61 protein-coding genes, 2 tRNA genes, 1 rRNA gene, 1 other RNA gene, 1 pseudogene and 2 other annotated features (2 of these 68 running past the window's edge) are annotated in these 54,590 nt (G+C 51.3%); of the genes and pseudogenes, 14 read left to right on the top strand and 52 right to left on the bottom strand.

Annotation, left to right across the window (positions count from 1 at the left end; translation table 11 throughout):
* The 3 genes from AAFJ72_RS00525 to metG all read right to left on the bottom strand — a co-directional run.
* Window positions 1-405: the 5' end (the start) of a ubiquitin-like domain-containing protein gene (locus AAFJ72_RS00525; protein ID WP_432775715.1), read on the bottom strand. 693 nt of this gene lie to the left of the window's left edge; only the first 405 of its 1,098 coding nucleotides appear in the window; the start codon lies at window positions 403-405; its stop codon lies beyond the left edge, outside the window.
* A 367-nt stretch (window positions 406-772) separates the two neighbouring features.
* The gene (locus AAFJ72_RS00520; RefSeq protein WP_122905218.1) at window positions 773-1,543 is read right to left on the bottom strand and encodes a TatD family hydrolase; all 771 of its coding nucleotides are present in this window, start codon (window positions 1,541-1,543) and stop codon (window positions 773-775) included.
* A gap of 27 nt (window positions 1,544-1,570) precedes the next feature.
* Entirely contained in the window at window positions 1,571-3,595 is a 2,025-nt protein-coding gene (gene metG / locus AAFJ72_RS00515; RefSeq protein ID WP_432775714.1) for a methionine--tRNA ligase, read from the bottom strand.
* A 52-nt stretch (window positions 3,596-3,647) separates the two neighbouring features.
* Window positions 3,648-3,903 (bottom strand) — a binding site (T-box leader).
* Between the two features lie 425 nt (window positions 3,904-4,328).
* Here metG and AAFJ72_RS00510 point away from each other — a divergent pair.
* Entirely contained in the window at window positions 4,329-4,580 is a 252-nt protein-coding gene (locus AAFJ72_RS00510) for an AbrB/MazE/SpoVT family DNA-binding domain-containing protein (RefSeq protein ID WP_122905216.1), read from the top strand.
* 146 nt (window positions 4,581-4,726) lie between these two features.
* Here AAFJ72_RS00510 and rsmI read toward each other — a convergent pair whose 3' ends face one another.
* The 12 genes from rsmI to AAFJ72_RS00450 all read right to left on the bottom strand — a co-directional run bounded on the left by rsmI (window position 4,727) and on the right by AAFJ72_RS00450 (window position 13,551).
* Window positions 4,727-5,617, bottom strand: coding sequence for a 16S rRNA (cytidine(1402)-2'-O)-methyltransferase (gene rsmI, locus AAFJ72_RS00505; protein WP_122905215.1), 891 nt, complete (start codon window positions 5,615-5,617; stop codon window positions 4,727-4,729).
* Window positions 5,614-5,928: a GIY-YIG nuclease family protein gene (locus tag AAFJ72_RS00500; protein WP_122905214.1), complete on the bottom strand. Its 315-nt coding sequence runs from the start codon at window positions 5,926-5,928 to the stop codon at window positions 5,614-5,616. The genes rsmI and AAFJ72_RS00500 overlap by 4 nt, the downstream gene beginning before the upstream one ends.
* Window positions 5,864-6,631, bottom strand: a complete 768-nt coding sequence (locus tag AAFJ72_RS00495) for a tRNA1(Val) (adenine(37)-N6)-methyltransferase (RefSeq protein WP_122905213.1) — start codon at window positions 6,629-6,631, stop codon at window positions 5,864-5,866. The genes AAFJ72_RS00500 and AAFJ72_RS00495 overlap by 65 nt, the downstream gene beginning before the upstream one ends.
* Before the next feature lie 97 nt (window positions 6,632-6,728).
* Window positions 6,729-7,100 (bottom strand): DNA replication initiation control protein YabA, encoded by a 372-nt coding sequence (gene yabA / locus AAFJ72_RS00490; RefSeq protein ID WP_122905212.1) that lies wholly within the window; start codon window positions 7,098-7,100, stop codon window positions 6,729-6,731.
* Window positions 7,101-7,128: 28 nt separating this feature from the next.
* Window positions 7,129-7,944 carry a PSP1 domain-containing protein gene (locus tag AAFJ72_RS00485; protein WP_122905211.1) on the bottom strand — a complete coding sequence of 272 codons (816 nt, stop codon included), beginning with the start codon at window positions 7,942-7,944 and terminating at the stop codon, window positions 7,129-7,131.
* Window positions 7,945-7,947: 3 nt separating this feature from the next.
* Window positions 7,948-8,928: a DNA polymerase III subunit delta' gene (holB, locus tag AAFJ72_RS00480; protein WP_432775713.1), complete on the bottom strand. Its 981-nt coding sequence runs from the start codon at window positions 8,926-8,928 to the stop codon at window positions 7,948-7,950.
* Window positions 8,929-8,944: 16 nt separating this feature from the next.
* Complete coding sequence (locus AAFJ72_RS00475; protein WP_122905209.1) at window positions 8,945-9,391, bottom strand: YaaR family protein; 447 nt, start codon at window positions 9,389-9,391, stop codon at window positions 8,945-8,947.
* Window positions 9,392-9,542: 151 nt separating this feature from the next.
* Window positions 9,543-9,872: a cyclic-di-AMP receptor gene (locus AAFJ72_RS00470; protein WP_122905208.1), complete on the bottom strand. Its 330-nt coding sequence runs from the start codon at window positions 9,870-9,872 to the stop codon at window positions 9,543-9,545.
* 132 nt (window positions 9,873-10,004) lie between these two features.
* The gene (gene tmk, locus AAFJ72_RS00465) at window positions 10,005-10,646 is read right to left on the bottom strand and encodes a dTMP kinase (RefSeq protein WP_122905207.1); all 642 of its coding nucleotides are present in this window, start codon (window positions 10,644-10,646) and stop codon (window positions 10,005-10,007) included.
* A gap of 47 nt (window positions 10,647-10,693) precedes the next feature.
* Window positions 10,694-12,166: an aminotransferase class I/II-fold pyridoxal phosphate-dependent enzyme gene (locus tag AAFJ72_RS00460; RefSeq protein WP_432775712.1), complete on the bottom strand. Its 1,473-nt coding sequence runs from the start codon at window positions 12,164-12,166 to the stop codon at window positions 10,694-10,696.
* Between the two features lie 125 nt (window positions 12,167-12,291).
* Window positions 12,292-12,474, bottom strand: a complete 183-nt coding sequence (locus AAFJ72_RS00455; protein WP_122905267.1) for a sigma factor G inhibitor Gin — start codon at window positions 12,472-12,474, stop codon at window positions 12,292-12,294.
* Between the two features lie 48 nt (window positions 12,475-12,522).
* Entirely contained in the window at window positions 12,523-13,551 is a 1,029-nt protein-coding gene (locus AAFJ72_RS00450; RefSeq protein ID WP_432775711.1) for a hypothetical protein, read from the bottom strand.
* A gap of 328 nt (window positions 13,552-13,879) precedes the next feature.
* On the opposite strand from AAFJ72_RS00450, the gene AAFJ72_RS00445 reads away from it, so the two are divergent.
* The gene (locus AAFJ72_RS00445; RefSeq protein ID WP_122905205.1) at window positions 13,880-14,410 is read left to right on the top strand and encodes a hypothetical protein; all 531 of its coding nucleotides are present in this window, start codon (window positions 13,880-13,882) and stop codon (window positions 14,408-14,410) included.
* A 7-nt stretch (window positions 14,411-14,417) separates the two neighbouring features.
* Here AAFJ72_RS00445 and AAFJ72_RS00440 read toward each other — a convergent pair whose 3' ends face one another.
* The 11 genes from AAFJ72_RS00440 to AAFJ72_RS00390 all read right to left on the bottom strand — a co-directional run bounded on the left by AAFJ72_RS00440 (window position 14,418) and on the right by AAFJ72_RS00390 (window position 24,254).
* Entirely contained in the window at window positions 14,418-14,687 is a 270-nt protein-coding gene (locus AAFJ72_RS00440; RefSeq protein WP_432775710.1) for a pro-sigmaK processing inhibitor BofA family protein, read from the bottom strand.
* Window positions 14,688-14,699: 12 nt separating this feature from the next.
* On the bottom strand, window positions 14,700-14,930 hold the full coding sequence (locus tag AAFJ72_RS00435) for a DUF2508 family protein (protein ID WP_005830519.1): 231 nt from the start codon (window positions 14,928-14,930) through the stop codon (window positions 14,700-14,702).
* 20 nt (window positions 14,931-14,950) lie between these two features.
* Window positions 14,951-15,925 (bottom strand): lysostaphin resistance A-like protein, encoded by a 975-nt coding sequence (locus AAFJ72_RS00430; protein WP_432775709.1) that lies wholly within the window; start codon window positions 15,923-15,925, stop codon window positions 14,951-14,953.
* A gap of 125 nt (window positions 15,926-16,050) precedes the next feature.
* Window positions 16,051-16,647, bottom strand: coding sequence for a recombination mediator RecR (recR, locus tag AAFJ72_RS00425; RefSeq protein WP_122905202.1), 597 nt, complete (start codon window positions 16,645-16,647; stop codon window positions 16,051-16,053).
* Window positions 16,648-16,674: 27 nt separating this feature from the next.
* Entirely contained in the window at window positions 16,675-16,986 is a 312-nt protein-coding gene (locus AAFJ72_RS00420; RefSeq protein ID WP_122905265.1) for a YbaB/EbfC family nucleoid-associated protein, read from the bottom strand.
* A gap of 41 nt (window positions 16,987-17,027) precedes the next feature.
* Complete coding sequence (dnaX, locus tag AAFJ72_RS00415) at window positions 17,028-18,731, bottom strand: DNA polymerase III subunit gamma/tau (protein ID WP_432775708.1); 1,704 nt, start codon at window positions 18,729-18,731, stop codon at window positions 17,028-17,030.
* 129 nt (window positions 18,732-18,860) lie between these two features.
* Window positions 18,861-20,291, bottom strand: a complete 1,431-nt coding sequence (locus tag AAFJ72_RS00410) for a PAS domain-containing sensor histidine kinase (RefSeq protein ID WP_432775707.1) — start codon at window positions 20,289-20,291, stop codon at window positions 18,861-18,863.
* 229 nt (window positions 20,292-20,520) lie between these two features.
* Window positions 20,521-20,785, bottom strand: an RNA gene (gene ffs, locus AAFJ72_RS00405) — signal recognition particle sRNA large type.
* Window positions 20,786-20,840: 55 nt separating this feature from the next.
* Window positions 20,841-22,601 carry an HD domain-containing phosphohydrolase gene (locus tag AAFJ72_RS00400; RefSeq protein ID WP_432775706.1) on the bottom strand — a complete coding sequence of 587 codons (1,761 nt, stop codon included), beginning with the start codon at window positions 22,599-22,601 and terminating at the stop codon, window positions 20,841-20,843.
* Window positions 22,602-22,985: 384 nt separating this feature from the next.
* On the bottom strand, window positions 22,986-23,642 hold the full coding sequence (locus tag AAFJ72_RS00395; RefSeq protein ID WP_432775705.1) for a DedA family protein: 657 nt from the start codon (window positions 23,640-23,642) through the stop codon (window positions 22,986-22,988).
* Between the two features lie 24 nt (window positions 23,643-23,666).
* Window positions 23,667-24,254, bottom strand: a complete 588-nt coding sequence (locus AAFJ72_RS00390; RefSeq protein WP_432775704.1) for a class I SAM-dependent methyltransferase — start codon at window positions 24,252-24,254, stop codon at window positions 23,667-23,669.
* A 239-nt stretch (window positions 24,255-24,493) separates the two neighbouring features.
* Here AAFJ72_RS00390 and AAFJ72_RS00385 point away from each other — a divergent pair, with 239 nt between their 5' ends.
* Complete coding sequence (locus AAFJ72_RS00385; protein ID WP_432775703.1) at window positions 24,494-24,802, top strand: DUF4870 domain-containing protein; 309 nt, start codon at window positions 24,494-24,496, stop codon at window positions 24,800-24,802.
* 88 nt (window positions 24,803-24,890) lie between these two features.
* Here AAFJ72_RS00385 and AAFJ72_RS00380 read toward each other — a convergent pair whose 3' ends face one another.
* The 5 genes from AAFJ72_RS00380 to AAFJ72_RS00360 form a co-directional block, all read right to left on the bottom strand.
* The gene (locus tag AAFJ72_RS00380) at window positions 24,891-25,526 is read right to left on the bottom strand and encodes an NAD(P)-dependent oxidoreductase (protein ID WP_432775702.1); all 636 of its coding nucleotides are present in this window, start codon (window positions 25,524-25,526) and stop codon (window positions 24,891-24,893) included.
* Between the two features lie 245 nt (window positions 25,527-25,771).
* Entirely contained in the window at window positions 25,772-26,164 is a 393-nt protein-coding gene (locus tag AAFJ72_RS00375) for a rhodanese-like domain-containing protein (protein ID WP_432775701.1), read from the bottom strand.
* A gap of 21 nt (window positions 26,165-26,185) precedes the next feature.
* The gene (locus AAFJ72_RS00370) at window positions 26,186-26,452 is read right to left on the bottom strand and encodes a metal-sensitive transcriptional regulator (RefSeq protein WP_432775700.1); all 267 of its coding nucleotides are present in this window, start codon (window positions 26,450-26,452) and stop codon (window positions 26,186-26,188) included.
* 99 nt (window positions 26,453-26,551) lie between these two features.
* On the bottom strand, window positions 26,552-27,043 hold the full coding sequence (locus tag AAFJ72_RS00365) for a DsrE/DsrF/DrsH-like family protein (RefSeq protein ID WP_432775699.1): 492 nt from the start codon (window positions 27,041-27,043) through the stop codon (window positions 26,552-26,554).
* 89 nt (window positions 27,044-27,132) lie between these two features.
* Window positions 27,133-27,921, bottom strand: coding sequence for a sulfite exporter TauE/SafE family protein (locus AAFJ72_RS00360; protein WP_432775698.1), 789 nt, complete (start codon window positions 27,919-27,921; stop codon window positions 27,133-27,135).
* Between the two features lie 117 nt (window positions 27,922-28,038).
* On the opposite strand from AAFJ72_RS00360, the gene AAFJ72_RS00355 reads away from it, so the two are divergent.
* Entirely contained in the window at window positions 28,039-28,209 is a 171-nt protein-coding gene (locus tag AAFJ72_RS00355; RefSeq protein WP_005830552.1) for a hypothetical protein, read from the top strand.
* A 40-nt stretch (window positions 28,210-28,249) separates the two neighbouring features.
* Here the strand turns inward: AAFJ72_RS00355 and AAFJ72_RS00350 are convergent, their stop codons facing one another.
* The 4 genes from AAFJ72_RS00350 to AAFJ72_RS00335 form a co-directional block, all read right to left on the bottom strand.
* A complete protein-coding gene (locus AAFJ72_RS00350) occupies window positions 28,250-28,474 on the bottom strand; it encodes a sulfurtransferase TusA family protein (RefSeq protein WP_432775697.1) in 225 nt (74 codons plus the stop codon).
* 14 nt (window positions 28,475-28,488) lie between these two features.
* Window positions 28,489-29,649, bottom strand: coding sequence for an MBL fold metallo-hydrolase (locus AAFJ72_RS00345; protein ID WP_432775696.1), 1,161 nt, complete (start codon window positions 29,647-29,649; stop codon window positions 28,489-28,491).
* Between the two features lie 13 nt (window positions 29,650-29,662).
* Window positions 29,663-30,250, bottom strand: coding sequence for a sulfurtransferase TusA family protein (locus AAFJ72_RS00340; RefSeq protein ID WP_432775695.1), 588 nt, complete (start codon window positions 30,248-30,250; stop codon window positions 29,663-29,665).
* 443 nt (window positions 30,251-30,693) lie between these two features.
* Window positions 30,694-30,782 (bottom strand) — tRNA-Ser (locus tag AAFJ72_RS00335).
* Between the two features lie 162 nt (window positions 30,783-30,944).
* Here AAFJ72_RS00335 and AAFJ72_RS00330 point away from each other — a divergent pair.
* Window positions 30,945-31,664, top strand: coding sequence for a pseudouridine synthase (locus tag AAFJ72_RS00330; RefSeq protein WP_432775694.1), 720 nt, complete (start codon window positions 30,945-30,947; stop codon window positions 31,662-31,664).
* Window positions 31,665-31,728: 64 nt separating this feature from the next.
* Here the strand turns inward: AAFJ72_RS00330 and tadA are convergent, their stop codons facing one another.
* Window positions 31,729-32,208: a tRNA adenosine(34) deaminase TadA gene (tadA, locus tag AAFJ72_RS00325; RefSeq protein WP_432777126.1), complete on the bottom strand. Its 480-nt coding sequence runs from the start codon at window positions 32,206-32,208 to the stop codon at window positions 31,729-31,731.
* Between the two features lie 167 nt (window positions 32,209-32,375).
* Between tadA and AAFJ72_RS00320 the strand changes: the two genes are divergently transcribed.
* The 5 genes from AAFJ72_RS00320 (at window position 32,376) to nagE (ending at window position 36,630) form a co-directional block, all read left to right on the top strand.
* On the top strand, window positions 32,376-32,873 hold the full coding sequence (locus AAFJ72_RS00320) for a ribonuclease H-like YkuK family protein (protein ID WP_432775693.1): 498 nt from the start codon (window positions 32,376-32,378) through the stop codon (window positions 32,871-32,873).
* A gap of 334 nt (window positions 32,874-33,207) precedes the next feature.
* Entirely contained in the window at window positions 33,208-34,068 is an 861-nt protein-coding gene (gene glcT, locus AAFJ72_RS00315; protein ID WP_432775692.1) for a glucose PTS transporter transcription antiterminator GlcT, read from the top strand.
* Window positions 34,069-34,215: 147 nt separating this feature from the next.
* Window positions 34,216-34,713, top strand: a complete 498-nt coding sequence (locus AAFJ72_RS00310; RefSeq protein WP_432775691.1) for a PTS sugar transporter subunit IIA — start codon at window positions 34,216-34,218, stop codon at window positions 34,711-34,713.
* Window positions 34,714-34,741: 28 nt separating this feature from the next.
* Window positions 34,742-35,005 carry an HPr family phosphocarrier protein gene (locus tag AAFJ72_RS00305; RefSeq protein ID WP_432775690.1) on the top strand — a complete coding sequence of 88 codons (264 nt, stop codon included), beginning with the start codon at window positions 34,742-34,744 and terminating at the stop codon, window positions 35,003-35,005.
* A 185-nt stretch (window positions 35,006-35,190) separates the two neighbouring features.
* Window positions 35,191-36,630, top strand: a complete 1,440-nt coding sequence (nagE, locus tag AAFJ72_RS00300; RefSeq protein WP_432775689.1) for an N-acetylglucosamine-specific PTS transporter subunit IIBC — start codon at window positions 35,191-35,193, stop codon at window positions 36,628-36,630.
* 145 nt (window positions 36,631-36,775) lie between these two features.
* On the opposite strand, the gene AAFJ72_RS00295 is transcribed toward nagE, so the two are convergent.
* Both AAFJ72_RS00295 and AAFJ72_RS00290 read right to left on the bottom strand, forming a co-directional pair.
* Window positions 36,776-36,979 (bottom strand): hypothetical protein, encoded by a 204-nt coding sequence (locus AAFJ72_RS00295; RefSeq protein ID WP_432775688.1) that lies wholly within the window; start codon window positions 36,977-36,979, stop codon window positions 36,776-36,778.
* A 44-nt stretch (window positions 36,980-37,023) separates the two neighbouring features.
* Window positions 37,024-37,227, bottom strand: coding sequence for a helix-turn-helix domain-containing protein (locus AAFJ72_RS00290; RefSeq protein WP_122905179.1), 204 nt, complete (start codon window positions 37,225-37,227; stop codon window positions 37,024-37,026).
* 167 nt (window positions 37,228-37,394) lie between these two features.
* Here AAFJ72_RS00290 and AAFJ72_RS00285 point away from each other — a divergent pair, with 167 nt between their 5' ends.
* Window positions 37,395-37,757, top strand: coding sequence for a helix-turn-helix domain-containing protein (locus AAFJ72_RS00285; RefSeq protein ID WP_122905178.1), 363 nt, complete (start codon window positions 37,395-37,397; stop codon window positions 37,755-37,757).
* Between the two features lie 152 nt (window positions 37,758-37,909).
* Here the strand turns inward: AAFJ72_RS00285 and AAFJ72_RS00280 are convergent, their stop codons facing one another.
* The gene (locus AAFJ72_RS00280) at window positions 37,910-38,254 is read right to left on the bottom strand and encodes a winged helix-turn-helix transcriptional regulator (RefSeq protein WP_122905177.1); all 345 of its coding nucleotides are present in this window, start codon (window positions 38,252-38,254) and stop codon (window positions 37,910-37,912) included.
* Window positions 38,255-38,453: 199 nt separating this feature from the next.
* Between AAFJ72_RS00280 and AAFJ72_RS00275 the strand changes: the two genes are divergently transcribed.
* Window positions 38,454-38,864 (top strand): DoxX family protein, encoded by a 411-nt coding sequence (locus AAFJ72_RS00275; protein ID WP_432775687.1) that lies wholly within the window; start codon window positions 38,454-38,456, stop codon window positions 38,862-38,864.
* A 110-nt stretch (window positions 38,865-38,974) separates the two neighbouring features.
* Here the strand turns inward: AAFJ72_RS00275 and AAFJ72_RS00270 are convergent, their stop codons facing one another.
* From AAFJ72_RS00270 to AAFJ72_RS00250, 5 genes and pseudogenes are all read right to left on the bottom strand, one after another.
* Entirely contained in the window at window positions 38,975-39,196 is a 222-nt protein-coding gene (locus AAFJ72_RS00270) for a hypothetical protein (RefSeq protein WP_432775686.1), read from the bottom strand.
* Window positions 39,197-39,474: 278 nt separating this feature from the next.
* Complete coding sequence (locus tag AAFJ72_RS00265) at window positions 39,475-40,080, bottom strand: hypothetical protein (RefSeq protein ID WP_122905263.1); 606 nt, start codon at window positions 40,078-40,080, stop codon at window positions 39,475-39,477.
* An 18-nt stretch (window positions 40,081-40,098) separates the two neighbouring features.
* Window positions 40,099-40,674 carry a hypothetical protein gene (locus AAFJ72_RS00260; protein WP_122905174.1) on the bottom strand — a complete coding sequence of 192 codons (576 nt, stop codon included), beginning with the start codon at window positions 40,672-40,674 and terminating at the stop codon, window positions 40,099-40,101.
* 609 nt (window positions 40,675-41,283) lie between these two features.
* Window positions 41,284-41,398 (bottom strand): annotated as a pseudogene (locus AAFJ72_RS00255) (helix-turn-helix transcriptional regulator); the annotation flags it as partial.
* Between the two features lie 313 nt (window positions 41,399-41,711).
* A tRNA-Arg gene (locus tag AAFJ72_RS00250) sits at window positions 41,712-41,788 on the bottom strand.
* Window positions 41,789-41,860: 72 nt separating this feature from the next.
* On the opposite strand from AAFJ72_RS00250, the gene AAFJ72_RS00245 reads away from it, so the two are divergent.
* Window positions 41,861-42,088 (top strand): hypothetical protein, encoded by a 228-nt coding sequence (locus tag AAFJ72_RS00245; protein WP_122905173.1) that lies wholly within the window; start codon window positions 41,861-41,863, stop codon window positions 42,086-42,088.
* Window positions 42,089-42,328: 240 nt separating this feature from the next.
* Here the strand turns inward: AAFJ72_RS00245 and aceA are convergent, their stop codons facing one another.
* The 7 genes from aceA to guaB form a co-directional block, all read right to left on the bottom strand.
* Complete coding sequence (aceA, locus tag AAFJ72_RS00240) at window positions 42,329-43,618, bottom strand: isocitrate lyase (protein ID WP_122905172.1); 1,290 nt, start codon at window positions 43,616-43,618, stop codon at window positions 42,329-42,331.
* A gap of 33 nt (window positions 43,619-43,651) precedes the next feature.
* A complete protein-coding gene (gene aceB / locus AAFJ72_RS00235; RefSeq protein ID WP_432775685.1) occupies window positions 43,652-45,259 on the bottom strand; it encodes a malate synthase A in 1,608 nt (535 codons plus the stop codon).
* Window positions 45,260-45,736: 477 nt separating this feature from the next.
* Window positions 45,737-47,017 carry a serine--tRNA ligase gene (gene serS, locus AAFJ72_RS00230; RefSeq protein WP_432775684.1) on the bottom strand — a complete coding sequence of 427 codons (1,281 nt, stop codon included), beginning with the start codon at window positions 47,015-47,017 and terminating at the stop codon, window positions 45,737-45,739.
* Between the two features lie 52 nt (window positions 47,018-47,069).
* Window positions 47,070-47,290: a binding site (T-box leader), on the bottom strand.
* A gap of 136 nt (window positions 47,291-47,426) precedes the next feature.
* A complete protein-coding gene (pdxT, locus tag AAFJ72_RS00225; RefSeq protein WP_122905169.1) occupies window positions 47,427-48,002 on the bottom strand; it encodes a pyridoxal 5'-phosphate synthase glutaminase subunit PdxT in 576 nt (191 codons plus the stop codon).
* Window positions 48,003-48,012: 10 nt separating this feature from the next.
* On the bottom strand, window positions 48,013-48,897 hold the full coding sequence (pdxS, locus tag AAFJ72_RS00220) for a pyridoxal 5'-phosphate synthase lyase subunit PdxS (protein WP_122905168.1): 885 nt from the start codon (window positions 48,895-48,897) through the stop codon (window positions 48,013-48,015).
* Between the two features lie 109 nt (window positions 48,898-49,006).
* Window positions 49,007-50,314, bottom strand: coding sequence for a D-alanyl-D-alanine carboxypeptidase family protein (locus tag AAFJ72_RS00215; protein WP_432775683.1), 1,308 nt, complete (start codon window positions 50,312-50,314; stop codon window positions 49,007-49,009).
* A gap of 210 nt (window positions 50,315-50,524) precedes the next feature.
* Window positions 50,525-51,985, bottom strand: a complete 1,461-nt coding sequence (gene guaB, locus AAFJ72_RS00210) for an IMP dehydrogenase (protein ID WP_122905166.1) — start codon at window positions 51,983-51,985, stop codon at window positions 50,525-50,527.
* 167 nt (window positions 51,986-52,152) lie between these two features.
* On the opposite strand from guaB, the gene AAFJ72_RS00205 reads away from it, so the two are divergent.
* The gene (locus AAFJ72_RS00205; protein ID WP_432775682.1) at window positions 52,153-53,184 is read left to right on the top strand and encodes a YaaC family protein; all 1,032 of its coding nucleotides are present in this window, start codon (window positions 52,153-52,155) and stop codon (window positions 53,182-53,184) included.
* A gap of 116 nt (window positions 53,185-53,300) precedes the next feature.
* Here AAFJ72_RS00205 and AAFJ72_RS00200 read toward each other — a convergent pair.
* A 23S ribosomal RNA gene (locus AAFJ72_RS00200) occupies window positions 53,301-54,590 on the bottom strand (it continues 1,685 nt past the right edge of the window).

Raw genomic sequence — 54,590 nt, 5'->3', positions numbered from 1 at the left:
CTCTACCCGGTCCTTTTCACCCAGCGCAATGCCGCTGTCCTTCAACGCGCCAGCAACATCACGGCTAAGTGTCTGTATCGTTTTGGTCTGCCCGTCAACCTGGACCGGAATGGACCAGGCTGTATGTAAAGTAATCGTTGCTCCGTCTGATAGCTTCGTCTCAAGTGTTGGTTGAAGGGAATCCTTTTCCGTTACCGTAATGTTTCGCTCGGTCAAGAACTGCTCAACGGTACTCGCTTTGGTAGCTACCGTCTGGCTTTCTCCGTCCAACGAAAAAGTGACCTGTTTTGGCTGGGTAGCCTGGGCAGAGAAATAGCCAATCATGGGAACGAGCACAAGAGCGAGGATGCCGAAAAAAACAAGCCCCCGATTCTTATACCTTTCCCATATCGCGCGTAACTCCATTTCCCACACTCCTTTTTCCTAGAAAAGCACGAGGCTTCTCTTGTCTAGCCAGGTAAGGGTCGATGTAATTGCAGCAATATTCTGGAAGTGGCCAGTACTTAGCAAGGTCGGCTTTGATTGTATGTTACTTTTCTGGCTTTGTCAAATTTGCCCTTCCTCAGCCGAAGTGATGACGCTACCAGACTAGCAAAAACCGGATGGCGAATGGTAGCATATTCCTGTCGAGGCGCCATGTCGGATGGACAATAATCGTTCGACACATTGTTCAAGGTATGCGCCACAAAAAACGAGTAGAACCACAACATGGTGAGCAAAAAAACGGGAAATCACGTGACAAGTCGTGATCTCCCGTTTTTGCTTGCTTTTTTTACGGTTGGAGGCGGAACAGACGCCTTGCGTTTTCCGCAGTGATTTGGGCCATTTCTTCGTAGGACAGGCCGCGAATGTTCGCCATTTCCTCGCAGACGTAGCGCACGTAGCCACTTTCATTTCGCTTGCCGCGGAACGGGTGCGGGGTGAGGTACGGGCAGTCTGTTTCGATCAACAGCCTGTCGAGCGGTACTTTGGCCGCTACCTCTTTTGGCTGCTTCGCGTTTTTGAAAGTCAGCGGGCCGCCGAACGAGATGTAAAAATTCATGTCCAGCGCCTGCTTCGCTGTCTCCCAGCTACCCGAGAAGCAGTGCATAATACCCCCGACTTCCGCCGCTTTTTCTTCCTTGAGGATCGTCAAAACATCCTGGTGAGCGTCCCGGTTGTGGATGATGATTGGCAGGTCGAGTTTTCGCGCCAGACGTATCTGTTTGCGGAACACCTCTGCCTGCACATCTTTTGGCGACGTATCCCAGTAGTAGTCGAGTCCCATTTCTCCCAGTCCCACTACTTTCGGATCACGACTCAACTCCTCGATCCATTCCAGATGCTCGTCTGTCATGTCTTTCGCGTCCTGAGGGTGCCAGCCTACGACTGCGTAAATAAAATCATAGGTTTTCGCAAGCTCCATGCAGCTCGGGATGGTTTCTGCGTTAAACCCGATGTTGACAATCGTGCTGACGCCGTTTTCCCTGGCGCGGGCAATGACTTCTTCGCGATCCTCGTCGAACTCCTTCGCGTTCAGATGCGCGTGCGTTTCGAATAACAAAATAGGTCCTTCCTTTCCTGTCCCTCGTTACTTCACAATCGCTCCGTTTGGCATGCTCGGATCGACAGTCGCCAGCGTCAGCTGATCGCCTGCGGAAGCTGCCAAAATCATGCCCTGCGACAGCTCGCCGCGCAGCTTGACCGGCTTCAGATTGGCAACGAGGATGACTTTTTTGCCGACCATTTCTTCAGGAGTGTAGTATTTGGCGATGCCGGATACAACCTGGCGTTTTTCATAGCCGAGATCGAGCTGCAAAATCAACAGCTTGTCGGCGTTTGGATGCTTCACACATTCTACTACTTGTGCGACACGCAGCTCTACTTTGCCAAAATCGTCGATGCCGATCTCGTCTTTTACATCTGCTGGTTTTTCTGTTACTTCAGCTTGGTTGACAGTCGTTTCGTTCACAGGTGCTTCCCCTTTCAATGCATCTTGCTTTTTCTTGTTTTCCTCCGCTTGGCGGCGCGCTTCTGCTGTCGATTCGTCGATGAAGGCCAGCTCAGCCTGCACGTCCAGGCGCGGGAACAGCAGCTCTTTGCGGCTGACTTTGCTTCCGACAGGCAGTCCGCCCCATACGCCGGCAGACTCCCAGCTTGTTGCCTGTTCGTTGCCCAGAATGCCGAGCTGATCCCAGATTTTCGCCGGAGCTTTGGTCATGAACGGCTGAATCAAGACAGAGGTGATGCGGATGCTCTCCGCGAGATTGTACATGACCGTCGCCAGACGTCCCTTCGTTTCTTCCGATTTTGCCAGATTCCACGGCATTGTTTCGTCGATGTATTTGTTGGTGCGTCCAATCAGCTCCCAAATATGGGCAAGCGCGTTGGAAAAACGCATTTCTTCCATATGTTCCTCGACCAGCGCCTTTGTTTTCATCGCCAGGCCGATCAGGCTGTCATCCGGCTCGCCGGCATCTTGTGCGGCTGGCACGATGCCATCGAAATATTTTTCGATCATGGTGGTGGTGCGGCTCAGCAGGTTTCCGATGTCGTTTGCCAGATCGTAGTTCAGACGCTGGATGAACGATTCCGGTGTAAAAACGCCATCCTGGCCGAAGTTGATCTCGCGCAGCAGGAAGTAGCGCACGCCATCGGAGCCGTAGCGATCGATCAGCAGCTTCGGATCAATGACGTTGCCTTTGGATTTGGACATTTTTCCGTCCGGCATCAGCAGCCAGCCGTGACCGAAAACTTGTTTTGGCAGCGGCACATCGAGCGCCATCAGCAAAATCGGCCAGTAGATTGTATGGAAGCGCAAAATGTCTTTTCCGACCATATGCACATTCGCAGGCCAGTAGCGACGGTATTTGCTGTCGTCGTCAGACAAGTAGCCAAGCGCGGAAATGTAGTTGGTCAACGCGTCGATCCAGACGTAAATCACATGCTCAGGATCGCTCGGTACCTTGATCCCCCAGTCAAACGTGCTGCGGGATACGGACAAATCTTGCAGACCCGGCTTCAGGAAGTTGTTAATCATCTCGTTGCGGCGGCTCTCCGGCTGAATGAAGTCAGGGTTGGCCTCGATATGCGCGAGCAGTTTGTCCTGGTATTTGGACATGCGGAAGAAGTAGTTTTTCTCCTTCACCTTTTTCACTTCGCGGCCGCAATCCGGGCAAAAGTAGCCTTTGTCGGTCTTGCATTGTGTCTCGGTCCAGAAAGCCTCGTCCGGCACACAGTAGTATCCCTCGTACTCGCCCAGGTAAATGTCGCCCTGATCGAGCAGACGCTGGAACACTTTTTGCACGACTTCCTTATGACGCGGCTGCGTGGTGCGGATGAAATCGTCGTAGGAGATGTCCAGCTTTTGCCACAGGTCGCGAATCCAGTCGACAACCGGATCAATGAACTCCAGCGGCTGTTTGCCGTCTTCGGCTGCGCGCTCCTGCAGCTTTTGTCCATGCTCGTCCGTACCTGTCAGGTAGTAGACGTCATAGCCGCGCAAACGTTTGTAGCGCGCCAGAGCATCACAAGCAATGGTCGTGTAGGCATTGCCGATGTGCAGCTTGTTGCTTGGATAGTAAATCGGCGTGGTGATGTAATAAGTTGGTTTCATGCAACCTAGCCCTCCTGATAACTTTTGGAAAAATAGAAAAGCCCACCCCGAAAATTGGGGCGAGCTCGAACTCGCGGTACCACCCAAATGCTCCGTTCCCCTCGCGGACAACGGACTTGGTGAGTCCAAAACAGACTCTGCCCGTAACGTGGGCTGACGTCACAAACTACTGGGCACGGTTCGTCCCGTGGCTGTTCATCTGCAAGACTCCGGGGCCATGTTCAGCCTGCTCGCTTATACCGGTTTTCAGCTGCCCCGGCTCTCTGCGATAAGGAGGATCGGCTTACTCTTCCCATCATGGTCGTTTGCTATGAATTCCCTCATTTACCCTCTATTGTACACGACCGACTTGTTTTGTAAACATCCAGGAGAGCCGAACGGCTGACGATTTATTTGGAGCATGACAGGAATAGGAAAAAAAGCAAGGACAAGGTGTTTTTGTCGAATAGACGCGGCTTTATTCGACATAAACTGACCGATTCGACACAATATACTACCAGTTAATTTTAGCTATACGAATCTCCAAACTGTTCCCGGCTTTCTATGAAACGCTGGTATATCAGCTTTTCTATTTTCATAAAAATCTTTTCTTTTCAAAGAATTGTCAAAACCATGTTGACACCTTTGGGAATCGCTGGTATGATAAACCCAACAGAAAATGTCGAATATTGACGATTAACGATGATTGCTTACAATAGCATCGACATATTAAGACTTGGGAGGAGAATTTACTATGATGAAATCAACGGGGATTGTTCGCAAAGTAGATGAACTGGGTCGTGTCGTTATTCCGATCGAATTGCGCCGCACACTGGGTATCGCGGAAAAAGACGCACTGGAAATTTATGTAGATGGTGAGCGCATCATCCTGAAAAAATACGAGCCTGCTTGTATTTTCTGTGGAAACGCTGACAAAGTATCTCACTTTAAAGGTAAAATCGTTTGCCAGGATTGCCTGACTGAAATGCCTGTCGCAAAACGCTAAACACGTATTTCCATACATCCTTGCATTACATAAGCTACGCCTTCGCAAAGGGACAAGCCCTTGCGAAGGCTATTTGTCTTGTCGACAGGGATCGCGGATGAGCGGACAAGACAAAAAGAAAAAGCCGACCTGGTACGGTCAGCTTCCTACTCAATTTCCTGGTCGCGATGATACTCGTTGTAGACATCGCGCTTGGGCACACCCCGATCGTCTGCGGTCTGCCTGATCGCTTCCTTTTTGCTCAGGCCTTGCTCGCAGTAATGATCGACATGCTGGACAACACTCAGCTGCTGCCACCAGACGGTTTCCTCGTCTGCTTCACCAGCAGTTGTGCCTGTATAGCCTTCGACAATCAGGCAAAACTCGCCGCGCACTTCGCCGCTTCCCAGCCATTCCAGCAGCTCTTCAAATGTGCCGCGAACGAATTCCTCGTAGCGCTTGGTCAGTTCGCGCGCCAGCACAGCCCGCCGATTCCCCCACATTTCCCGCATCGCGGCAATCGTCTTCTCAATGCGGTGTGGCGCTTCATAAAAAATCAGCGTCTCCGGATAGCGCTTGAGCCGTTCCAGTTCTTCACGCCGTTCCTTGTTTTCCCGATGGATAAATCCGCAAAAGACAAAGCGGTCTGTCGGCAGCCCCGAGGCGATCAACGCCGTCAGTCCGGCGTTTGCCCCCGGCACCGGAACGACAGGGTACCCGGCGGCGACCGCGTCGCGCACGAGATCAGCTCCCGGATCGGATATTGCAGGAAGCCCGGCGTCGCTTACCAGCGCGATCCGTTTTCCTTCGGCCAGCCACTGCAACAGCCCCTGTCCGCTCGCCTCCTTATTATGTTCGTGATAGCTCACGGTGCGCTTTTCGATTTGAAAATGGTTCAACAGCTTCCTTGTTTGCCGCGTATCCTCGCAGGCAATCACATCAACCGCCCGAAGTGTTTCCAGGCAGCGGACGGTCATATCATCGAGATTGCCAATCGGCGTTGCGACCAGATACAGGACACCTGTTTCCTCCTGCGCAAAGCTGCGCTGTATATTCATCGCGGCGTCCCTCCAATCAATTCTTCTTTTTGCTTGCGATTCAGCCGTTTGATTCCTTCCTCGCGCTTCAAGCCCCATGAACGGTCGGGCCCTTCTTCCCAAAAGACAAGCGCAAGCGGCCCGCGCCCTCTGGTGTATTTCGCGCCCTTGCCTTCGTTGTGCATCGCCAGGCGGCGGCGCAGCTCCGTTGTATAGCCGGTGTACAAGGAGCCGTCCGCGCAGGCGAGAATGTAGACAAAATGACTCTTATGCGAGGGAATCTCGTCTGCCGAAGTAAATTTCCTGCAGTTCTTCACAGTATTCCTCACCATTTTCATAGACAATCAGCGGCGGCTGAATCCTCAGCTCCGGCTTGCCGCCCCTGGTCCCTTCGATCAGCACCATGTTCGGTTCGGCCTCCTTGCGCGGATAAACCAGACGCATCCGCTTCGGCTCGATACCGTACTGGCGCATCAGGGAAATAATATCGATCAGACGGGTAGAGCGGTGGACGAGAGCGAGCTTGCCGCCATTTTTCAACAACTGGCTGCCCACCCGAATGACGTCTTCGAGCGAGAGCAATATCTCGTGACGGGCGATTGCAAAGTGCTCGCTTATATTTTTCTCCCCGCTTGTCGCAGGCATATAGGGCGGATTGCACGTAATCAGATCGAATTTTCCGTACCCGAACATGGATACAGCGTCCTTGACATCTCCGTGGTGCATCTCGATCCGCTCCGTCAAACCGTTGAGTATCACGTTCCGGCTGGCCATGTCGAACAGTCGCTGTTGAATCTCGATGCCGTCAAAACGGGCTTCCGGCGTGCGCGTAGTCATGATAAGCGGGATCGCTCCGTTGCCCGTGCACATGTCGAGCACTCTGCCGCGCTTGGGAACGGATGCAAATCGCGCCAGCAGCACAGCGTCCATCGAAAAGCAGAACACCTCGTGGCTCTGAATAATTTTCATTTCGTGTGTCAATAAATCGTCAATGCGCTCCGCATCATAGAGCGGCACGTTGATGACTGGTTCCATCCTTTGTTCCCTACTCCTTTTTTCTCCTTGTCTTGGAAAAAGCGACCTGACACGTGGCACAGGTCGCTTTCTCCATGTGGTGATCGCTCGTCACCGTTTATTTTTGAGGGCCGCCGCTGAGGAACGAGAGACAGAACAGGCAATCCCCTTCTTTGCGCAAACTGCCGAAATGCACGTTGCAGATGTGGAACCCTTCTGCATACAGACGGGCAAGGTTGTCGTATCCTTCCCCGACCACGGCTTTTTTTGCTTTCTCCCTGGCGACAGGGGTTGTCCCCTTCTGCTTTGCCGGGGAGCCAGTCTTTTTCTTTTCCAGTCGGTTGCGAAGATGCTGGTTTTCAACGAGTAATTGGGCGTTTTCCTCCATCAAAACGACGATGACGTCTTTCAACTCACCGATCTCTTTGTACAGGTCCCCAATTCGTTCTTCAATGCTCGCCATCTTGACGAAGATTTCCCGTTTGTCCACTAGCTCACCTCTCCCCTACCCCCACACTTTATTCATAGGTGGGGAGCCCTATCGCAATCTCATCTAAGCCAAACTCTGTGATGCGCTTGTCGATCGAAAGCTCCACCTGAACGGACTGATCCAGTACGTTAACGGAAACGACTCGTCCATTTCCCATCGGGGTAGTGACCATTTTGCCGACATCCGGCAATTCATCACGCGTGCTTTCGTAGTTGTCATTCTCGTATTTTAAACAGCACATCAACCGGCCGCACAGACCGGAGATTTTTGCTGGATTCAACGAAAGGTTTTGGTCCTTGGCCATTTTAATGGAAACAGGCTCGAAATCGCCAAGGAAAGTCGAACAGCAAAGCAATCTGCCGCAGGGGCCAATGCCGCCCAGCATTTTCGCTTCGTCACGCACGCCAATCTGACGCAGCTCAATGCGGGTGCGGAAAACAGAAGCGAGGTCTTTTACCAGCTCGCGGAAGTCAACCCTGCCGTCCGCGGTAAAATAAAAAATGATCTTGTTGCGGTCAAATGTGTATTCCACATCGACCAGTTTCATATCGAGCTTGTGCTCCTTGATCTTCGTCTGGCACACGGCAAAGGCATTCTTGGCAGCTTGCCTGTTTTCATCAACCTGCTTTGCGTCCTTGTCGTCAGCCATACGAATGACCTTTTTGAGCGGTAACACTACATCGGACTCAGCAACTTCCTTTTTGCCGATGACGACCTTGCCATATTCGACCCCTCTTGCCGTTTCGACGATGACGTTACTATCTTTCTCTATCGGCAGTCGGTCAGGGTCGAAGTAATATATTTTGCCCGCTTTTTTAAAACGGACCCCAACAACCTCATACAAAGGTTATCCCTCCTGGAATTGAAGAACCAACCGCTCAAGAGCCAACTGCGCGTTGGCGTTTCGCTCTATCCGATTTTTCGTATCCATGACCAAATCTATCCCGTACAAGAGCTCAGCTTTTGTCCATACCAGTGCTTGTCCTTGCAGCACATCCTGTTGGTCGCTGTTAATGAGATGGGCATGCCTGCCTACTTGCACATACAGGATATCGCGCAGCCAAAGGATGAGCAAATCTAAAAAGAGGGGCAGTTCCTCTTTGATCTTGTCGCTCTTTTGCAACATATCATGGATGGTGAAGAGCGCAGACGAATTACGCTGTTTGCACTCATGGCTCAATTGTATCACTAGATTTCTTAGCTGTGCAAACGAATCTGACTGGCTGAGTGCCCTGGCCTCTTCCACATTTGTCGTAATGTGCGAGGCAACCTGCGCCATTCCAGCCATGACGCCATCTGCCTGCAGCTGTTCCGCAATCGCTCCGGCAGAAAGTGGCGAGAATTGAACGATTTGGCACCGGGACAAAATCGTCGGGAGGATCGAGTGGCTGTGTTCCGTCAAAAGCAAGGCAAGCACGCCAGCGGGCGGTTCCTCCAGAAACTTCAGCAGACTGTTGGAAGCCTGGGTCGTCATTTTGTCGACGTGTTCAACGATATACACCTTGTGCTTGGACTCTACCGCTCGCATGGCCATTTCTTTTTGCAGCGTACGGATCTGGTCGATTTTGATGGAGGCCCCATCCGGTGTAATAAACAGCACATCGGGGTGGTTTCCCCCCTCAATCCGCCTGCATGTAACACAGGCCCCGCAGGCGTCCGCTTCCCTTTCCGGACAAAAAAGGGACTTCGCCAGATGCAGGGCCATCTGCTTTTTGCCTGCTCCCTTCGGACCGGCGAACAAATAAGCGTGCGCCAATCTGTTGTTGAGCAGGCTATGGTACAGCAGCTCCGAAGCGCGTGGCTGCTGGGAAAACCGGGTCCATGTCATAATGGTTTCACACCCACTAAAAATACAAATTAATCAGCATGCCGCGGATTTCGCCTATCCGGGCCAACAAATCAATCGTCGCTGCCTGATCGCTAAGCAGCTCGTCTGTCAGACGCAGCAGCTCGGCATCGACCTGTTTGACGATTTTGTACAGCCTGCTGCGGCCTCGCCGATTTATTCCTCGCCGGTCATCCAGGGCGACACCGTACTTGACGGCTTCCTCCATGAACTGCTTGACGAGATTTTTATAGGCGTAGAAGTCGCGAATCGAGCGGGATCTGGCGAGAATCTGCCCCATCCTGTCAATGTCGCCAAGCAGCCGATTGAGCAGCTCCTGGGACATGCGCTCGTCTTCTCCTTGCATCATCGTGCCAAAATTGAGCTTTTCGAGCTGCGGATTTCTTCGCGAATCCGCAGTTTTTATCATGTCCAGCTTAGGTCGTAGCCCGTCGCCGATTTTCATCACGCCACCCCACATAACCGATCAGTAGAGGGTTTTTCCCCCGTTAGATCAAGTATAATCGAAAGCAGCGAAAAAAGAGAGCAGGAACCTGTAGATAGGAAGAAAGATTCCGCAAAATTGCAGATTGCCGTTTCGCCAAGTCGCGCCAAAGTCAGAACGAGTGGAACTCTTCGACGTCGAGTACAAACACAGCAGCTCCGCCCACCTGCACTTCCAGCGGGTACGGCATGAACGAATCCACCGCATTGCTGAGAGGGGAAACGGGCGTAACCATTTGTTTGCGGGATTTGCAGTTGTGCGCAATGATGTCGATTACTTCCGGCACGTTTTCGTCAGACGTACCGATCAAAAACGTTGTGTTGCCAGCTCGCAAAAAACTGCCGGTACTGGCGAGCTTCGTCGCACGAAACCCTTTTTTCACCAGTTGTTGAGACAAACGACCACTATCTTTGTCCTGGACGACCGCAACTACCATTTTCATCGGCTATCACCCTTTCCACAAGAATCAATCCCGCACGGTTTGCTTCATTGTATGAAAAACACGTAGGCCTGGTACGATATTTCGCTTAATCATATTATACCGTATGTCCCAGTACATGCGGTACTGCGAACCTTACAATCTGCCGAGCAATGCCCGCAGCGCCGACTCATACACCTGTTCCATCGGCTGTTCGGCATCAATGACGACGAAGCGCTCCGGCTCTCTTGCCATCACCAGTTGATACCCTTCCCTGACTCGATGGTGGAAGCGGATGTCCTCCAGATCGAGTCGGTTGACTTCCCTGCCGCGCGCTTTGTTGATCCGCGCAAGCCCCGTCTCGGGCTTCACGTCAAAAAACAGCGTCAGCTCCGGCATGCAATCGCCAACGGCAAAGCGGTTGATCTCGTACACCGCATCGATGCCAAGCCCCCGGGCATGGCCCTGATAAGCAAGGCTGCTGTCGATGAATCGGTCGCACAGCACAAGCTTGCCTGCTGCGAGGGCCGGCAGCACTTTTTCCGCCAAATGCTGGCGTCTCGCTGCGGCGTACAGCAGCGCTTCCGTCCGCTCGTCCATCGCGGTATGCGCCGGATTCAGGATAATTTCCCGGATTTTCTCGGCAATATCAATACCGCCCGGCTCGCGCGTCAACAGCACGTCCACTCCGCGCGAGCGCAGTTCCTCGTACAGCTTGGCGATGACAGTCGATTTGCCCGCTCCTTCGCCGCCTTCTATGGTAATAAATCGGCCTTTTTGTCCTGTTGTCACTTCCATACTCCTTCCGCACCTGCTGTCACAGGCCGTATGCTAGCCAGCCTTGATTAACGCAACACTTGTATTGTTTGCAGCCGATCATCCTGCACTCCGTGAAAACGGGTATGTCCCCTCCGCAGTTGTGCCAGCATCTCCAAGCCTTCCGCATCGATGCGCTCTCCCGGCACCAATACCGGAATGCCTGGAGGGTAAGGGATGACCATCTCCGCTACCACGCGTCCCAGCGCCTGTTCCAGCGGGATTGCCTCCCGTGGACGGTCGACAGCCTCGTGCATCGGCACAGCCTGCTGCCGCAAATAATGCGAGGAGACAACGCCGTGCAGCAAAATCCGCTCCTCTTCCAGCTCTACCTTGGGCGAGACCGATTCCAGCAAGCGGACGAGCGCATCCAGATCCCGTTGAGAGGTTCCCGCAGACGCAGCCAACAGCACGTGCGACTCGTCGGCCAGCTCCGGAAAAATCCCATGATTTTCCATAAGTTCCTGCAAAGCAAACCCGCTCATCTGTCCGGTTCGCAAATGCAAAAACAGCTTCAACGGATCAAACGTCGTGTACACCCGACTTGCGCATGGCTGCGGCCACTCCAGCCATTCCAGCTTGGCCGTCCGCTCCCGCAGTTTGTCCAAAAGCGGCAGCAAGCGCTCCCACTCTTCATGAGCCTCCAGCGCCAGATGGCGTCTTGCCAGATCGAGCGAAGCCATCAACACGTAAGACGGGCTGGACGACTGGAGCATGGCCAGCAGCCGATACAGCCGTTCCCGGTCGATTCGTCCGCCCTGCAAGTGCAGCATGGAGGACATCGTCATGGAAGAAGCCATTTTATGCGTAGATTGTACGGCCGCGTCCGCACCCGACTGCATCGCCGAGCGGGGAAATGCCGGATGGAAGCCAAAGTGTGCTCCGTGCGCTTCGTCTATCAAAAGCGGGATGTCATGACGATGCACCGTTGCCGCCATTTTTGCCAGGTCGATGCCCATCCCGTAATAGGTTGGATTCGTTAAAAAAACGGCCTTGGCATCGGGATGTGCTTGCAGCGCCCGCTCCACATCTTCACGTCTGACTCCTGCCGCTACGCCTGTTGCCAAATCGACGGCAGGCACCAAAAATACAGGTGTCGCCCGTGCCATGATGATTCCGTGAAACACGGATTTATGGCAGTTGCGTTGTACCAAAATTTTATCTCCCGGGCGGCATACCGTCATGATGAGGGCCATGTTGCCGACTGTACTGCCGCCAATCAAAAATCTCGTCTCTTCGGCCGCAAAAGCCTCCGCAGCCAACGCCTGTGCTTCTGCAATCACGCCCTGAGGCTGGTGCAGGTCGTCGGTTCCGCTGATTTCTGTCAGATCAAGCTCCAGAATGGAAGAAAACCGCTGCCGGGCATGGCTGTCAAAGCTGTGGCCCATCTTGTGTCCAGGCACATGAAACGGATGCGGGCGATTCCTCGCGTGCCGTTCCAGCTGTTCATACAGGGGCGCACGCTTTTGCCGCTCCCGAAATTCAGCATTTCTCGCAAGCACGCGCAACTCACGTCCTTTGTCATGAATTACCCATTATTTTAACATGATTTGACAAGGGAAAACGGAAATTCGCCAAGCTTTTTGGTAAATGAAAAAGACACCGGGAATGCCGATGCCTTTTTCCTTCACGCATCTTTTCGCAGCCAAATACGTCTCATCTGGTGGATGAAAAACGGATACTTTTCGTCCTGGACGTCAGTATGGACCATTTCCTGTTCGCATGTTCGACAAATAAACTGCTCACAAATGGCGATTCCGTCATTCTGCTCCTGTTCACAGACGATACATCGCTGAGCAACTTTTTCCATCGTAAGAACGCCTACCCTTTTCCTCAATCTACCAACCATTATACCCCATTATAATCCGCGCCATTCCCAAACGTTCGTCTTTTCCCCAACAGCTCGGTACCCTTGGCAAAGGAGCCTGGCTTCTTGTACAGGAAAACTGGAGGCGGCATCAATGACCAGCGATTGCCGCATCGCACGGATCAGCTCTTGCAAGGAAAGCTCGGCAACGATCCCCTGCCCGTCCCCGATCACGAGCAAATCGGCATCCTGCACAGCCGCCTCCCAGGAATCGCAACGTACCCATCCCGGACGAACCTCGTTCGGAAATAGCCCGTCCGTTCCTGTGTACACAGCGACTTTTCTGCCAGCAAGCCAGCCTTGGGGCATACTGCTCCACAAGCCTCCCGGGCCGATCAGCGCGACTCGCTCTATTTTCGCTTTTTGCAGGACATGCTGGCACTCCCGCACGATCCACTTACAGACAAGCGAATGATCCTGACGCCCCGAATCGAGCCAGCCCTGACCAATGCGCGTGTCCAGCCCCAATGCCCTTGATACCTGTAAAAGCGATACGCCGCTTTCGTCACACACCTCGCCCATCTCCCAATAAAATCGTTCCTTCCACGCCAGATAGCGAGGGAGCTGACGAATCGCTTCATCGACTTCGCGCCGTCCGCACACCATGGAAACTTTGCCGTGGTCAGCGAGCAGCCGACAAAGGCGGCGCATTTGCTGCCCAACCGGCTCGCCCCCAAGCAGTACCCGTTCGTTGCCTGACCACAGGCTCATCCGCACCACCTCGCACGGCTTTTTGCTGGCTTCGCACGTTGCTGCCAGCTCGTCTGCCCAGCCATACGGCGCTTCGTCTCCAAATACAAGCAACAATGCGGGGCCGTTTTCCTGGCACAAGCTGTTTTCTCCGAGTTCCTGCAGACGGCTGTAATCGCCCGGACTCGTCAGCAAAAGCCCGTCCACTCCTTCTGCCGATTCCCCTTTTTGTGCGACGAGCAGATCCATTCCACATTCTTTTAGCGACTCGCCCCACTTGTGTAGGATTTGCTCGGCAGCGACCCATAACGTCATACGCTGATGGCGCAAATGTCTTCCTCCTTCCCTCCGGCCTGGCAGCATGTTTCGCCGTACTTTTCGTGCCCAATCACGGAAGATTCCTTTTTATCGTTCCCAGAAACTTCCTGACAATAACACCAGCAGCTTCGTTTGCCTGCCAAAAGCGTACCGTTTTCTGTGCCGAAAACAGCAAAAAGCCGCCAGTCCTTACAATGGACCAACGGCCTGTCAGCAGCACATATTGGCTTTCTCAAGATTTGCGACTGTGCGATAATGGGAAAAAGAACGAAAACAGCGCGATTGCTGTCGTACATACATGCCAGCTTCGGCAACCAGACTGCAAAGGAAGTGACTTTTTTTGAAGGGACATGCCCAACAACATACGATTTACAGCTACAAGCTGCTTTACCGCTTTCGCTGGGGGCTGATCGGGTACTTGCTTCAGCTCTTGCTGATTGGCCTGTCCCTGATCGGCAGCTCCATGCTGCTGCAGGTGCCTGTCGTCTCTCTCGTCGTCACGCTGGCGATCCTGCCCGTTGTGCCGATCTGCCATCTGGTCATTTTTCGGCTGTACGCCCATCTGCGCTCGCAAAAGCCTTGGACAACCGCCGACATGCTCGTCTCTCCCTGGTGGGGAGCCGGGTATGTGCTGCCCGTGCCGCTGTCCGTTTATCGAGCCAGCGAGTGCACGGTGCTGTGCGGCAGCGTCCTCATTGCAGCCGGAGCGTACGTCTGGCTTTCGGCCGGCTATGGACTTACCTTGCTTGGCGGTGTCGTCATCGTGGCGCTGCCGCGCATCATTGCCCTGATCGCGTCATTTCGCCAGCCCAGCGAAAGCCGGGTGAAATACGAGAACCGCGGCGTTGCCTTTTTGAAAACAGACGGCTAAAAAATCGTCAGGCCATGATCCACAGCTTGATGACGATCAATGCGGCGAGTCCTGGCAGGCGGAGAAATCCGGCGACCAAAGCGGTGATCGGGTTGATCGGAATGTGGAAGCTGGCCAGCTCGCCAACCAGATTGGTGAAAAACAGCAAAATCGCGCCAATGACCACTTGCATGACGCCAACGCCCATCCATCTGATCGGAGTTGTGACAGATTTGCTTGCCGCTGTCAAAAGCAGAATCCCGACAATAATCAGAGCAATGACCCACCCCGTAGCCATGAACGCCACCTCCTACGCGTGTTTGCGGTGCCGCTCTCGTTTTGCCTGCGCCAGCAAATACATGTACCGCTTTTCCGTTACGTGCAGATAGTAAATGACATCCTCCAAACCGCCATCCGGCTCGCTGACCTCGACGAGATGGCGGGCGTGCTGCCAATCCTCACGGGCCTGATTCACAGCTACATCCAGACTTTCGGCATCCCAGTCAATGACAACCCGCTCTTTTTTGCCCCACCTGCTCAAATTTGCAGACCCTCCTTTATTTAGTTAAAGTAATACAAAACCCCCGTCATGTTGTTCACCGCGTGCAGCAGCACAGCTCCCCAGATTGACTGGTAGCGGTGCCGGACAAAGCCAAGCAAAAGCCCGATGACAAACAGCGGTGCAAACAACGCCACGTCAATATGCAAAAGAGCAAACCAGAAGCTGCTGAGGACAATCCCTGCGACGGCTCCTACGCGCCGAACGAGATAGGTCTGAATCACGCCGCGAAACAAAATCTCTTCGGCGATCGGCACCATGATCCCTATGATCGCAAGCGACGCCACAGCCGCGAGCAAATCTGTTTCCTTCGCTGAAACAATCTCCCTTTCGATCAGCTGCTCTCGCTCCGACGACAGCGACAGCCCAAGCCAGTCAGAGAGCGGATTCGTCACCAGCACGTCCAGCAAATACAAAATCAGCAGGAACAGCACCAGCAGCAAGACGAGCATTTGCTTGATCCGAACGGGTCGGCATACCCCGATTTCCCCTAGTCGCCTGCGAAACCACAGCGGAATCAAGATGAGCAAAAACAATTGAAAGGAAGCTGATTCCAAGAAACCCGCAACTGTTCCGACAGCAAATAGCGGTTCTTCCAGCACGAAGCCGTACAAGAACAACACAGCCGTCTGGAATACATGCATCCACGCCACGATGTGCACCACGTCGTTGCCTGTCAGCTCGTGATTTCCCCAAAGCCACAAGGTCTGCCTGCTTTCCCGCGCGAGGCCGTAAATAAAACCGGCGGCTGCGATGAGGCTTAACACGGAGAGCCCAAGCACAAGCACCCCTACCCATGCCTCTGGCTGGTCTGCCGTAGAAGCAATCCATTTGCCGTCCTCTCCGGGATGAAAGCGAATCATGGAAAATTCGGTCGCAAGCATCAGCCAATACCCGACAAACAGCATGATTGCCCACGGCGTGGACTTTTGTCGCCCAGCCCAACTCGCCAGCGACGGTCCTGGTCCTGTCAGCATTTCCTCACGCTCCTATTTCACTCTATGTCTCGTCCACGAAAAAAAGTCCGCCGTTTCCTCACGATTTCTCCCTTGTCGTCGAAATGAAAAAAAGACAGGCAATTCCCCCGTCTTCTTTTTCACCCTTATAGTTCGCGCCTGCCTTCCAACGCTTTGCTCAAGGTAACTTCGTCTGCGTATTCCAGGTCTCCGCCCACAGGCAATCCGTGGGCAATTCGCGTCACGCGGATTCCGAACGGCTTGATGAGCCGCGATATGTACATCGCTGTGGCTTCTCCTTCGATGTTCGGATTGGTGGCGAGGATCACTTCCTTCACCTGTTCATCGCTTAAGCGTTTGAGCAGATCCGGAATGCGGATGTCCTCCGGCCCGATACCGTCCATCGGCGAGATCGCGCCGTGCAGTACGTGGTAGTAGCCTTCGAACTCTTTCGTCTTTTCCATCGCCACGACATCGCGCGGCTCCTGGACGACGCAAATGATCGAGCCGTCCCGGCGTTTGTCCCGGCAAATGTGGCACGGATCAAGGTCGGTAATGTTGTTGCAGACCGAGCAATAGTGAAGCTGGCGTTTGGCGTTGACCAACGCCTTTGCCAGATCAAGCACGTCGTCTTCTTTCATGTTGAGCACAAAAAAAGCCAGCCGCCCAGCGGTCTTGGGACCAATGCCGGGCAGTTTCATAAAGCCTTCGATCAGTTTGGAGACCGGTTCTGGATAGAACATCACAACTACCTCTTTTCCTGCCCAATTTTAGAACAGGCCCGGGATGTTCATGCCTCCGGTGAATTTGCCCATTTCCTTGCTCATCAACTCTTCGGCTTTGCGCAGCGCGTCATTCACGGCTGTCAGCACCAGGTCTTGCAGCATTTCCACATCTTCCGGGTCAACGACTTCCGGCTTGATGACGATGTCTCTGATTTGCTTGTGTCCATCGGCTTTTACGATCACAGCGCCGCCGCCAGCAGAACCTTCGACGATTTTTTCTTTCAGCGCTTCCTGCGTTTTTTGCATTTCTTCCTGCATTTTCTTCACTTGCTTCATCATTTGTTGCATTTGCTGCATGTTTTTCATTCAGGTATCCTCCCTATGATTATATGGAATAGCTAGTCTTTTACTTCTATGAGTCCTTCACCGACAAGCTTGATCGCTTCTGCCAGAAACGGGTCTTCCTCTTCCGCAGCCGGACTGTCTTTTTGCGCTGCCTGCTGGTCGATGCCTTGCCATTCTTCCTCCATGACGGAAAACAGTTGCAGCGGCCTTCCCAGCACAGTAGACATGACCCGCTCCACGACGCCCTTCAGCTCCGGCTCCATGGTTTTATCACAATGGATCGCGCTGGAAAAAGTGACGACAACCGCACCGTTCCCGGCGGCCACAGGCTGACCGTTGACCAGCCACGCCTGATACTGGATCTTGATTTTTTTCAGATCGGCTAAAATCTGGCTCCACTGCCCCCGAACCTGTCTGGTCAAGTTCTCATCCAGCGCCTTGGCTACTTCCCTCACGCGATTGAGCGGTGTTCGCGAACCGCCGCCTGCGGCTGCCATCACGCGTCTCGGCTCGCTTTTGCGCGGCTCTTCGGCTTTTTGCTGGCCGGGCAAGCTGACTTGGCCTTGCAGCACCTGATTCAGCCGTTGCTCCAAAACGCCAAGCCGTGTTGCCATGGCTGTCAGTTCCTCGCTGGTGGCCGCTGCGGCCGTTCCGCTTGCCGCTGCCGTCTGGGCGGTTGGCTGGCACAGTTTCACCAGTGTCAGCTCCACGAGAACGCGCGCATACGTCGACCATTTCAACTGGGACAGCGCCTGGTTGCACGTCTCGATCGCCGCATACAGAGTCGGCAGCGAATACAGCTTGGCAACCTCCTGAAACTGGTCGTCGATCATGGTTCGCTCCACAATCTCCTCCAGTTGCGGCGCTGTTTTCAGCAGCAGCATGTCGCGGTAATAGTAGAGAAAGTCGTGCAGGAACTGCTCCGGGTCTTTTCCTTGCACCATGACCCGATCGAACTGCTCCATCACCTGCGCGACATCATTTTGAGCAATATATCTCGCAAGCACGGAAAAATACGATTGAGCCACCGTACCCGTGATCTGCATAATATCGCTGGCGCGCACCAGATCCTTGCTGTAGCTGATCGCCTGGTCCAGCAAGCTCAGCGCATCACGCGCCCCGCCCTCCGCCATCTTCGCGACAAGCTGCAGGGCCTGTTCTTCGACCTGCACTCCTTGCGACTGACAAATCCGCTGCAGCAGATTGACCATCACTTTTAGCGGAATCCGATGAAAATCGAAGCGCTGGCAGCGGGAGATAATCGTCGCCGGCAGCTTGTGCGGCTCTGTCGTCGCCAGAATAAAGATGACGTGGGATGGCGGTTCCTCCAGCGTTTTCAACAGGGCGTTGAACGCCTCTGTCGTCAGCATATGCACCTCGTCGATGATGTACACCTTGTACTTGACGTCGCTCGGAGCAAACTTCACCTTATCGCGAATGTCCCGGATTTCCTCGACACCGCGGTTGGAGGCGGCGTCAATCTCCAGCACATCCGTTACCGAACCATTGGAAATCGCTTTGCATGTTTCGCACTGATTGCACGGCTCGCCATCTGTCGGCTGCTCGCAGTTCACTGCCTTGGCCATGATTTTGGCCGCACTTGTCTTTCCCGTACCTCGGGGACCGTTGAACAAATAAGCATGAGAAAGCCTATTTTCGCGTAAAGCGTTACGCAAGGTTATCGTCACATGTTCTTGTCCGACTACATCCTGAAACGTCTGCGGCCGGTATACGCGGTATAGCGCGGTATAAGCCATGTTCGTGTGACACTCCCCATCTGCACAGTCCACTTCCATATCCTATTCATTATACACGATTGGTACCGTTCATACAAAGAAAACGCCCCGTTCACGAGAGTGCGGGACGCGATAGCCGAAACCGGACTTTTACAGATACGGCAGCATGATGTGGAAGGTCGTCCCGTACCCTTTGGACGACACACGAATCTGACCGCCGATGTCGTGGATGATTTTTTGACAGACAGACAGGCCAAGCCCTGTCCCTTCTTCTTTTGTCGTAAAAAACGGATCGAAAATCTTGTCGATAATGTAGAGCGGAATCCCCGGCCCTGTATCGTGGATGTCGATGCTCATCTTGTCTCCGTCCTCGTCGAGATGATGGGAAATTTGCAAAGTTCCCTGCTCGCCCATCGCTTCGATTCCGTTTTTGCATATGTTGATGAATACTTGCTTGAGCAGTTCGGTATCCCCCACGACCATCGGCAGCTTGCCGCGAGAGGGGAACTGAACTTCGATTCCGTACAGAAGCGCCTGCGACTCGACGATTGGCATGATTTCTTCAAAAACCGTATTGAGGTCAACCATCGCATATTGAACATCACGCGGCTTGCTCAACAGCAAAAACTCGCTGACCAGCGAATTGATCCGATTGATTTCCGTCAGCATGATTTCCGTATAGGTCTTCTCCCGATCCATGCCGCTGTCGGTAAAAGACTTGAGAAACATTTGCAAAAATCCTTTGATGGAGGTCAGCGGATTGCGAATTTCATGGGCCGTGCCGGCGGCAATCTGCCCGATCATCGCCAACCGCTCGTTTCGCTCGATTTTTTGCTCAATAGAACGCAGGTTGGTAATGTCTTTAAAGAGGATAAAAGCTCCCACCGTTTTGCCTGACTCGTCCTGCAGCGTATTGGCGTCGACGATCAGCTCATAGCGCTGATTGTCATTCGACCACGACATCGCTACGTTTTGCAGCTTCACACCATCCAGAAGCTCCTTTTTAATCAACCGGTGCGGCTCCGGAATCCCGTTGAATACTTCATCCACGTGCTTGTTGATGACATGAAGCCGCTCCATTCCCAAAAGCCTGCAAGCTGGCTGGCTGGCCTCGATAATGCGCAAATGCTCATCGAGAATAAACAGGCCCATGCTCGTATCGTGGGTCAGCTTGGTCATGAGCCGCAAAGACAAGACTTGATCGGTTTCTTTAGCCAATTGGTAAAAATGAACCAGGTACAAGGGGTTCTCTGCTTGCTGAACCAGTATCATCACAGGCGTCTTTCTGCTTTTCCCCTGTTTGTCACGCCATTCTACTTCCACATTCGTTCCCGTTTCCTCTTCTCTTTGCAAAAGCTCCTCGTACATCTGTTCCATGGAGCCCTGATAAGGGAGGATGGTCGCTACGGGTTGCTTGATAAGCTGGTCACGTGAATATCCGGTAACACGCAGCAGTTGTTCGTTTACTTCCACGATACTACCCGATTGATTCACCAATAAAACGGCGGTAGGCAGTTGATGTATAAACCGCTGCAAACGTCCGGACGAGCCAACGAGATGTAACGAAAAAGGTGCACTCACAGCTTGTCCCTCCTGGCCTATGATGTACTTCATGAGCAAAGAAACCCATGGCATTTCTCAACTATTATGAAACTTCGTGAAAAAAAGCTGAACACCTGCCCTCAGAGGCAAACCCGACCCGAGAAATGTTTCGCTAGTTATCGTCAAAATCCAACAAAATACTCCGATTCGCAAATAAAAAATAGCATGCCTCCCGAAGGAAACATGCTATTGAACATTCATGTAGGTACCGTGCACCTATCTTCGATAATTCTTATCCAAGCGTTACTTATGGCAGCAGCTCAGAGCAGGCTACCCTGCGGCACACGCGATGATCCACTTATGGCTGCTTCCTTCCGGACCTGACCAGGTTCATGGGTTCGCGTTGCACAGGACCCGCTCCTCAACACCGCCGCCATAAGGCAGCCTCACATAAGAAAACCTCGGATAGGAATTCAACCCTGCTATTGCGGATTGCAGGTTACAGGGCACCGCAACCTCCCCGTCTAGCACGGTACGATAAGAATACCAAAGATACGAGCCGATATCAAGGTGAAAAGCCATCCAATACTAGGTAGCGGCTTTTTCGTTGACAATACTGTCACTGTTTTCTGTTGGCTGTAGCACCTGAATGGCGCCGCTCAGGTAAGCCTTTTGAAAAATCTCGACGATCGCCGGATCAAACTGGGTTCCTTTGCAGCGCAAGATTTCCTCATACGCCTCTTTGCCTGACATGGCATTGCGGTAGGAACGCGTCGAGGTCATCGCATCAAACGTATCAGCGACTGCCAGAATTCGCCCGATCAGCGGAATATCTTCCCCCTTCAACCGGTGCGGATAACCGTTTCCGTCCCAGCGCTCATGATGGTGTCTGACGCCCGGACTGACATGGGCCAGACTTTCAATCTGCTCCACGATGTCGGCCCCGATTGACGGATGCCGCTTCATGAATTCGTACTCCTCGTAGGTGAGCTTGCCGGTTTTCAACAGCACCTGATCGGGAATTGCCACCTTGCCAATGTCATGCATCAGTCCCGCATAACGCAAATCATCACGGGTAAAGCCAAGCAGCTCCTTGTCCGGCATATGATCGTAAATGATGAGTGCATATTGGGTCACTCGCTCTGTGTGACCGGCGGTATAAGGGTCTTTCATTTCTACCGCCAGATAAAAGCTGCGGACAATCTGATCCAGCCCTTTTTGGGAATATTCCCGCTCCCGATCGATCAGCGATTGTATCTGGGATGCCATGATGTTGAACTTCTTTTCCAGGAACGTGATCTCGCGCATGCCTTCAATCGGTACGCGTATGGAAAAATCGCCTTTTACCAAAGCATCGGTCGCGTCCACCAGCGTGTTGATCGGCTTGCTGATCCAGCGGGCTATGCGGTGGGCCACATACCCCGAAAAGATGACTACGAGACAGATCGTACACCACAATACGAATTTCATCCGTTCCAGCCGATTGGCAATATCTTGATCGGGCAGCCATTCCACATAGGTCATCCCGCTCGTTGGCGAAATCTGATGATACGCATAAACATTTTCGTTATGTATGTTGACAGCAAACACTTTTTTCTCTTCGGCAACGGTTAAGTGCTTGTTCAGATTTCTGAATTCGGACGCTGCGGAAACGTGCTTCCCGACCATCAACTTGTCCGGGTGAACCAGTATTTTCCCGGATTGCATCAACACCAACAGGTTATTGTACTTGGCGATTGGACTGTTGTTCACCCAGCTAGCCAGTTCGTCCAGCTTAATCTCTACGAACAGCGAACCTGACAACTCGCCGCTTTTGCCCTCGACTCGCTGTGAAAAAAACAACGAGTTCGGGTTCGCCTTTTCATCCGTCCGGCTGAACAGGGAAATCTGGCTATCTCCGCTCCCCCACGGCTCTTGCTGCAGCTTCGGCAGCTGTTGCATCTCCTCCCAGCTATCCTCTTGCTGCAAAGAAATGACTTGCTGATCGTCCCGCACAAAATGCACATTTCGCACCAGATTGTGAAAGTAGGTAAACTTTTCGAAGGCAAACCGTACCTTGCTTTTATGCGCTTCCCAATCGCTTGCCGCGAGAGGGTTCTCCTGAGACTTGGATATTGAGGTTCGCAAGACCGGATCGTTTGCCAGCTGACTCATGTCGTATTGGAGCGTCTGAAAAATGGTGTTCAGACGTCTTTCAATCGTAACAAGATGCCCCCCGATGTTCTTTTCGTATTGCTCAAACACTGTCTTCTGCGCTTCCTGGTAGAAAAGAAAGCAAATGAGCAGAATGGGGAACAGGCTCAGCAATAAAAATGTTGCAAATAATCGGTCTTTCAACTTCAATAACACAAGCCTCCTCCTTTCTTCTGGTTGATCTCGCTCACAGCACAGGTTTATATGTTTGTCACTGCATATGATTTTTCGTATCCTTATCCCTTTTACCGCGTTAAGCCAAGAAATAAACATGGATTTTACCAGAGTTGGCTCCTTTTCTTCAGGCAAATAGACAGAGCTGTCTCTTGCATATTATCCTAGCTTGGAATTACTTTTCAATATAAGGGGATCGGACAAATGAGATATATTTTTCCTGTATTTTCTTCGTACAGCATCCTGCCTGACATCACCCTTCCAGAATGGCTTCGCCAGCGGCAAAAAAGTTCCTCCCTTAACGAAGCATACAAAAAAACCATCCTTCGCGAAAAAATCTGCGCAGGATGGGTTTTTCACAGGTTGTCATTCGTTTCCTTCACGTTTTACCGTCGGCGAAGCCACACCTGTAGCGTGGCTCCTTTGTCTTTGCCACACCGTATATCCGTAATAGCTGATGCCAGCCAGAACGAGCAGTCCTGCCGCCCCGACGACCATCGTTTGGTTGAACATGCCCACAAAGGCGTTGAGACGCTCGACGTTGTTGCCCATCAGGTTGCCGGCGAAAAACAAAATCATTGTCCAGACAAGCCCGGTCGTATAGGAAAACAGGGCGTAGCGCCGAAACGTCATTTTTCCGATCCCCACCAAATACGGCACCACATGCCGGACGACAGGCAAAAAGTAACTGATGCACAAGGCGTAGCTGCCGTAACGGTCCAGCAGCGCTTGCGCCCGGTCCACGTACTTGTTCATGCCCTTTTTCTTGCCGATCCAGTTCAGCGCCGGAGCGCCGAGCCATCTTCCTAGCACGTATCCGAGCGACAAGCCGGAGACAACCCCCATATAGGTCGCTACAAAAGCAGGCACCACATGCAAGACTCCGAGCGAGGTCAATACGCCCGCCGACAGCACAATCACTTCATCCGGAATCGGCATGCCGACAATCCCTAGCCATAACATGAAGAAAAGGGCAAGATACCCGAACTGACCCACTGACTCGGTCAGCATATCCACAATCATCGCTTTATCCTCCTATCCAGCCTGCTACCCGTGCCCTTTGCGGCAGATGTAGACAAATGCCGGCGGCAGATTAAGCGGAACAAGTTTTACTGTCATGTTTTCAAAGACAGTGGATAGCTGCTTTTTCATCTGGAGCGAGTATTGAAAGGTGACAAATATACCGCCTGGCTTCAGAGCAGCATAAACCTCTTCCATGATCTGATCGCGCAGCTCCTGCGGGAAGTTGGCAAACGGCAGCCCCGACACGATACAGTCAGCCTTGCCCAAACCTGCTTCGCCCAGAACACGGGTCAGATCGACCGCATCTTCATGAAAAAGCACGTTGGGAAATTGCTGCACAAGCCTTCCGCGCATCTTGCTTTCTTTTTCAAACGAAACCAGTGTAGCCTCTGGACGCTTCATCCGCTCGATCCAGGCGGTAAATATCCCTGTACCCGCGCCCAGTTCTACAATGGTATGGGCCCCGCTCCAATCAATCGGCGCCATCATCTGCTTTGCCAACGCTCGGGAGCTGGGGGTGATGCTACCTACTTGTCCGGGTGACTGTAAAAAATTATAGAAAAACATCAGTCGGTCCTTGATGCTAACCGGATGATGACAATCCATCATCATGATAGACGCTCCCTTCGTTGCTTCCTTACCTCACATGATATTCCAAAAACATTTAGAATTATCTTTCCAAAAACGAAAGATTTTCTTAATACTATCACAGTAAACGTTTGGGAATCAAAACACCTCCGTCTCTGGTCGGAATTGCAAATCACGCTTTTGATGGTTACGATCTGATAGCCATATGCGTTACAATCAGTTTAACAAGATCATTCGTCACTCAAGACGAGGAGGACTATTCAATGGATTATCGAGGAGTAAAGGCAATCACCCACGCCAGCGCATTTTTCGCACCGTTTCTGGTGCCGATCATCGTCTGGCTGCTCATGCAAGAACGCGACGCGAAAAATATGGCTCTCCAGGCCTTGCTGTTCCATTTGTTCATGAGTATTCTCATCAGCATTTCCTGGTTTTTCTCTTTCTTGCTGATCGGGATTCCGTTTCTGATCGTGTTTGGCTTGATGGCGATTTACTACCCGATCAAAGGGATCATCTACTCGTTGCAAGGCCGACCGTTCCACTACCCGATCATTGGTTCAATCGTAAGGTAAGCCGAGTCCGTCCGTGGCTCAAATGCAAAAAGGCCAGCGCCCGTTTAGGATCGCTGGTCTTTTTGCTGTGCTGCCTGCTTGTCATTGATTATTTGGAGCAAACGGTAAAACGTTGGTTCAGATGCTGTGGATTTTCGATTTCGTCGAGTACCGCAATCGCGTAGTCTGCGTAGCTCACGTAGCTTTGGCCGTTGCTGTTGACCAGCAGGTGGTCTTTTCCGAGCTGGTACGCGCCTGTCCGCTCGCCCGCAGGATCGAAGAAGGCAGAAGGACTGATGAAGGTCCATTGAATCCCTTCCGTCGCTTGCAGAATGCGCAGGTTCTCTCCCTGATTTTGTGCAGTCGCCAGATACATTTCTGGAAAATCAGGCGTTTCCATCACGCGCGTCGTTTTCGCTTCGTCGACGAACAAGCTGCCAGCGCCGCCCACTACGAGCAAACGAGTCGCCGGAGCACCCTTCATCGCTTCGATCAAAACGTTGCCAGCTTCGACATGCAGATGTTCTTTGCCAAAAGGAGCGCCGAATGCGTTCACCACTGCGTCAAAGTCTTTCACGTCTGCTGCCGTCAGCGCGAAAATATCTTTTTCTACTACGGCTGCTTTTGGCTCGTCGATTTTGGACGCGTCGCGGACGATTGCCGTTACTTCATGCCCGCGCTCCACTGCTTCCTTCATAATCAGTTTGCCTGCTTTACCGCTTGCGCCTACAATTGCAATTTTCATCGTTTGGTTCCCTCCATGTGAAATAGATTGAGTAGTGTTGTAACTAAAATAGTTACATCTAGCGCAAAAAAATTTGTGACTTGAGCTTGCTGGTCTTGTTGTAATCATTTTAGTTACAACAAGACCATCTGTCAATACTGTTTTTCCCGTCTGTATGCAAAAAGCATCTGCTTTACCCGGAAATGCGGCTGTACACTACTGACAGCTCACGGTTTGCCCGGATGCGGCAGATGCCCTGATTTGTCCTATCCCTTTTGTTTCGTCGGCCCCTGCCAGGTAATCAGTCCGCCCTGCAGGTGCGCCATTTGTGAAAAGCCGTGCTTCTTCAAAATTTTTGCCGCCTGCTTGCTGCGCAGACCACTGCGGCAGTAGAGCAAAATGTCGTTTTTCGGAGAAATCTCCTTCACTCTCTTGTTCAGCTCGGAGAGGGGAATATTAACAGCCGAAGGAATGTGCCCGTTTTTGAATTCATGCGGCTCGCGCACATCGATCAGCATCACTCTGCTTTTTTGATTCACCCGCTCCTTGAACTGCTCGGCCGACAGATTTTCCAGTCCTTTGACGGGCATGAAGCGGGCGATTAGATACCAGGTTGTCAACGCATACGCGATAATAAGCAAAATCGTCGTGAAGTCCATGTGAACATCCTTCCCAATGAATTAGCGACTTTTCACCAAAAGCTCAACCGCTTCTTTTACCATCTTGCTCGTGTCGCCGCCGTTCGCCTGCTCCTCCAAAAGACAGCGCTGCAGGTTCTCTGCTACGATCTGCGCGATAGCCCTGTCAGACGCGTTGCGGACTGCCGACAACTGCGCGACTACTTCCTTGCAGCTTTTCTGCTCGTCCATCATTTTCAGCACGCCGCGGATTTGCCCTTCAATTCTGCGCAAACGTCTTTTGATATCGTCACCGTAGTTGTAATCCAAGTGAAGTCCTCCTCCTGTTTTTTGGATCACGGATACCTATACAGGTATCTTATGCAAAAAGCAGGCTTTGTCAAGCGAGCGTCCTTCAGGATTGTCCGTTCAAATAAACAGATTGACTTTTGCCTGTGTCGCATCGCCCAGGTAGGCTGCCACGCCTGCGTACTCCATCCCGTCGATCAGTTCCTCCTGCTTCAAGCCCAACAGATCCATCGTCATCGTGCAGGCAACCAGCTTGACTCCTTGTTCCTGCGCTAGCTCAATGAGCTGCGGCAACGTCAGGGCGTTGTGCTTTTTCATGACATGCTTAATCATTTGCGGACCGATCCCGAGCATATTCATGTTGGACAATCCGAGCTTCTTCGCCCCTCTCGGCATCATCCAGCCAAACATTTTCTCCAAAAAGCCTTTTTTCACCTTGACGACCTCGTCCTTGCGCATCGTGTTCAAGCCCCAGAAGGTAAAGAAAATCGTCACGTCGTGGTCGTAGGCAGCTGCCCCGTTTGCAATGATAAACGCTGCGATTGCTTTGTCCAAATCGCCGCTGAACAGCACAATCGTCGTTTTTTCTTTCTGGCTTTCGTTTGCGATCATCGCGGAATCCTCCCTTATACTATTACTCCTATAGGTATAAAAACAGACAAAAAGAAGCTTCCTGCAAAAAGAAAGACCTCTTTTTCCCGTTACAAAATATCGCTCCAAACCTTGATGGCCGTCGCAGCAATCAGCACGATCAAGCCATAGCGCAAATATTTGACGTCCATCCTGGCACTGACCATACTGCCAAGCGGCGCTCCAAGGATGCTGCCCATGACCGTAAACAACACTGGCAGCAACGGGATGTGCCCTGCGTACAGCTTGCCTGCGACACCACCGATGGCCGAAATGAATACGATAGCCAGTGACGAAGCGATGGTGACGCGTGTAGGAATCCTGAGAACCGTCAGCATGATCGGAATGAGGATGAAAGCACCGCCCGCTCCCACAATTCCCGAGACAATTCCTACGACGAAGGCTACCGGAATTGCTACGGCCCGATTGTACTCGATCTCATCCGCTTGCTGCTGCGTCCCCTTGTTCTTTTTCAGCATCAAAATGACGGCGACGACAGCCAAAATCCCGTACACCAGATTGATGCTGTCGCCCGACATGTACTTGGAAGTCAGGCCGCCCAGGAGGCTTCCGGCCAAAATGCTGATTCCCATGTCTCTGACAAGTCCTTTGTGTACCAGAGGCGAGCCTTTGCCGTTGCGCTTGCGAAAAGCAATCAACCCGGAAAGGGACGCGAAAAACACCTGGAACATCGAGATGGCCGATACCTCCTGCGCAGAAAAATGCGCGAGTCCAAGTCCTGCCGGAATGAACAAAAGCATGGGGTAATGAATGATCGCTCCGCCAATCCCCAGCATCCCGGAGAAAAAGGAACCGACAAAGCCCAGCGTAATCATGAGTAAAAACAGCAAGACGTCCATAAGTCCTCCCCGCATTCCCCACAAAAAATCGCGCAAGAATGCCCTAGCCACTTTTCAAATACCTGTTCGTCAGGTAAAATAAAAACCAAGTAAATTACTGTGATTAGGATGATTTAAATGGTCCGTTATTTAAAAACCATTTTTCAGCATCGCTGCCCCACTTGCAAAGAACCGCTGCGCTCCCAGCGCAACAACCTGCTTTGCGAAAAAATTTGCCCCAACGGCCATTTTCGCGAGGAAGTCTACCCTCACCTTGGCGTTCGCATTGTCTATGAAAACAAGGACTAAGCAAACACTTTTTTTGCGCGTGCCTGCTTAGTCTTGTCGCTTACCGCTTTTTCACCAAAAACTTGTATACCCCGTTCTCCACTTCATGAGCCAGCAGCTCGTTACCTGTCTGCTTCACCCATGCAGGAAAGTCCTGGAGTGATCCTTTGTCCGTCGAAAGCACTTCCATGGTTTGCCCCGGCTTTAGCGTATCCAGCGCCTTTTTCGCTCTCACAATCGGCATTGGGCAAGCCAGACCTTTTGTATCTACGACGATGTCAGCCATGTCTATCTTCCCCCTTATTTATCGTGAACGGCGCAACGATTTGGCCCTGTTTCCATCTCGCGCTGCTCTTCTTCATCGGGCTGCAATCTGCCCATGTTGACTTGACGGATTTCCTGATAGGCGTTGGGCTGTGGCGGCAACTGCCCGGTAACAACACGCCGGAACTCAGCTTCATTGGCGATGTTCAAGCCCGGATTGTCGCGGTACAAATCGCCCAAGCGCGCTGATACGACGCCACCCGGCCCCCACTCTGCATAGCTGCCAAAATGGGCGGGCAAAACCACCAGTTCTTTGGACAGCTCTTGATACCGATTATACAAGGTGTCGCGCAGGTCTCCTACCCAATCTTGCGCTTTCCCAGCCAAATCCGGCCGCCCGATTGATGCCACGAACAAAATGTCACCTGTGAGAAAATACGTGTCGTCGACAAGCAAGGACGTGCTGCCGATGGTATGTCCCGGCGAATAGATCGGCAAAATCGAAATGCTGGTCGCGCCAACCTGAATGACTTTGCCTTCCTCCAGCTTTTCATAGGCAAACGTCACTTCCTCCGCGTCCTTTTCCGGGAGCCAGTACATAGCGCCTGTGCTTTTTGCCAGCTTCCTGCCGCCTGATATATGGTCGGCGTGCAAATGAGTGTCAATCGTATGGGTAATGGTCAGGTCGCGCTCTTTGGCAAATGCTTCATAAACGCCAGTCATGCGCACCGAATCGACAATGGCTGCTTCCCGGCCGGAGACAATCATGTAGGACAGGCACCCTTTTCCGATGCGGACAAATTGATAAATCTCCCCGCCATCGCGCAAGTCGCCCACTTTGACAGGCTCCAGATGCTCGCTCCACGCCTTCATTCCGCCTTGCAGGTAGTACACGTCGTCCACGCCCGCTTCCGCCAGTTGCTCTGCCACGAAAACGGACGAGCCTTCCTTGGCGCAGACCACGAGTATGTTTTGATTCGCCGGGAGCTTGCCGACGATCTCTCCTACCCCATCGATCAGCTCGAAATACGGGGCATTGAGGCTCTTGACCCGGTGGCCTTCGATGCGCCAGTTTGCATAGTCCTCTTGGTTGCGCACATCGAGAATGAACAGCTCCTCCTGGTCAAAAAGCAGCCGAGTCAACTCGTGCGCCGTCATTTTTTTCACCTTGGTCTGTTGGTGTTGCAGGTTGCTCATGCCAATCTCCCCCTCACTGGTTTTCTACCGGGCCAGCCCAACCAGCCATGCCCGGAATGACATTTTTTACGCGGGAAAAGCCTTTTTCCGCCAGCAACTGGCACGCCAGATCGCTGCGTTTGCCAGAACGGCAGATGACAAACATGTCCCGGTCCGTCGGCAACTCATCGAGATGCTGCTCCAATACCCCCAAGGGTATTGATTTGGCCGCAGCAATCCGTTGAAACGCATATTCGGCAGGTTCCCGCACGTCTATCAGCAGAAACGGTTCTGCGGATTGCAGCCTGGCTTGCAGCTCTTCGTTCGTGATCGTGTGCGGGAATCTCGTCTCTGCCTTCGTCTCCTGCGGACTGGCCTTTCTGAGAAAATGCCTCAGAACGTCCCCCTCCTGAATCGTGCCTAAATAGTGGTGCCCGGTATTGTTTGCCCAGCCCTTCATGTCAGCGAGCGAGCCTTTGTCAGTAGCTTGCACCTCGACGACCTGACCTGGAGCGATTTGCTCCATCGCTTTTTTGGTGCGGACGACAGGCATCGGGCAAGCGAGCCCTTTGCAGTCCAAAACTTTATCAGCAGAAAAATGCGGTTGTGCTTGTGCAGACATATGTGTTTCCTCCTTGGGCTTTTAGTGGAGTTTGAGTTGAAGGACAGGTTTGGGGTTATGGGATTTTGTTTATACATATACCCCTATGGGTATTATAATATGTGCAAAGGTTTTCGCTGTCAACAGGGGCGGTTTGTCTTTTTTGAAAAAGAGGCATTGTCCGGTGCAGAGCTTGCGGTTGGTGAGGGGTTTTAGGAGGCTGTCACGAATCGTTGGGATTCCGGCGTTTTGACGTGACCTAACAGGCACAGGTATCGTATTTTTTCATAATGGATAAAAAAATGAATTATTACGTCACTTGGAGGAGCACAATGAAACTGGCAGCATGCATCAAGGAAAAGAAGATACGGGCAACAGAGCTGGAAGTGTGGGGGCCGTATTTTTGCAGGCGGTGAGGGAACAAAAAATGACCCAACGGATTTTCCGTTGAGCCACTTGGTAAGCGGAGAGAGTGGGATTCGAACCCACGCACGCCTCACGACGCCTAACGCATTTCGAGTGCGTCCCCTTATGACCACTTGGGTATCTCTCCATATTTTCGTTTGTCAGAAACATTATTTACTATAGCAAATCCGAGTCAAAAGTGCAAGAGCCAACTTCTGGGCTGCCCCTTGATTTGCTCGCCGCATTAGGCCAAACTAATAACAACACCCGGTAAGGGGATTTTTGACCAGAAGAAAAGCGAGGAACATACATGAAACGAGAACGTTTGGACAAGGTGCTGGCGAATATGGCGTTCGGCACACGCAAGGAAGTGAAAGCGCTGGTGAAGCAAGGTCTGGTCGTCGTGGACGGCGTGGTCGCGACCGATCCGGGCATGCACGTCATTGCCGAACAGCAGGACATCACCGTAGACGGGGAACCGCTCAACTTCAAGCGCTGGGTTTACATCCTGCTAAACAAACCCCCTGGGGTCGTGTCCGCAACCGAAGACAACGTGCATCAAACGGTAGTCGACCTGCTTCCGTATGAATGGGCAGTCAAGGTGCATCCGGTAGGCCGACTGGACATCGACACAGAGGGGCTGCTGATTCTGACCAACGACGGTCAGCTTTCACACAGCCTGCTGTCCCCGAAAAAGAAAGTGGACAAGGAGTATTTTGCCCGCATAGACGGCCCGGTCACAGAGCGGCATGTACAGGAATTTGCCAAAGGGATTGAATTGGAGGATTTCACCACACTGCCGGCAAAACTGGAGATTTTGTCTTCGGGAGAAACTTCCGAGGTTCGCGTGACAATTATGGAAGGAAAGTTCCACCAGGTAAAACGAATGTTTGCCGCCTTCGGTCTGCATGTCACCTACCTCAAGCGCATCCGCATGGGCCCGCTCCACCTCGACCCGGCACTCGCTCCCGGCGAATACCGCGAACTGACCGAGGAAGAGCTGCACCTGCTGCAAAACGTAAGCAAATAATCAAACGCCTGGATTCCCGGCATGCTGCCTGCAAGCGAGCCGGACGGCGTTCGCGACAGTCGGATCAACCATTCTCCGACTGTCTTTTTTTGCGCAACCCGCGGAAAAAGTCTTTGAGCATCTGGGCACATTCCTCTGCGAGAACGCCCTCCATAACAGGAACCTGGTGATTGAAGCGCGGTTCGGCCAGCAGGTTCATCAATGTCCCGGCACACCCTGCCTTTGGATCGGAGGCTCCGTACACTACCTGCTCGATACGGCTCTGCACAATCGCCCCGGCACACATCGGGCAAGGCTCCAGTGTGACGTACAGCGTGCAGCCGATCAGCCGCCAGCCGCCCAGCCGTTCACTGGCTTCACGGATTGCGATCATTTCCGCGTGCAGCGTAGGGTCTTTTTGCGTTTCCCGCAAGTTGTAGCCGCGTCCGACAATTTCCCCGTCGCGGACGATGACAGCGCCAATCGGCACCTCGCCGATTGCAGCCGCCTTTTGCGCTTCTTCCATGGCGGCTCTCATGTACTCTTCGTGTTTGCCTGCTTCCATCACGATGGTTAAAACTCCTTTATCGACGTTTTCAGATTAGGGTCAACAGGTTGCTTCGCGAAGTTTTTGTCCATACCTGTTCACATACTCTCCGGGAGATTACATACATTAATGGTGTACGGAATTTGTTTACGATTCACAGATAGCCGCTATCTGGAGGGATGCGAGTGGGCTTAACCTCTGCAAGCACTTTGTTTGATTGTTTTCACAGTCCGACTAGAGGACAGTTGGCGAAAGAAGACGTGTTTTCCCTCATTGAACAAACGATCACTTCCATGCATGGTCCGTTTGAGATTATCGTGGGAGCCGATTCCCAGCTGAAAAGTCGCGGAACCTTTTTCGCCCTGGTCATTACGGTGATTCGCCCCGGACATGGTGGGACCTTCTTTTATCACAAGTTTCAGGAGCGGCGCTATTCATCCTTGCAGCAGCGGATTTTTCAAGAGGCCATGTACGCGGTAGGGCTGGCCACGGAGGTTCGGCAATATTTGCGCGATCATCAGATTGATATTCCCATCCGCTTGCACTTTGACATCGGCAGAAATGGCCCTACCCGCAAGTTTATCCAGTCGCTCTTGAGTCTGGCAGAAACCAACCACTTCCGGGCGGAAATCAAACCAAACTCCTTCTGTGCCTCTACGATTGCTGACAAGTTCACCAAGTAGTAAACTGCCTTGAACAAAGCGTACAGGCGGATTGCTTCCGGACGCATCCGCCCGCTTTGTTGCGGTTCTTCATTTGCCGGCTCACGTACTTCTGGACAAACAGGCGAAATTCCTTCTGCCATGTCCAGAATCGGATACATATCCGCGTTTTTTCTATATGCACCTGATGCAAAACAGGGTGATTGACAACGTTTGTGCATGTAAGCTATTATAAGCATTAATTGAAGCGTTTTCACAAGGCGTGTTACTGGTAATGCAGGCATGAGCCGAGAAGATCTTTTTATGATTAAAAAGGTTTTTTCGGCTCTTTTTTGTCTAAAGGTGGTGGAATGGCGTGTCCCGTCAACAGGAAAAAACATATGCGATTACGCGTGTGTTGAACCATAACGTCGTGCTGGTGGAAGAACCTGGCACCAAGCTGGAAATTGTGCTGTTCGGAAAAGGAATCGGATTTGGCGCAAAGCCCGGGAACACCATCCCCGCCCATGACCCGCGTGTGGAGAAGCGCTTCAGGTTGGAAAACGAAAGCCATCAACAGCAGTACCAGACCATTCTCAGTCAGGTCGATCCGGCCGTGGTAGGAATCGCGGAAGAAATTATCGCGCTCATCGCCAGTGAAATTACACCAGAGCTCAACGAACATGTCCACGTCGCTCTGCCTGACCATATCCAGTTCGCCATTTACCGCTTGCGAAACGGCATGGAGATCGTGAATCCGTTCCTGTTCGAAATCCAGACGCTCTACACAAAAGAGTACACGCTGGCAAAACGGGCAGCAGACATGATTAAAAAAGCGTTCGCCCTGGATATTCCTGATAGCGAAATCGGTTTTCTCGCCTTGCACATTCACTCGGCGATCAGTTACCTGCCTGTGAAAAAGGCGGTACAGTTTACGAATGTCATCAGCGAACTGGTCAGCATGATCGAGCAGCGGACAGACAGAACCATCGAGCGCAACACCGTCGATTACGTCCGGCTCATCACCCATCTGCGTTTTGCTGTGGAGCGCATCCGCCAGCAAAAAACCATTCACAACCCGCTTCTCGACCGGGTCAAAACGACGATCCCGGAAGCCTACGAGCTGGCGTCCGAACTGGCTGCCTATATCTCGAACAGGCTGGAGGTCACTGTCCCGGAAGACGAGGTTGGCTACATGGCCTTGCATGTTTATCGCCTGTTGCAGCAACAGCCGTAATTCCACAAATTCAAAATGATGATAATCCTGCGTGTTACTAGTTCGACTAGGCATGAGCGGTGAGATCATACGGACATAGTAAGGATGTCGTCGTATGGGTCAGACCGTCTCATGCCTATTTTCGTTCAGACGCAAAAGGAGGAACTTATGCTACGCAGTCTCTTTTCCCGTAAAAAACAGCAGCAAGAAATCACGTTTCTGGCCCCTTTGACCGGAAGTGTTGTCCCTTTGTCGGAAGTACCTGATCCCGTCTTTGCCGGGAAAGTCGTAGGCGATGGCGCTGCGATTCTGCCTTCGGAGGGCGTCCTGTACGCTCCTGTTGACGCCAAGGTCACGCATCTTTTCCCTACCCATCATGCGATTGGCTTGTCGACAGACAGCGGCCTGGAGCTGCTCATGCACATCGGGATCGATACCGTAAAATTGCAGGGCAAAGGCTTTACCCCATTCGTCGCGGTAGGCGACCAGGTAAAAGCCGGCGACAAGCTGATTCAGTTCGACATCTCCGTCTTGCAGGAAGCAGGATGCCCGCTCGTCACCCCGATCATTATTACCAACGTCGATGCCGTCGCGGAAAAAAACGTGGTAACACACGGAAATGTCGCGGCAGGCCAGCAGCCGCTGATGACTGTCGTCCTGAAATAAAAGAAGCACCTGTTGGGGGAGGTACAACATGATTCAATTCGAAGTAACGGTCACGGTTGAAGGCGGGCTGCACGCTCGCCCGGCCGCTCTTTTGGCAAATCACTCGGCACAGTCCCAATCGAAAATCACCTTGACCAAAGGAGATAAGCAGGTGGACGGCCGCAGCATTTTGGGGATCTTGACCTTGGGCGTGACCCTGGGCGACAAGCTGCTCATATCAGTGGAGGGGGAAGACGAGGAAAAAGTCGCTTTGTCCCTTCAGCAACTGTTTGAACAGTCTTTTCATCGCTAATTGGCGGCGAAAAAAGGCGGCTACGGCCATTGGTGAACATTTATCTCCTCTTAATTGTAAGCGATTTCACCGCTCTTTTCCGATCAAAACAGTTTCTCTCCGGCCTGTTCGTTTTGCCCTTATCCCTTGTACTCATCCGGAGAGCAGCTTTTTGATATACATCTCATTCCAGGGAGGTTTTACTCATGCTTGCCTTTTTGCAACGGATTGGGAAAGCACTCATGCTTCCAGTCGCCACCTTGCCGGCAGCGGCGCTGTTGCTCCGCTTTGGCGCCATCAACTACGAGACCGAATTTCATCTTGGCGCCTCTGTTGGCGGATTTTTGAATCAGTACATTGCGCCATTTTTGTTAGCAGGCGGATCGGCCATCTTTGACAACCTGCCGCTGATCTTCGCCGTCGGTGTCGCAATCGGTCTTGCCGGAGATGCCGTTGCTGCTTTGGCTGCCGTGATCGCTTACCTGGTGTTGACCACAGTGCTCTCCAAAGTCCCCGCTGCCATGCCCTTCATCGCCGACGAGGTCAAGTTGAACATGGGCGTCCTTGGCGGTATTTTGGCGGGCGGCGTCGCTTCCTACTGCTACAACCGCTACCATAACATCAAGCTGCCGGAATGGCTCGGTTTTTTCGGCGGAAAACGGTTCGTACCGATCATCACTTCGCTTAGCATGGTCATCATCGGTCTTTTTTTCGGAATCATCTGGGGTCCGATCCAGGACGCGCTCAACAATATGGGGAACTGGATTGTCAGCCTTGGCGCTCTTGGAGCTGGTCTGTTCGGCTTCTTTAACCGTTTGCTCATTCCATTCGGTCTGCACCACGTACTCAACGCGATTGCCTGGTTCCAGATCGGAGACTTTACCGATCAGGCAGGAAAAGTCGTACACGGCGACCTGCACCGCTTCTTCGCTGGCGACAAAACGGCTGGCATGTTCATGACCGGCTTCTTCCCGATCATGATGTTCGCCCTGCCGGCAGCAGCCTTGGCCATTATCCATACAGCCAAGCCGGAAAAACGGAAAGCCATCGCTTCTGTATTTCTCGGTACCGCGCTCGCTTCTTTCCTGACGGGGATTACCGAGCCGCTCGAATTCGCGTTCATGTTCGCGGCTCCGATGCTGTATGTACTCCATGCGATTTTGACCGGGGTTTCCGGGTATATCGTGACTGCGCTTGGAATCAAGCACGGATTTGGCTTCTCTGCAGGTCTGATCGACTACGGACTGAACTTCCCGCTCTCCACAAACGCATGGTTGATTATCCCGATCGGCTTGGTCTTTGCCGTCGTCTACTACTTCCTGTTCCGCATCCTGATCGTCAAATTCGACATCAAAACGCCAGGCCGTGAAGACGATGAGGCAGTCGAAAAAGCATCTGCCAGCGGCAATTCGACACAGGAAAAGGCGCAAAAAGTGCTCGCCCTCATCGGCGGCAAAGAAAACATCGTCAGCGTCGATGCGTGCATTACCCGCCTGCGCCTCGTGCTGAAGGACGACAAGGTCGTCAATGAAAAAGGACTGAGAGACCTCGGGGCGGCAGGCGTCATGAAGCTCGGACAGGGCAGCGTCCAGGTTGTCTTCGGGACACAGTCCGAGCTGTTGAAGGACGAGATCAAAAAGATGTAGCTTCTGCTTTTTCCCCGATAAATATGCCCGGTATTGGCAACCGCCTTACCGGGCTTTTTCGTAATGGCATAGAGTCCCCTCGTTTGCATGAGATGTCTGGTCTTGTCTTGCCTGCCTTATGAACCCGGAAAATGACGCCGATTCTCTAAATATGCCGGGCATTGGAGCCAACGAGCAACCGTTCTGACGGGAACAGCTCCTTTTGCTCCAGCTCCGATTCAAACTGCATAAGCCGATCCAAAAATCCTGCACATGCTGATTCACTGTATGGCGCCATCATCTCGATTTCGTAGGATAATGTTTTTTTCCATAATTCCAGCTGTCTCTTGTTCGCCTCCCATGCTTCCAATTGCGCCCACTCCTTATTCGATAACTTTGCTAAAACAACAAAATTCAACTCATAAAAAGTTCATGCAGACCACACTTCAGCTTCTTGGCCAAAACAGGCAGATGGTTTGCCTTGAAGTCATACTCTCCCTTCTCGTATTTCAAGTATGTCGAAGCGTTTCGAAAACCGAGTGACTCCGCCATTTCCTGCAGCGTGAGCTTGCACTCACTTCTACGTTTTGCGATAAATGGGAGGTTTAGACGTTCCATATTTAGTTCCCTCTTCCCTTGCAGAAATGGCAAATATTTATAGTTACATGATAGCGTTTCAATTTCTGCAAAGTCAATACAATCTTTTGTCGTTTTAGCAATCCTGTTTTTTCCGTTATGGAAAATTGTTAGAATGATATTGCCAAAACGAAAAAGGTGGTTTCACGATGTCCATAGTCGGTCAAAGGATAAAATGGCTGCGCGAACAAAAGCGGTGGTCACAAATCCAGTTAGCTGAAAAGCTCGGCATTCACAACACAGTTTTGTCCCGAATTGAATCCGGTGAAAAGAAAGGTGTAGATTCCCAGTTAATTTCCAAAGTCGCCGACCTGTTTGACGTATCGACTGATTACCTTCATGGCCGAACAGACAACCCGACGCCGTTTTGGCGGCAGGCCTCTGTCCGGGAAACACCTGTTCCCTTTTTGGACATTGACGGGTTAACAGAAGACGAACTTCTTGAGATCAAGCGGCATATCGAATTTGTCAAATGGAAATCAAAACAGAACGTGCCGCAGGAAGACAGCTAGAGAACTGCGAAAGCTTCTCTTCAAGGCTAAAATGCTTCATCATTGCCTTCCTATTGTATACAGATAAAAAAGAAAGCCCCTGAACGCCAGGGGTTTTTAGCTTTGCCAACAGCAGCGCCAGCGAAGCTGTGCTTCAACATGTATGCTCTGTTTTATTTTGCGCTGTCCTCTGTACTTGCCGAGTCCAACTCGATCCAGCTCTGAGCCCATGATTCAATCCCTTTGATGACCGGCTCAAGAGCCTTCCCCATCTCCGTCAACGAATACTCCACCCGGACAGGAGCCGAGTCCGTAAACACTTGCCTATGCACAAGCCCTTCCTTCTCCAGATCCTTCAGCCGTTCAGAAAGTAGCCTTCCGCTTATCGGCAAGGCCCCTTCCAAAGCACAGAAACGCTGTGGTCCAGAAAGCAGTTGGTACAAGATTAACCCTGTCCACCGTTTCCCCAGCAGTTGCATGCCTTTTTCAAACTTCGGACAGAGGGAAGACTGTTTCATTCGTATCACCTCATTCTCCTTCCAGTATACCGCTCTTTCTTCAATCCATCAAAATGAATGATTACTGAATGCCTAACTATTCGCACTTTCCAATTAATGCAAATTCCCGTAACGTATTGACACGGAAAGTAATTATTGTATACTTACTAACTAAAAGTAACTTTGTTACTGATATAAATTAACGCGGAGGTCTTAATACATGGAAAACCGTTTTGAATGGAGCGCCCTTGTTTTGCGTATCGTCATTGGCCTTACATTTGTCATCCACGGCATCGACAAGTTTCAGATGGGACTGGAGAACGTGGCCGGGTTCTTTGGCACAATGGGACTCCCTGCTTTTCTCGCCTACCTGGTGGCTTTCCTGGAGGTTGTCGGCGGGGTCGCCCTGATCGCCGGACTTCGCACTCGTGTCTTTTCCGCAGTGCTGGCTGTCATCATGATTGGTGCTATTGTCAAAGTAAAGCTGGCAGCCGGCTTCATGGGCGGAGAAAACGGCGCTGGCTATGAGTTCGACCTTGCCCTGTTGGCCATGCTGATCGCACTCAGCATCAGCGGCAGCTCCAAGTTCGGCCTCGATTCCATTTTGTTTGGAAAAAGAGCGGTTGAGTAAGGCGTAGGCGTAGCACCGTCTCGTGACCCACGCAAAAAAGCCAGTGAGCAAAGGCGGTGTTTCTGCCTTCGTCGCTGGCTTTTTTACAATGGAATGCGAGCGGGTAGTCATTAAAATTTTTGCGGGAACTCATCCAGCATTTTTTTGTTGATGATCCTGATCTTTTCGGGCGGCGAAGTCTTGTTTTCCGCACTGATAAAGACCGAGTTGTCTCCCGCTTTGTACAGAAGCAGATACTTTCCGTTGGCCATGCTTTCCCCTTCATCTACAGGCGTACCCCATCCCTGCTGAATCGTTTCCAGTGTAGCCGTCCCCAGGCGACTGCCCGCCATCCAAAAAGTCTTGCTTGACCACCGCGCCGTACCGCTTGATAACTTCTTCCTTTTTCATTCCGATTGCAATGTCGAAGCCATTGATTTCGTTACTTGCGAGCAGCTTTAGAAAGTTGTCATCTAAGATCAGTTGCGCGGTGATTTTTGTTTAATAATAGTACGTTGTTCGGTGTTGTCTCATTTCAAAAAACAGGTTACTTTGAATGAGGTACAAAAAACCTTTTTTTATTTACTAAAAATAGCCCCCGAACAGTTCGGAGGCAACTACATATGAACGGCTAATTATACTTTTCCAGAACTTCTTTTTTTAATTTCTTAAACTGCTCAACATTCTCACCGAAATATTCTCTTTCCTCTAAACTACGGTAAGTATCATCAGGTTGTGCTTGTTTCGCTTTTGTGTTCTGCATCCCTGCGCTAATATCATATTTACCTTGATACATTCCAATAATGGCATACCCTTCTTTGTCACCTGTATCCCTCAAAAACAATACGTAAGTGCCTTCTTCATTCATGAGATTATATCCTTCGATGGTATCAAAAACATCCCCATCAAAATAAGCTGGCTCATATACAGAGATTTTATCTCCCTCTTCGAGACTCCCCTTGTAAACCTTTTGGATTTTTACTTCGGACTTTGAAGCCGTTTTTACCTCGCCTTCCCCGAGATTCCATTCTTTTAATGATCTCTTTCCAGTAAATTCGGCCTGCACGATATAACCTGAATATTTTTCAACCTCTTCAATATTTTCAAACTGAATAAAATCAGCTTGACTTATAGCCACTCGATAATCTTTTTGGGGAACATTTAATTGTTGATAAGAAAATGCCCCTCCTATTAACAAAGCTATTGCAGCAATCGAAACAGTAATTGATTTTTTCATAACTCCACCCACTTCCACCTAGTATTTCCAAGATAAATTATCTCTATCTAATTGTGTTGGATCTGTGAGGCTCAACTTTCCCTGCTGCATAATTGAATTCGAAGTTTGATGAACTAGTCCAAGTCCATGACCAAATTCATGAATGGTAGTTTTTCTACGGTTTGCAGAACTGTAGTTATAGTAATCCATATACTCACGGTTTAAATATATTTTCACTCTATCCCATGCCTCTGTCCCGTAGTGTCTTTGGTAAGTATCATCGTCGTCCAAATAATATACGCGAGTTTCTCCTGCATAATCCAATCCTAGTTGACCCGCAGCAACCCTCAAATCATAACTAGAAGCAGAAGCATTAGTATCATAATTAATATTAGCCCCAGAAATACCTTCGTAGTCTGATATAGCTTCGGTAACTGCACCTAGTAGATTCTCATCTGCAACAGAAGCATTGATATAGGTATCAATATCCTTGACATAATTTGCTGTTGGAGTAGTATCAAAAAACGCATCGCCCCTCCTTAATTCGGCATACGCTACGTTGGATAAAGTAAAAGCTCCTAGCAAGACTAAAGTAAATACACTTTTTTTATTCATATCCTATGCTCCTTTTCGTAATATTTGATACATTTTATGTAAATATAACCTCTTTTTACTTATTAATATATTTAGATTTCCTTTTTTTGTCAACAGGAAATACGATAAGTTTGCTGCCGCATTTCGTCTGTCATTTCTGTTCGGATCACTTAAACTGTCTCTCACATACATGTAACAAAGAACCTCACCTAGTGATTACAGTTGTTATGGAAGACTGGCTATGGACCAAGAGATTTACGTGTTCCCTTTTCAGGAGTGAATTCACCACCGAGATATCAGCGAAGTGTATTGCAAGAATGCCCCGTTAGACAGGAAATTTCACGAATAATCTTGCCTTCTGCTAACGATATCACTATCCCACTCCTTAGCATGTGTCTTTCTCTAAAGATTAGCCTGGGCCTTAATACCGAAGAGAATATATTCGCTGGGGGGTTATTTTCTTTCCTGCGAACCTGGGTCAATTGTTTTCCGGCGGTAACAATGAACAATACAATTCCAGAGGACGCGAAGTTTTTTCACTAATGATAGTACGTTATTCGGCGGCGTTTCGTTTCCAAAAACAGGTATTTCATTTCCAAAAAGGTTATTTTGATTAACACCTGTCACCGCTTATGGACAGTATAGGAGAAATCTTTTTGCAAACCTGCCAAGGCCTCTTTGGCATCTTCCTGCCCTTGATGTGCTCACCCAGGAAAAGCAACCAATTTGTTATTTCCGTTAACTCTTTTTTGATGATTTTTGGCGGTTCAAATGCAACCGTCTAGGCGGGAGAGTAAAACGGTTTGGTATTGGGGGAAATGTGAATTTCTGTAGTCAGGAAATAAGGACGATCTTCGGGTCAACGTCATGTATATCTTTGATGATCCTAGAGACATACCGTTGGTTTTACGTTGTGGAGGTTGGGAATGAAGTTGAAGTTCACCAGCCAGAAGGCTCAGCTTACCGGAACAATTGGAGATTCATTTTGTCATAGTAAGAGTATTTGAGAGGCAGCAAAAAGACAAAGCCACCCCAAACAACGGAGTGGCTTCCATCAATGGCGTCCCCGAGAGGACTCGAACCTCCGACACGCAGTTTAGGAAACTGCTGCTCTATCCTGCTGAGCTACGGGGACATATATGGTTAGTGGCAAAATCCTTCTTCTGGAATCTCACCTACCTTACTATTATATGCAGGGACTCACATTTTGGCAAATGCAGCGGTCATCTTCACCCGCCATCATCTGCAAATCGAGGTGATAACCATGCCCGTCTGGTTGCTCGTCGCAATCATTTGCGTGGGCCTCTTGCTGATTGGGGGCGTAATCGAGTGGAGGTTGAAAAGGAAAAAGCAAAAAATCTCGCCCAACCACAGCCCATGCAGTTCGCTCGATCAAGGATTCGATACGAGGGATCGCGACGATTTTATCCCGTGAATCCAGTACAACACCTTGGAACAGACAAATATCCCCCTGAACAACAAGACACACAGGAATTTTGCTAACCGAAAAACAAGCATCACCCGCAAAAAAAGCCTTGGCATCATCCCAAGGCTTTTTTGCATTTCAAAAATACTCCTGCTTCAAACAGGCTTCTTTTGCCGTCCGGACATCACAACCGCCGCCCACCCAATCGGCTTCGTTTTTCCGCACTTTTTATATTGGTTATGAGCAAAGTTAGTTATGAGCAAACTGCTCTTCTTCTGTCGATCCGGTCAAAGCTGTGGTCGAAGAAGTTCCGCCAGCGATCACTTGTGCTACTTCATCGAAATAGCCGGTACCAACCTCACGCTGATGGCGAGTCGCTGTATAGCCATGGACCTCGCTCGCGAATTCAGCCTGCTGCAATTCGGAGTAAGCAGCCATTCCGCGATCGCGGTAGCCGCGCGCCAGCTCGAACATGCTGTGGTTCAGTGCATGGAAGCCTGCGAGCGTGACGAATTGGAACTTGTAGCCCATCTCTCCCAGCTCCTCCTGGAAGCGAGCGATTGTTTCCTCGTCGAGTTTCTTCTTCCAGTTGAAGGATGGGGAGCAGTTGTACGCCAGCAGTTTGCCTGGATATTTGGCATGGATTGCTTCTGCAAAGCGACGTGCTTCCTCCAGGTTTGGCTCGGAAGTCTCGCACCAGATCAGGTCTGCATACGGCGCGTAAGCGAGTCCGCGAGCTATTGCTGCATCCAGCCCACCACGCAGGCGGAAAAAGCCTTCTGGCGTCCGTTCTCCAGTGAGGAACGGCTGGTCAGCTGGATCGATGTCGCTCGTAATCAGGAAGGCGCCGTTTGCGTCTGTACGCGCGACAATAATCGTCGGAACACCCATGACGTCAGCAGCAAAGCGAGCCGAAATCAGGTTGCGGACAGCAGCCTGCGTCGGGATCAGCACTTTTCCGCCCATGTGACCGCATTTTTTCTCAGAAGCGAGCTGGTCTTCAAAATGCACACCTGCCGCTCCCGCTTCAATCATGCTTTTCATCAGCTCAAACACGTTCAGAGGCCCGCCAAAGCCCGCTTCCGCGTCAGCGACAATCGGAGCAAACCAGTACGTATCTGTTCCGCCCTCGGCCTGGTCGATCTGGTCTGCACGCTGCAGAGCCTGGTTGATTCTTTTTACGACGTGAGGAACACTGTTGGCCGGGTAAAGGCTTTGATCGGGATACATTTGACCGGAAAGGTTCGCGTCAGCCGCCACTTGCCAGCCGCTCAAGTAAATCGCCTTCAGCCCCGCTTTTACTTGCTGGATGGCCTGATTCCCGGTCAAAGCCCCCAACGCTTTGATGTGATGCTCGGTATGCAACAGATTCCACAGTCGCTCGGCACCCAGTCGCGCCAATGTATGTTCGATTTGCACAGACCCGCGCAAACGGTATACGTCCTCAGCAGAATACGGCCGGGTAATTCCCTTAAAACGCTCGGTGTTCCAGCTTTGCTCAATTTGTTGAATGGCTTCCTGCTTGGTTTGTTTGCTCATGTTCTTTTCCCCCACTCTTTTTTATTTTGGCTATTACAGATAGCGATAGCCCGGTACTGTCAGAAAATCCTCGAATTCGTTCTCTGTCACCAGCTTCAGGAACAGCTCTCCGGCAGCCTGAAATTTGCTGTTTTCATAACGTTCCTGGCCAATCGCTTGTTTCAATGCCTGCAATTCCTCACTAAGCCATTGCTTGACCAGAGCCTCGGTAATTTTTCGGCCATCCTGGAGCACGCCTTTTGGATGACGAATCCAGTGCCACACCTGAGTCCGGGAAATTTCCGCGGTCGCCGCATCCTCCATCAGATTGTAGATCGGCACTGCGCCATGCCCGCGCAGCCACGCTTCGATGTACTGCAAGCCTACACTTATGTTTGTACGTACGCCTTCTTCCGTAATGGCGCCCTCTGGTACAGCCAGCAGGTCGCTTGCCGATACCTGCACATCCTCGCGTTTGTACCAGATCTGGTTCGGCTCTCGCATCAAGCGGTTGAATACCTCCATCGCCACTGGCACCAGTGCGGGATGGGCCACCCATGTACCGTCGTGCCCGTCGTAAGCTTCCCGCTCCTTGTCAGCGCGTACTTTGGCGAGCGCTTCCTCGTTTTTGACCGGGTCGTTTTTCACCGGAATCTGGGCAGCCATCCCGCCAATGCAAGGAGCCTGGCGTTTATGGCACGTCTTCACCGCCAACGTGGTGTAGGCCCTCATAAACGGAACCGTCATCGTGACTTGCGCCCGGTCAGGAGTGATGACATGCGGCTGATTCCGCAGCTTTTTAATGTAGCTGAAAATGTAATCCCAACGCCCGCAGTTCAATCCCGCGCTATGCTCCCGCAGTTCATACAAAATCTCATCCATCTCAAAGGCTGCGAGAATCGTTTCGATCAGAACCGTCGCCCGAATCGTACCGCGCGGAATATTCAGTTCCTCCTGGGCAAACACAAATACATCGTTCCAGAGACGCGCTTCCAGGTGGCTTTCCAGCTTCGGCAGGTAGAAGTACGGGGCCGTCTTGTTCGCGATCAAGGCATCGACGTTGTGGTAAAAGTAGAGCCCAAAGTCGAGCAGGCTGCCGGAAATCGGCTTTTGATCGAGAAGGATATGTTTTTCATCGAGATGCCAGCCACGCGGCCGCACGATCAATACCGCTGTTTTCTCATTGAGGGTGTATTGCTTTCCTTGCGGGCTGGTGTATGAGATGTTGCGGCGGACAGCGTCCTTCATGTTGATCTGGCCCTGAATCGTATTCTCCCAGGTAGGCGAGTTTGCGTCCTCAAAATCTGCCATGAAGACGCGTGCGCCCGAATTGAGTGCGTTGATAACCATTTTGCGGTCGCCTGCTGGCCCGGTAATCTCCACCCGGCGATCCAGCAGATCATGTGGAAGCGGAGCTACCGTCCAATCTCCGTTGCGAATCTCGGCTGTTTCCGGCAAAAAGTCGGGCAGTTGCCCGGCATCTATTTTCAATTGGCGTTCCTGACGTGCGGCAAGCAATTGCTGCCTTCTGTCGCCGAACTTTTGCTCCAGCTTGATGACGAACTGGATCGCCTCTGGTGTGAGAATATCCTCGTAGCCGGAGCGCATCTCGCCGGTAATCTGGATTTCCAGCGGATATGGATTGGTTGGAATCGTAGTCAAACCTGTTCACCTTCCCTTGATAGCACCTAAATTATTATGGTACAGAATTAATTTTTAGAAATTATTATAGTACAGAAGGTTCAAAAAAAATGGCTTAATCCTGGTATCCGCTGCCACTGCAATGACTGCAGATCACATGTCCGTCCCCCAAACAATGATGGCAAGCCGCTCCGTTGTCATCATGACCAACGCCTCCACACCGTGGGCAATTCTGTTCGCCGTTTCCTTCACACCGATAGCAGTTCATTTCCCATTCCCTCCACTTCTGTATTAAAACAATATTCTTTTAAGTTGTTTTTATTATATAACAGAGATTGGTACAGTGCAACACAATTTTCTAAAAATTATAACTGTAATAGTACACATTTTCCGAGCTGTCTTGTCCCCCATGCTCTCTCGCCTTTTCCCCGCCCCAAAAAGAAAGCAGCCTCTGATCCAATAAAGAAAGATCAAAGGCTGCTGTGCTTATCCTGCTGCTTATTTCGGCTCGATTTTGGCTACTCCGCCCATGTACGGACGCAGCACTTCCGGAATGGTAATGCTTCCGTCTTCCCCCTGGTAGTTTTCCAAAATCGCCGCTACGGTGCGGCCAATAGCGAGGCCCGAGCCGTTCAGTGTATGCACGAACTCCGGCTTCGATTTGGTGTCGCGGCGGAAACGAATATTGGCGCGACGAGCCTGGAAATCTTCGAAGTTCGAACAAGACGAGATTTCGCGGTACGTGTTCGAGCTTGGAAGCCATACCTCCAAGTCGTATTTCTTCGCTGCCGTAAATCCGAGATCGCCTGTACACATGCTCATGACGCGGTACGGAAGTCCAAGCAGTTGCAGCACCTTCTCGGCGTTTTTCACCAGCTTCTCCAGCTCGTCATACGAATCTTCCGGTTTGACGAATTTCACCAGCTCTACTTTGTTGAATTGGTGCTGGCGAATCAGCCCGCGTGTATCGCGGCCAGCCGATCCCGCTTCCGAACGGAAACAAGCGCTGAAAGCAGCATAGTAGCGCGGCAGATCGTCTCCATCCAGAATTTCATCCCGGTGCATGTTGGTGACTGGCACCTCTGCGGTCGGGATCAGGAAGTAGTCTGGTCCCTCCAGCTTGAAAGCATCTTCCTCGAACTTCGGCAACTGTCCGGTTCCGGTCATGCTTGCACGGTTTACGATATATGGCGGGATAACCTCTTCGTAACCGTGCTCAGTGGCATGCAGGTCCATCATGAAGTTCATCAATGCGCGCTCCAGGCGGGCTCCCAGTCCTTTGTAAAAGACAAAGCGGCTTCCTGTTACTTTTGCTGCCGTCTCAAAATCGAGAATCCCTGTCTGGCTGGCGAGCTCCCAGTGCGGCTTTGCCTCAAAGCCAAAGTTGCGCGGCTCGCCCCACGTCCATGCCACTACGTTGTCGTCTTCCGATGTACCAATCGGTGTGCTCTCATGCGGCAGGTTAGGCAGGCTCAGCAAAATGAGCTCCAGCTGCTCATCCAGCTTGCGCAGCTCTTCGTCCAGCTTCTTGATGTGTTCGTTTACTTCCTTCATTGCCGCGATCAGGTGGTCGGCATTCTCTTTGTTGCGCTTCATGACCGCTACTTGCTCGGAAACGGTATTTCGTTTATTTTTCAGCGCCTCTGCTTCCTGAATTACTTGACGGCGCTTTTCATCGACCTCTGCAAACTGATCCAGAGCCGAAATATCTTCATTGCGATGCGCCAAACGGCGTTTTACCCCTTCCAAATCCTGACGCAGTATTTTGACGTCCAACATGTTCGAATCCCTCCGAATCCATAATCAAAATGCAAAAAACACCCGTCCCCTCATAAGGGACGAGTGTTGTGTACCCGCGTTGCCACCCTCGTTGATACATGCCCATCCTGGCGCATCTATCCACTCCATCCGTCATAACGGGACGGTTCCGGACAAAGTTCATTCCTTTGCCACTCCGAGATGGATTCCTTCACAGACCGGATCGGTTCGCACCACCCACCGACTCTCTACACCAGGTTGATGTGAAGTACTTGTTCTCATCATCGCATTCTCATTCATACCTATTTCTATTGTTAACTGTACTACAAGTTCTATACGTATGTAAAGGGCGCTCCGCCATCATCTTGTAACAAAAAGAAAAGACCAGCATTTGGCCAATGCCGATCTTTTCATGCAAGCGTCACTTCAATCAGTTTCGGTATTCCTTCACCATGTCGAGGAAGTATTTGTGCATTCTTGTATCTTCCGTCAATTCCGGGTGAAAGGCAGCCGCCAGGTAATGCCCTTCTCGCGCTACCACGATCTTTTCTTCGTACTTGGCCAGCACTTCTGCGTTTTCTCCGACTTCCATAATATATGGTGCCCGGATGAACACTGCCGGGTAATCTGCACCGACGCCAGCTACAGGCATTGTCACCTCGAAGCTTTCCTTTTGGCGGCCAAAGGCATTTCGCTCCACCTTAATATCCATCAACCCGAGATGGCAGTCATCTTGCCCCTCAATCTGTTTGGCCAAAAGAATCGCGCCTGCGCAAGTACCGAAGATCGGCTTGCCTGCTTTTCCGAACTCGCGGAGCGCGTCCATGAATCCGTACTTGTGCATCAGCTTGCTGATCGTCGTGCTTTCTCCGCCGGGGAGAACCAGTCCGTCGAGTTCGTCCAGCTCTTCCACCTTTTTGACGGGAACAGCTGTCGCCCCAGCCTCTTCCAGCATGCGCAGGTGTTCTGCTACAGCTCCTTGCAAAGCGAGTACACCGATTTTCATTCTGCTCACCTTACCAGCCACGCTCTTGCATGCGATCCGCCTCGCGAATTTTGGAAATCTCGATTCCGGTCATTGGACTTCCCAAACCTTTGGATACGCGAGCGATCAGTTCGTAGTCTGTGTAGTGCGTAGTCGCTTCAACGATTGCGCGAGCGAATTTCTCCGGATTTTCCGATTTGAAAATACCCGAGCCGACAAACACGCCGTCAGCCCCGAGCTGCATCATCAAAGCCGCATCTGCCGGAGTCGCTACGCCACCAGCGGCGAAGTTCACTACAGGCAGCTTGCCGGTTTTGTGTACTTGTTCCAGCAGCTCGTATGGGGCACCCAGATTTTTCGCTTCGGCCATCAGCTCATCGTAAGACATTGCTTGCACTTTGCGGATTTGCGCCATCATCGTGCGCATGTGGCGAACGGCTTCTACGATGTTTCCGGTTCCTGGCTCACCTTTTGTCCGAATCATGGACGCCCCTTCACCGATACGGCGAAGCGCTTCACCCAGATCACGCGCACCACATACAAACGGCACAGTGAATTCTTTTTTATTGATGTGGTACAGATCATCGGCCGGGGTCAAAACTTCACTCTCGTCAATGTAATCGACACCCATCGATTCCAGTACGCGCGCTTCTACAAAGTGTCCGATACGAGCTTTTGCCATAACAGGGATCGAAACAGCGTTCAGCACTTCCTCCACAATGCCAAGATCAGCCATACGAGCTACTCCGCCAGCCGCACGAATGTCAGAAGGTACGCGTTCCAATGCCATGACAGCTACAGCACCGGCAGCTTCAGCAATTTTTGCCTGCTCGGCGTTCACAACGTCCATGATGACGCCGCCTTTTTGCATCTCAGCCATACCTTTTTTTACGCGGGACGTTCCTACTTGTACCATGTGAAAATTCCCCCTACATCATGAAGTCAGAACCGTAACTGTTATGCTCTGTTATGGTTCTTCGTTACCGTCATTGTAAACGATAGATGAGGGGGAATACAATAGTTATTTAATTTCCTGTTCCACTACTGAACAAATTGCTGAAAAATTGAATGATGCTGCGGAAGAACAAACGAATCCAGCTCGCCTCTTCGACCTCCTGGCCTGCCACCAAATCCGCGCCTGCTTTTGCTGCATCTTCCGGCTGCAGGTAGTCGGTGTCTTTCGCTCCTTCTTCTTTCAGGACGAGCTTGCCGATGACTTGTCCTGCCTTAATGGGAGCATTCAAATCCTGGAAGGTAACGGTCGGCGTCAACTTTGCCTCGGTTCCGATCTTGGTCACTACTTTCACTTCACTGCCCGTTACAGCCGGCACGTTCAATTCGACACCGTTCTTTACCGGTGCGGTTTCAAAACCTTTGACCGGAGCACCTTTATCCATTTGCTTCGTTAATTTGAAATTGCTAAAGCCGTAGTCAAAAAGCTTGTTGGTTTCCACGAAGCGTTTTGTTTTACTGTCTGTCCCCATCACGACAGAAATCAAGCGCATGTTATCACGCACGACAGTACCCGTAAAGCAATAACCGGCTGCTTGTGTATAGCCCGTTTTTAATCCGTCTACACCTGGATAGTAATTGGGCAGATCAGGCAGCATCCAGTTGTTATTCGCCATTTTCAATTCATTTTTAGAGCCGGGACGGAAGGTGAAACGCGGGATTTTCGATACTTCCAACGCTTCCGGAAAATCACGAATCAGGTTTCTGGCGAGGATAGCCGAATCACGCGCGGACATCAGATTTTCCACTTGATCGGTCTGGACGGAGTATGGACCCAACTCATTTGCCGGCAAGCCGCTGGATGTAACGAAAGATGTATTTTTCATCCCAAACTCGGCAGCCTTCTTGTTCATCATCTGCACGAAGTTGGCTTCATTGCCCGCTATCTTTTCAGCAAGCAGAACAGTAGCATCGTTGGCAGAAACGACAGCCATTGCATTGTACAGCTCCCTGACTGTAAAAGATTCCCCCAGATTCAGGTACACTCCGGACGTATCAGAGATTCTTGCCACATAGAAAGCATATTCACTGACAGGCACCTTTTCGTCCCAGCTGATTTTCTTCTGCTTGACCGCTTCCAGTACAAGGTATTCCGCCATCATCTTGCTCATGCTGGCAGGAGGCAGTGGGACGTCTGGATTCATGCTATATAAAACTTTTCCCGTAGATGCCTCTAATAGAATGGCAGATTTTGCAGCCAGTTGTAGATCTGCTGCAGGTGCTGCATCGGCCTTCGTCGCTGCTCCTCCCATTGCGGTAGCAAACATAGCGACAGAAAGGATCAGACCTGTCAGTCGTGTCTTCCAAGTAGTTCGCTTCATCGTTTCTTCTCACTCTCCAATTCTGTCATAAGTCTATACGGTAATTGGGCACCAAGTGTAAGTGTAACATACCATTACGACCGCATTGAAGCCCAAATAGACTCATTAGCAAGTAATGGATTGGATGGTAGATCATCGTTTTTGACATACAAAAGGGGGCGTCTCAAAGCCGACATGACGACTTTTGAGACAGCCCCCAGATTGTTTAACCTATGAAATCGAGTAGTTTGGCGATTCCTTCGTGATTTGCACATCGTGCGGATGGCTTTCGCGCAAGCCGGCACCTGTGATACGGATAAACTGCGAGTTTTGAATCAAGTCTTCAATTGTTTTGGCTCCGCAGTAGCCCATACCTGCACGCAGACCGCCGATCAACTGATAAGTCACGTCCGCCAAAGGCCCTTTGTATGGAACACGGCCCTCGATGCCTTCTGGAACAAGCTTTTGTTCGTTCTCCTGGAAGTAACGGTCCTTGCTTCCTGCTTTCATCGCGCCAATCGAGCCCATTCCGCGGTATACCTTGAAGCGGCGTCCTTGGAAAATCTCGAACTCGCCCGGGCTTTCCTCCGTTCCGGCAAACAGACTGCCGATCATGATCGCCGAAGCACCCGCTCCGATTGCTTTTGGCAAATCACCGGAGTATTTAATGCCGCCGTCGGCAATAATTGGAATATTGTACTCGCGCGCTACTCGGGCGCAATCGTAAATGGCAGTGATTTGCGGCACACCGATACCGGCTACGACACGCGTTGTACAAATGGAGCCTGGACCGATCCCGACTTTGACAACGGATGCCCCTGCTTCGATCAGGTCGCGAGTGGCTTCTCCTGTTGCAACGTTTCCTGCCACGATTGTCAGGTTTGGATATTCCTTGCGAAGTGCTTTTACTGTCTCGATAACACCTTTGGAATGCCCATGCGCTGTATCGACGACAAGCACGTCTACACCTGCCTGTACGAGCGCCGCCGCACGATCAAACGTATCTGCGGAAACCCCTACTGCCGCCCCACACAGCAAACGCCCTTGCGGGTCCTTGGCTGCTTGCGGGTATTGAATCGCTTTTTCAATATCCTTAATGGTAATAAGGCCACGCAAAATGTTATTTTCATCGACCAGCGGCAGTTTTTCGATTTTGTGCTTTTGGAGAATCGCTTCGGCTTGCTGCAGGGTGGTTCCAACCGGAGCTGTAACCAGATTCTCTTTTGTCATGACTTCCTTGATTGGTGTCGAGTAGTCATGGACAAAACGCAAATCGCGGTTGGTTAAAATCCCAATGAGATGATTTTCTTCGTCGACGATCGGAACACCGGAAATGCGGTATTTCCCCATCAGCGCGTCCGCCTCTGCGACGGTGTGATTCTGGGTCAAAGAAAATGGGTTGGTAATGACCCCGCTTTCCGAGCGCTTCACGCGATCTACTTCACTCGCCTGCTGCTCGATCGACATGTTTTTATGGATGATCCCAATACCACCCTGACGCGCCATAGCAATCGCCATGGCTGATTCCGTTACTGTATCCATTCCGGCACTAATCAGGGGGATGTTCAAGCGGACAGTCTCGCTCAGTTTTACACGAACGTCCACATCCCTTGGCAAAACTTCGGATTTTGCTGGAATGAGCAGCACATCATCAAATGTTAGTCCTTCTTTGACAAATTTATCTTCCCGCACAGTAGAAAGCCCCTCTCGGCAAATATTTTAAGACAGTTTAACAAACGGCATAATTTACTGTCAAGGAATGAGTTAAATGTTCGGTTATGGAGTTTATTAGACAGATAAATCAAAAAAATCACTAGAAAAAACAACCAGATCACGAAAGTTACTGAAAGGTGGTTACAATGAATTCTGCATGGAAAATGTTCCGGTTTTTCGAAACGGAGCCTACCGCCCGTAAATATTTGACTGCCTGCTATGACAGCTTGGGATTGGAGCATGCTGAACGCCTTGCCTTTCAGCAAAGTTCCCGCTTTCTTTTTTTATGGAAGCAAGCGAGGCAGTTTTATACGACAGCAGCAGAAGCTGACTTGTCCATCCAGCCGTTGCTGCTCTTTTATGGTTGCTCCCACCTGCTGAAAGGGTTGCTGCTCACCCGCGATCCATCCTATCCGCAAAACAGCCGAGTGCTCCAGCACGGGGTCACTACGCGAAAGCTGAAGAAAAACAACTACCTGCTGCTAGAAGATGAGGTCCGTCCACAAAAAGAGGGCTTTTTTGCTCTATTGGCCAAGCTCTTTCATCTTTCCCCTATGCAGGATCGCTATTCGATACATGATTTGTTTGCTTCCATACCCGCATTCAGCGATGTTTATGCGGCTTTGACTGAAAAGCCGCAGCACTGGCTGCAAGTTCCCTGGAGCAAAATTTACGCAGTCGAACAAGCTCCGTCTGACTGCCAACCGTGGGTCCAGATTGCTTTTCCTGAAGCCATGGACGGGCCTTTGGCGTATTCACCGGAAACCTTCCTTCAATACATCAACAGAGTCGCTCCAGAGGGCTCTCGTTTGCCATTGCGCAGGTCAGAAGACAATTCTAAACGTCTCCTTCTCCCTGCATCCGCCCTGTCCCAATTGGAGCAGTATCCTTTGTTTCGCTGGCAGAAGCGCCGCCTTTTCTTTTGGAATGGCTCGCCTGATTCTCTGCCTCTTCCCGAGTGGGCCAGCCACTTCTTGCTTTTGTATTTGCTCGGCATGCTTTGCCGGTATGAAACGGAGTGGTGGGGGGAGCTGGTCTTATCCCACGGCCTTGCTGAACGCTACCTCGTGGAGCTTTTTTTGGAGCACCATATGTCTAGCTACCCCACTGTTATTATGAAACAGATCCAGCAAAAAAACTCTGCGCTCCCACAAGGTTTCTCTTTGGATGATTGCTGAGTTAATTTTGCCTAGGTATACAAAAAAGCTGCATTCTCCATTACTCGCAAAAGTAATCGGGAATACAGCTTTTTCTTATTCCTTCAAAACTGGATCTGCATGTTTGCCAAGCATGTGTGGATAAGTCCTCGACCGATTAGTATTCGTCAGCTCCACGCGTTGCCGCGCTTCCACACCGAACCTATCAACCTCATCGTCTATGAGGGGTCTTACCAGCTTAACGCTGTGGGAAGTCTCATCTTGGAGGGGGCTTCACGCTTAGATGCTTTCAGCGCTTATCCCGTCCGCACATAGCTACCCAGCTGTGCCACTGGCGTGACAACTGGTGCACCAGCGGTGCGTCCATCCCGGTCCTCTCGTACTAAGGACAGCTCTCCTCAAACTTCCTACGCCCGCGACAGATAGGGACCGAACTGTCTCACGACGTTCTGAACCCAGCTCGCGTACCGCTTTAATGGGCGAACAGCCCAACCCTTGGGACCTACTTCAGCCCCAGGATGCGATGAGCCGACATCGAGGTGCCAAACCTCCCCGTCGATGTGGACTCTTGGGGGAGATAAGCCTGTTATCCCCAGGGTAGCTTTTATCCGTTGAGCGATGGCCCTTCCATGCGGAACCACCGGATCACTAAGCCCGACTTTCGTCCCTGCTCGACTTGTAGGTCTCGCAGTCAAGCTCCCTTCTGCCTTTACACTCTGCGAATGATTTCCGACCATTCTGAGGGAACCTTTGGGCGCCTCCGTTACCTTTTAGGAGGCGACCGCCCCAGTCAAACTGCCCACCTGGCATGGTCCTCTCGCCCGATGAGGGCGACGAGTTAGAAACTCCGTACATCAAGGGTGGTATCCCACCGACAGCTCCACAGAGGCTGGCGCCCCTGCTTCTCAGCTTCCCACCTATCCTGTACATGATGCACAAAGTTCCAATACCAGGCTACAGTAAAGCTCCATGGGGTCTTTCCGTCTTGTCGCGGGTAACCTGCATCTTCACAGGTATTATGATTTCACCGGGTCTCTTGCCGAGACAGCGCCCAAGTCGTTACGCCTTTCGTGCGGGTCGGAACTTACCCGACAAGGAATTTCGCTACCTTAGGACCGTTATAGTTACGGCCGCCGTTTACTGGGGCTTCGGTTCAAAGCTTCGCTTGCGCTAACTCATCCCCTTAACCTTCCAGCACCGGGCAGGCGTCAGCCCCTATACTTCGCCTTGCGGCTTCGCAGAGACCTGTGTTTTTGCTAAACAGTCGCTTGGGCCTTTTCACTGCGGCCCCCTCGGGCTATGAACCCTACCGGGGCGCCCCTTCTCCCGAAGTTACGGGGCCATTTTGCCGAGTTCCTTAGCAAGAGTTATCCCGCGCACCTTAGGATTCTCTCCTCGCCTACCTGTGTCGGTTTGCGGTACGGGCA

It is taken from the genome of Brevibacillus gelatini (assembly GCF_050920745.1).
GTDB classification, from domain to species: domain Bacteria; phylum Bacillota; class Bacilli; order Brevibacillales; family Brevibacillaceae; genus Brevibacillus; species Brevibacillus gelatini.
This window is presented reverse-complemented; position numbering and strand designations above follow the sequence as displayed.

What these genes read in the sequence shown, in the direction of transcription:
- metG (WP_432775714.1), bottom strand. Translation starts at nt 3,595, where the DNA reads ATGAAACCAACTTATTACATCACCACGCCGATTTACTATCCAAGCAAC.
- AAFJ72_RS00510 (WP_122905216.1), top strand. Translation starts at nt 4,329, where the DNA reads ATGATGAAATCAACGGGGATTGTTCGCAAAGTAGATGAACTGGGTCGT.
- rsmI (WP_122905215.1), bottom strand. Translation starts at nt 5,617, where the DNA reads ATGAATATACAGCGCAGCTTTGCGCAGGAGGAAACAGGTGTCCTGTAT.
- AAFJ72_RS00500 (WP_122905214.1), bottom strand. Translation starts at nt 5,928, where the DNA reads ATGGTGAGGAATACTGTGAAGAACTGCAGGAAATTTACTTCGGCAGAC.
- AAFJ72_RS00495 (WP_122905213.1), bottom strand. Translation starts at nt 6,631, where the DNA reads ATGGAACCAGTCATCAACGTGCCGCTCTATGATGCGGAGCGCATTGAC.
- holB (WP_432775713.1), bottom strand. Translation starts at nt 8,928, where the DNA reads ATGACATGGACCCGGTTTTCCCAGCAGCCACGCGCTTCGGAGCTGCTG.
- AAFJ72_RS00475 (WP_122905209.1), bottom strand. Translation starts at nt 9,391, where the DNA reads ATGAAAATCGGCGACGGGCTACGACCTAAGCTGGACATGATAAAAACT.
- AAFJ72_RS00470 (WP_122905208.1), bottom strand. Translation starts at nt 9,872, where the DNA reads ATGAAAATGGTAGTTGCGGTCGTCCAGGACAAAGATAGTGGTCGTTTG.
- tmk (WP_122905207.1), bottom strand. Translation starts at nt 10,646, where the DNA reads ATGGAAGTGACAACAGGACAAAAAGGCCGATTTATTACCATAGAAGGC.
- AAFJ72_RS00455 (WP_122905267.1), bottom strand. Translation starts at nt 12,474, where the DNA reads ATGGAAAAAGTTGCTCAGCGATGTATCGTCTGTGAACAGGAGCAGAAT.
- AAFJ72_RS00440 (WP_432775710.1), bottom strand. Translation starts at nt 14,687, where the DNA reads ATGGCTACGGGGTGGGTCATTGCTCTGATTATTGTCGGGATTCTGCTT.
- AAFJ72_RS00430 (WP_432775709.1), bottom strand. Translation starts at nt 15,925, where the DNA reads ATGCTGACAGGACCAGGACCGTCGCTGGCGAGTTGGGCTGGGCGACAA.
- recR (WP_122905202.1), bottom strand. Translation starts at nt 16,647, where the DNA reads ATGTTCTATCCAGAACCGGTCTCCAAACTGATCGAAGGCTTTATGAAA.
- AAFJ72_RS00420 (WP_122905265.1), bottom strand. Translation starts at nt 16,986, where the DNA reads ATGCAGCAAATGCAACAAATGATGAAGCAAGTGAAGAAAATGCAGGAA.
- dnaX (WP_432775708.1), bottom strand. Translation starts at nt 18,731, where the DNA reads ATGGCTTATACCGCGCTATACCGCGTATACCGGCCGCAGACGTTTCAG.
- AAFJ72_RS00395 (WP_432775705.1), bottom strand. Translation starts at nt 23,642, where the DNA reads ATGATTGTGGATATGCTGACCGAGTCAGTGGGTCAGTTCGGGTATCTT.
- AAFJ72_RS00390 (WP_432775704.1), bottom strand. Translation starts at nt 24,254, where the DNA reads ATGATGATGGATTGTCATCATCCGGTTAGCATCAAGGACCGACTGATG.
- AAFJ72_RS00385 (WP_432775703.1), top strand. Translation starts at nt 24,494, where the DNA reads ATGGATTATCGAGGAGTAAAGGCAATCACCCACGCCAGCGCATTTTTC.
- AAFJ72_RS00380 (WP_432775702.1), bottom strand. Translation starts at nt 25,526, where the DNA reads ATGAAAATTGCAATTGTAGGCGCAAGCGGTAAAGCAGGCAAACTGATT.
- AAFJ72_RS00375 (WP_432775701.1), bottom strand. Translation starts at nt 26,164, where the DNA reads ATGGACTTCACGACGATTTTGCTTATTATCGCGTATGCGTTGACAACC.
- AAFJ72_RS00365 (WP_432775699.1), bottom strand. Translation starts at nt 27,043, where the DNA reads ATGATCGCAAACGAAAGCCAGAAAGAAAAAACGACGATTGTGCTGTTC.
- AAFJ72_RS00360 (WP_432775698.1), bottom strand. Translation starts at nt 27,921, where the DNA reads ATGGACGTCTTGCTGTTTTTACTCATGATTACGCTGGGCTTTGTCGGT.
- AAFJ72_RS00355 (WP_005830552.1), top strand. Translation starts at nt 28,039, where the DNA reads ATGGTCCGTTATTTAAAAACCATTTTTCAGCATCGCTGCCCCACTTGC.
- AAFJ72_RS00350 (WP_432775697.1), bottom strand. Translation starts at nt 28,474, where the DNA reads ATGGCTGACATCGTCGTAGATACAAAAGGTCTGGCTTGCCCAATGCCG.
- AAFJ72_RS00345 (WP_432775696.1), bottom strand. Translation starts at nt 29,649, where the DNA reads ATGAGCAACCTGCAACACCAACAGACCAAGGTGAAAAAAATGACGGCG.
- AAFJ72_RS00340 (WP_432775695.1), bottom strand. Translation starts at nt 30,250, where the DNA reads ATGTCTGCACAAGCACAACCGCATTTTTCTGCTGATAAAGTTTTGGAC.
- AAFJ72_RS00330 (WP_432775694.1), top strand. Translation starts at nt 30,945, where the DNA reads ATGAAACGAGAACGTTTGGACAAGGTGCTGGCGAATATGGCGTTCGGC.
- tadA (WP_432777126.1), bottom strand. Translation starts at nt 32,208, where the DNA reads ATGGAAGCAGGCAAACACGAAGAGTACATGAGAGCCGCCATGGAAGAA.
- AAFJ72_RS00310 (WP_432775691.1), top strand. Translation starts at nt 34,216, where the DNA reads ATGCTACGCAGTCTCTTTTCCCGTAAAAAACAGCAGCAAGAAATCACG.
- AAFJ72_RS00305 (WP_432775690.1), top strand. Translation starts at nt 34,742, where the DNA reads ATGATTCAATTCGAAGTAACGGTCACGGTTGAAGGCGGGCTGCACGCT.
- nagE (WP_432775689.1), top strand. Translation starts at nt 35,191, where the DNA reads ATGCTTGCCTTTTTGCAACGGATTGGGAAAGCACTCATGCTTCCAGTC.
- AAFJ72_RS00290 (WP_122905179.1), bottom strand. Translation starts at nt 37,227, where the DNA reads ATGGAACGTCTAAACCTCCCATTTATCGCAAAACGTAGAAGTGAGTGC.
- AAFJ72_RS00285 (WP_122905178.1), top strand. Translation starts at nt 37,395, where the DNA reads ATGTCCATAGTCGGTCAAAGGATAAAATGGCTGCGCGAACAAAAGCGG.
- AAFJ72_RS00280 (WP_122905177.1), bottom strand. Translation starts at nt 38,254, where the DNA reads ATGAAACAGTCTTCCCTCTGTCCGAAGTTTGAAAAAGGCATGCAACTG.
- AAFJ72_RS00275 (WP_432775687.1), top strand. Translation starts at nt 38,454, where the DNA reads ATGGAAAACCGTTTTGAATGGAGCGCCCTTGTTTTGCGTATCGTCATT.
- AAFJ72_RS00270 (WP_432775686.1), bottom strand. Translation starts at nt 39,196, where the DNA reads ATGGCGGGCAGTCGCCTGGGGACGGCTACACTGGAAACGATTCAGCAG.
- AAFJ72_RS00265 (WP_122905263.1), bottom strand. Translation starts at nt 40,080, where the DNA reads ATGAAAAAATCAATTACTGTTTCGATTGCTGCAATAGCTTTGTTAATA.
- AAFJ72_RS00260 (WP_122905174.1), bottom strand. Translation starts at nt 40,674, where the DNA reads ATGAATAAAAAAAGTGTATTTACTTTAGTCTTGCTAGGAGCTTTTACT.
- aceA (WP_122905172.1), bottom strand. Translation starts at nt 43,618, where the DNA reads ATGAGCAAACAAACCAAGCAGGAAGCCATTCAACAAATTGAGCAAAGC.
- serS (WP_432775684.1), bottom strand. Translation starts at nt 47,017, where the DNA reads ATGTTGGACGTCAAAATACTGCGTCAGGATTTGGAAGGGGTAAAACGC.
- pdxT (WP_122905169.1), bottom strand. Translation starts at nt 48,002, where the DNA reads ATGAAAATCGGTGTACTCGCTTTGCAAGGAGCTGTAGCAGAACACCTG.
- pdxS (WP_122905168.1), bottom strand. Translation starts at nt 48,897, where the DNA reads ATGGTACAAGTAGGAACGTCCCGCGTAAAAAAAGGTATGGCTGAGATG.
- AAFJ72_RS00215 (WP_432775683.1), bottom strand. Translation starts at nt 50,314, where the DNA reads ATGAAGCGAACTACTTGGAAGACACGACTGACAGGTCTGATCCTTTCT.
- AAFJ72_RS00205 (WP_432775682.1), top strand. Translation starts at nt 52,153, where the DNA reads ATGAATTCTGCATGGAAAATGTTCCGGTTTTTCGAAACGGAGCCTACC.